Origin of the sequence: Streptomyces sp. NPDC001980 (genome assembly GCF_040296885.1) — a bacterium.
Lineage (GTDB): Bacteria > Actinomycetota > Actinomycetes > Streptomycetales > Streptomycetaceae > Streptomyces.
On record NZ_JBEOYD010000034.1, the window covers coordinates 1 to 57438 of the forward strand.

At 71.9% G+C, this 57438-nt stretch carries 52 protein-coding genes (1 of these 52 only partly in view); 24 read left to right on the forward strand and 28 right to left on the reverse strand.

The features are described from left to right. The 4 genes from pspAB to glnA form a co-directional block, all read right to left on the reverse strand. A partial coding sequence (gene pspAB, locus ABT137_RS37465) for a PspA-associated protein PspAB (protein WP_351715943.1) occupies positions 1–524 on the reverse strand: 524 nt, incomplete at its 3' end. A 2-nt stretch (positions 525–526) separates the two neighbouring features. Next, positions 527–1447 carry a zinc metalloprotease HtpX gene (htpX, locus tag ABT137_RS37470; RefSeq protein WP_351715767.1) on the reverse strand — a complete coding sequence of 307 codons (921 nt, stop codon included), beginning with the start codon at positions 1445–1447 and terminating at the stop codon, positions 527–529. Positions 1448–1660: 213 nt separating this feature from the next. Next, positions 1661–1918, reverse strand: coding sequence for an SCO2583/SCO2584 N-terminal domain-containing protein (locus ABT137_RS37475; RefSeq protein WP_351715769.1), 258 nt, complete (start codon positions 1916–1918; stop codon positions 1661–1663). A 102-nt stretch (positions 1919–2020) separates the two neighbouring features. Beyond that, entirely contained in the window at positions 2021–3430 is a 1410-nt protein-coding gene (gene glnA / locus ABT137_RS37480; RefSeq protein ID WP_351715771.1) for a type I glutamate--ammonia ligase, read from the reverse strand. A gap of 212 nt (positions 3431–3642) precedes the next feature. Between glnA and ABT137_RS37485 the strand changes: the two genes are divergently transcribed. Then, entirely contained in the window at positions 3643–4110 is a 468-nt protein-coding gene (locus ABT137_RS37485) for an RDD family protein (protein WP_351715773.1), read from the forward strand. Positions 4111–4211: 101 nt separating this feature from the next. Here the strand turns inward: ABT137_RS37485 and ABT137_RS37490 are convergent, their stop codons facing one another. Further along, positions 4212–5852, reverse strand: coding sequence for an FAD-dependent oxidoreductase (locus tag ABT137_RS37490; RefSeq protein WP_351715775.1), 1641 nt, complete (start codon positions 5850–5852; stop codon positions 4212–4214). Positions 5853–6063: 211 nt separating this feature from the next. On the opposite strand from ABT137_RS37490, the gene ABT137_RS37495 reads away from it, so the two are divergent. The 7 genes from ABT137_RS37495 to ABT137_RS37525 are packed head-to-tail and all read left to right on the forward strand — an operon-like array spanning position 6064 to position 11244. Then, a complete protein-coding gene (locus ABT137_RS37495; RefSeq protein WP_351715777.1) occupies positions 6064–7134 on the forward strand; it encodes a SchA/CurD-like domain-containing protein in 1071 nt (356 codons plus the stop codon). Between the two features lie 46 nt (positions 7135–7180). Beyond that, positions 7181–7594 (forward strand): cupin domain-containing protein, encoded by a 414-nt coding sequence (locus ABT137_RS37500; RefSeq protein ID WP_351715778.1) that lies wholly within the window; start codon positions 7181–7183, stop codon positions 7592–7594. After that, positions 7591–8859: a beta-ketoacyl-[acyl-carrier-protein] synthase family protein gene (locus ABT137_RS37505; protein WP_351715780.1), complete on the forward strand. Its 1269-nt coding sequence runs from the start codon at positions 7591–7593 to the stop codon at positions 8857–8859. The genes ABT137_RS37500 and ABT137_RS37505 overlap by 4 nt, the downstream gene beginning before the upstream one ends. Then, positions 8856–10100 (forward strand): ketosynthase chain-length factor, encoded by a 1245-nt coding sequence (locus ABT137_RS37510; RefSeq protein WP_351715781.1) that lies wholly within the window; start codon positions 8856–8858, stop codon positions 10098–10100. The genes ABT137_RS37505 and ABT137_RS37510 overlap by 4 nt, the downstream gene beginning before the upstream one ends. A gap of 44 nt (positions 10101–10144) precedes the next feature. Then, on the forward strand, positions 10145–10396 hold the full coding sequence (locus ABT137_RS37515; protein WP_089101200.1) for an acyl carrier protein: 252 nt from the start codon (positions 10145–10147) through the stop codon (positions 10394–10396). Between the two features lies 1 nt (position 10397). Further along, the gene (locus ABT137_RS37520; protein ID WP_351715783.1) at positions 10398–10877 is read left to right on the forward strand and encodes an SRPBCC family protein; all 480 of its coding nucleotides are present in this window, start codon (positions 10398–10400) and stop codon (positions 10875–10877) included. A 34-nt stretch (positions 10878–10911) separates the two neighbouring features. Continuing rightward, positions 10912–11244: a TcmI family type II polyketide cyclase gene (locus ABT137_RS37525; protein ID WP_351715784.1), complete on the forward strand. Its 333-nt coding sequence runs from the start codon at positions 10912–10914 to the stop codon at positions 11242–11244. A gap of 81 nt (positions 11245–11325) precedes the next feature. On the opposite strand, the gene ABT137_RS37530 is transcribed toward ABT137_RS37525, so the two are convergent. From ABT137_RS37530 to lipB, 6 genes are all read right to left on the reverse strand, one after another. Further along, positions 11326–12321 (reverse strand): methyltransferase, encoded by a 996-nt coding sequence (locus ABT137_RS37530; RefSeq protein ID WP_502984643.1) that lies wholly within the window; start codon positions 12319–12321, stop codon positions 11326–11328. A 111-nt stretch (positions 12322–12432) separates the two neighbouring features. Continuing rightward, a complete protein-coding gene (locus ABT137_RS37535; protein ID WP_351715787.1) occupies positions 12433–13533 on the reverse strand; it encodes a right-handed parallel beta-helix repeat-containing protein in 1101 nt (366 codons plus the stop codon). 208 nt (positions 13534–13741) lie between these two features. Then, the gene (locus ABT137_RS37540) at positions 13742–14443 is read right to left on the reverse strand and encodes a DUF4191 domain-containing protein (protein WP_351715789.1); all 702 of its coding nucleotides are present in this window, start codon (positions 14441–14443) and stop codon (positions 13742–13744) included. Positions 14444–14513: 70 nt separating this feature from the next. Next, entirely contained in the window at positions 14514–14711 is a 198-nt protein-coding gene (locus ABT137_RS37545) for an SCO2195 family GlnR-regulated protein (RefSeq protein WP_181806529.1), read from the reverse strand. 251 nt (positions 14712–14962) lie between these two features. After that, positions 14963–15928 carry a lipoyl synthase gene (lipA, locus tag ABT137_RS37550; RefSeq protein ID WP_217552704.1) on the reverse strand — a complete coding sequence of 322 codons (966 nt, stop codon included), beginning with the start codon at positions 15926–15928 and terminating at the stop codon, positions 14963–14965. 191 nt (positions 15929–16119) lie between these two features. Next, positions 16120–16923 carry a lipoyl(octanoyl) transferase LipB gene (gene lipB, locus ABT137_RS37555; protein WP_351715791.1) on the reverse strand — a complete coding sequence of 268 codons (804 nt, stop codon included), beginning with the start codon at positions 16921–16923 and terminating at the stop codon, positions 16120–16122. Between the two features lie 248 nt (positions 16924–17171). Between lipB and ABT137_RS37560 the strand changes: the two genes are divergently transcribed. Continuing rightward, on the forward strand, positions 17172–18647 hold the full coding sequence (locus tag ABT137_RS37560) for an NsdA family TPR-like regulatory protein (RefSeq protein WP_351715793.1): 1476 nt from the start codon (positions 17172–17174) through the stop codon (positions 18645–18647). Positions 18648–18852: 205 nt separating this feature from the next. Here ABT137_RS37560 and ABT137_RS37565 read toward each other — a convergent pair whose 3' ends face one another. Further along, complete coding sequence (locus tag ABT137_RS37565) at positions 18853–20211, reverse strand: NAD(P)/FAD-dependent oxidoreductase (protein ID WP_351715795.1); 1359 nt, start codon at positions 20209–20211, stop codon at positions 18853–18855. Between the two features lie 160 nt (positions 20212–20371). Next, a complete protein-coding gene (locus tag ABT137_RS37570) occupies positions 20372–21265 on the reverse strand; it encodes a TIGR01777 family oxidoreductase (RefSeq protein WP_351715797.1) in 894 nt (297 codons plus the stop codon). A gap of 72 nt (positions 21266–21337) precedes the next feature. Here ABT137_RS37570 and ABT137_RS37575 point away from each other — a divergent pair, with 72 nt between their 5' ends. Beyond that, entirely contained in the window at positions 21338–21826 is a 489-nt protein-coding gene (locus ABT137_RS37575; protein ID WP_351715798.1) for a GNAT family N-acetyltransferase, read from the forward strand. A gap of 28 nt (positions 21827–21854) precedes the next feature. On the opposite strand, the gene ABT137_RS37580 is transcribed toward ABT137_RS37575, so the two are convergent. Beyond that, complete coding sequence (locus ABT137_RS37580; protein WP_351715800.1) at positions 21855–23039, reverse strand: MarP family serine protease; 1185 nt, start codon at positions 23037–23039, stop codon at positions 21855–21857. Positions 23040–23228: 189 nt separating this feature from the next. Here ABT137_RS37580 and ABT137_RS37585 point away from each other — a divergent pair, with 189 nt between their 5' ends. Together ABT137_RS37585 and ABT137_RS37590 are read left to right on the forward strand one after the other, a co-directional pair. Continuing rightward, positions 23229–24182 (forward strand): peptidoglycan recognition protein family protein, encoded by a 954-nt coding sequence (locus ABT137_RS37585; RefSeq protein WP_502984641.1) that lies wholly within the window; start codon positions 23229–23231, stop codon positions 24180–24182. 72 nt (positions 24183–24254) lie between these two features. Next, on the forward strand, positions 24255–24506 hold the full coding sequence (locus ABT137_RS37590; protein WP_351715802.1) for a hypothetical protein: 252 nt from the start codon (positions 24255–24257) through the stop codon (positions 24504–24506). Positions 24507–24524: 18 nt separating this feature from the next. Here ABT137_RS37590 and ABT137_RS37595 read toward each other — a convergent pair whose 3' ends face one another. The 6 genes from ABT137_RS37595 to ABT137_RS37620 all read right to left on the reverse strand — a co-directional run bounded on the left by ABT137_RS37595 (position 24525) and on the right by ABT137_RS37620 (position 34177). Then, the gene (locus tag ABT137_RS37595) at positions 24525–25043 is read right to left on the reverse strand and encodes a DUF4240 domain-containing protein (protein WP_351715944.1); all 519 of its coding nucleotides are present in this window, start codon (positions 25041–25043) and stop codon (positions 24525–24527) included. 97 nt (positions 25044–25140) lie between these two features. Continuing rightward, the gene (aceE, locus tag ABT137_RS37600) at positions 25141–27843 is read right to left on the reverse strand and encodes a pyruvate dehydrogenase (acetyl-transferring), homodimeric type (protein ID WP_351715804.1); all 2703 of its coding nucleotides are present in this window, start codon (positions 27841–27843) and stop codon (positions 25141–25143) included. A gap of 366 nt (positions 27844–28209) precedes the next feature. After that, positions 28210–28833: a GntR family transcriptional regulator gene (locus ABT137_RS37605; protein WP_351715806.1), complete on the reverse strand. Its 624-nt coding sequence runs from the start codon at positions 28831–28833 to the stop codon at positions 28210–28212. A gap of 218 nt (positions 28834–29051) precedes the next feature. Continuing rightward, positions 29052–30836: a 2-oxoglutarate dehydrogenase, E2 component, dihydrolipoamide succinyltransferase gene (gene sucB, locus ABT137_RS37610; protein WP_351715808.1), complete on the reverse strand. Its 1785-nt coding sequence runs from the start codon at positions 30834–30836 to the stop codon at positions 29052–29054. A 60-nt stretch (positions 30837–30896) separates the two neighbouring features. Then, positions 30897–32285 (reverse strand): dihydrolipoyl dehydrogenase, encoded by a 1389-nt coding sequence (gene lpdA, locus ABT137_RS37615; RefSeq protein ID WP_351715809.1) that lies wholly within the window; start codon positions 32283–32285, stop codon positions 30897–30899. A 353-nt stretch (positions 32286–32638) separates the two neighbouring features. Beyond that, the gene (locus ABT137_RS37620; RefSeq protein ID WP_351715811.1) at positions 32639–34177 is read right to left on the reverse strand and encodes a leucyl aminopeptidase; all 1539 of its coding nucleotides are present in this window, start codon (positions 34175–34177) and stop codon (positions 32639–32641) included. 286 nt (positions 34178–34463) lie between these two features. On the opposite strand from ABT137_RS37620, the gene ABT137_RS37625 reads away from it, so the two are divergent. Then, positions 34464–35240: an endo alpha-1,4 polygalactosaminidase gene (locus ABT137_RS37625; protein ID WP_351715813.1), complete on the forward strand. Its 777-nt coding sequence runs from the start codon at positions 34464–34466 to the stop codon at positions 35238–35240. Positions 35241–35249: 9 nt separating this feature from the next. Here the strand turns inward: ABT137_RS37625 and ABT137_RS37630 are convergent, their stop codons facing one another. Beyond that, positions 35250–36047 carry an adenosylcobinamide-GDP ribazoletransferase gene (locus tag ABT137_RS37630; protein ID WP_351715814.1) on the reverse strand — a complete coding sequence of 266 codons (798 nt, stop codon included), beginning with the start codon at positions 36045–36047 and terminating at the stop codon, positions 35250–35252. 94 nt (positions 36048–36141) lie between these two features. On the opposite strand from ABT137_RS37630, the gene ABT137_RS37635 reads away from it, so the two are divergent. Beyond that, complete coding sequence (locus ABT137_RS37635; RefSeq protein WP_351715816.1) at positions 36142–36939, forward strand: hypothetical protein; 798 nt, start codon at positions 36142–36144, stop codon at positions 36937–36939. Here the strand turns inward: ABT137_RS37635 and ABT137_RS37640 are convergent. The 3 genes from ABT137_RS37640 to cobT all read right to left on the reverse strand — a co-directional run bounded on the left by ABT137_RS37640 (position 36846) and on the right by cobT (position 40743). Then, a complete protein-coding gene (locus tag ABT137_RS37640; protein ID WP_351715818.1) occupies positions 36846–37601 on the reverse strand; it encodes a hypothetical protein in 756 nt (251 codons plus the stop codon). The two genes, ABT137_RS37635 and ABT137_RS37640, sit on opposite strands and share 94 nt — an antisense overlap. Positions 37602–37611: 10 nt before the next feature. Next, a complete protein-coding gene (locus tag ABT137_RS37645) occupies positions 37612–39414 on the reverse strand; it encodes a phosphatidylglycerol lysyltransferase domain-containing protein (protein ID WP_351715820.1) in 1803 nt (600 codons plus the stop codon). Positions 39415–39672: 258 nt separating this feature from the next. Continuing rightward, positions 39673–40743, reverse strand: coding sequence for a nicotinate-nucleotide--dimethylbenzimidazole phosphoribosyltransferase (gene cobT / locus ABT137_RS37650; protein ID WP_351715822.1), 1071 nt, complete (start codon positions 40741–40743; stop codon positions 39673–39675). 150 nt (positions 40744–40893) lie between these two features. Here cobT and ABT137_RS37655 point away from each other — a divergent pair, with 150 nt between their 5' ends. Beyond that, the gene (locus ABT137_RS37655) at positions 40894–41871 is read left to right on the forward strand and encodes a class I SAM-dependent methyltransferase (protein ID WP_351715824.1); all 978 of its coding nucleotides are present in this window, start codon (positions 40894–40896) and stop codon (positions 41869–41871) included. A gap of 218 nt (positions 41872–42089) precedes the next feature. On the opposite strand, the gene ABT137_RS37660 is transcribed toward ABT137_RS37655, so the two are convergent. After that, positions 42090–43289, reverse strand: a complete 1200-nt coding sequence (locus ABT137_RS37660; RefSeq protein ID WP_351715826.1) for a bifunctional adenosylcobinamide kinase/adenosylcobinamide-phosphate guanylyltransferase — start codon at positions 43287–43289, stop codon at positions 42090–42092. 180 nt (positions 43290–43469) lie between these two features. Between ABT137_RS37660 and ABT137_RS37665 the strand changes: the two genes are divergently transcribed. Then, a complete protein-coding gene (locus ABT137_RS37665) occupies positions 43470–43682 on the forward strand; it encodes a hypothetical protein (RefSeq protein WP_234542644.1) in 213 nt (70 codons plus the stop codon). A gap of 67 nt (positions 43683–43749) precedes the next feature. Here the strand turns inward: ABT137_RS37665 and ABT137_RS37670 are convergent, their stop codons facing one another. The 3 genes from ABT137_RS37670 to ABT137_RS37680 all read right to left on the reverse strand — a co-directional run bounded on the left by ABT137_RS37670 (position 43750) and on the right by ABT137_RS37680 (position 46386). Further along, positions 43750–44829, reverse strand: coding sequence for a S1C family serine protease (locus ABT137_RS37670; RefSeq protein ID WP_351715828.1), 1080 nt, complete (start codon positions 44827–44829; stop codon positions 43750–43752). Positions 44830–44926: 97 nt separating this feature from the next. Continuing rightward, complete coding sequence (locus ABT137_RS37675; RefSeq protein WP_351715830.1) at positions 44927–45628, reverse strand: class I SAM-dependent methyltransferase; 702 nt, start codon at positions 45626–45628, stop codon at positions 44927–44929. Positions 45629–45711: 83 nt separating this feature from the next. Beyond that, positions 45712–46386, reverse strand: coding sequence for a DUF3043 domain-containing protein (locus ABT137_RS37680; protein ID WP_351715832.1), 675 nt, complete (start codon positions 46384–46386; stop codon positions 45712–45714). 201 nt (positions 46387–46587) lie between these two features. Here ABT137_RS37680 and ABT137_RS37685 point away from each other — a divergent pair, with 201 nt between their 5' ends. The 8 genes from ABT137_RS37685 to ABT137_RS37720 form a co-directional block, all read left to right on the forward strand. Continuing rightward, the gene (locus tag ABT137_RS37685; protein ID WP_093503936.1) at positions 46588–47379 is read left to right on the forward strand and encodes a PspA/IM30 family protein; all 792 of its coding nucleotides are present in this window, start codon (positions 46588–46590) and stop codon (positions 47377–47379) included. Positions 47380–47407: 28 nt separating this feature from the next. Next, positions 47408–47686: a PspA-associated protein PspAA gene (gene pspAA, locus ABT137_RS37690; protein WP_351715946.1), complete on the forward strand. Its 279-nt coding sequence runs from the start codon at positions 47408–47410 to the stop codon at positions 47684–47686. 143 nt (positions 47687–47829) lie between these two features. Further along, on the forward strand, positions 47830–49101 hold the full coding sequence (locus ABT137_RS37695) for a sensor histidine kinase (RefSeq protein WP_351715834.1): 1272 nt from the start codon (positions 47830–47832) through the stop codon (positions 49099–49101). Continuing rightward, positions 49098–49781: a response regulator gene (locus ABT137_RS37700; protein WP_351715836.1), complete on the forward strand. Its 684-nt coding sequence runs from the start codon at positions 49098–49100 to the stop codon at positions 49779–49781. Before ABT137_RS37695 ends, ABT137_RS37700 begins: the two co-directional genes overlap by 4 nt. 187 nt (positions 49782–49968) lie before the next feature. Next, the gene (locus ABT137_RS37705) at positions 49969–53082 is read left to right on the forward strand and encodes an efflux RND transporter permease subunit (RefSeq protein ID WP_351715837.1); all 3114 of its coding nucleotides are present in this window, start codon (positions 49969–49971) and stop codon (positions 53080–53082) included. A gap of 111 nt (positions 53083–53193) precedes the next feature. After that, a complete protein-coding gene (locus ABT137_RS37710) occupies positions 53194–55431 on the forward strand; it encodes a protein kinase domain-containing protein (protein ID WP_351715839.1) in 2238 nt (745 codons plus the stop codon). A gap of 144 nt (positions 55432–55575) precedes the next feature. After that, on the forward strand, positions 55576–55887 hold the full coding sequence (locus ABT137_RS37715) for a trypco2 family protein (RefSeq protein WP_351715843.1): 312 nt from the start codon (positions 55576–55578) through the stop codon (positions 55885–55887). Positions 55888–55937: 50 nt separating this feature from the next. Next, positions 55938–57438, forward strand: partial view of a hypothetical protein gene (locus ABT137_RS37720; protein WP_351715845.1) — the 5' portion only. Its footprint extends 1406 nt past the window's final position; the window shows 1501 of its 2907 coding nt (coding positions 1–1501); the start codon lies at positions 55938–55940; its stop codon lies beyond the right edge, outside the window.

Here is a 57438-nt window from a genome sequence, read left to right on the forward strand (position 1 = left end):
TTTTCCCTCCCTCCCGCTCTTCCTTTCTCCCCCCGCCGGTGGTCGGGCCGCTGACCGGAACCGGGCAGCGGCGCGAAGGGGTAGAAGGTGCCCCGCTTGTAGAGGTAGACGAGCCCGAGCCTGCGCCCGCGCTCGTCCTCGAAGGCGGCCAGGGAACAGAGCAGCTGCGGGCCGAAGCCGTTGACCTCCATCGAGCTGTTCACCGCGTGCAGGTCGTTGACCAGCTGCGGAAGCTGCTCGGGGGAGCGCTGCGAGACCAGCCAGGAGTACCCGTAGTCGTCCTGGTGCAGCTCCACCGGAACCCCGCCGCGGTCCGAGTCCGCGTCGAGGAGCGCCTGGACCTCCCGGTGGGTCTGCTCGAAGGCCGCGCCCTCCACGGTGGCGAAGCACACCGCGCCCCCGCCGGTGGGCCTGAACCCGGCCGCCGCCTCCAGCGTCACCGCCGCCGACGGCAGTGCGAACAACTGGTCGAGATCGGGCACGACCGGCTTCGTACGGCCCAGCAGGATGTCCAGGAACCCCATGCTCACCCGGCCTTTCCGGGCGTCGCCGCCTCACCCAGCTCCGCCGAGATCCGCCCCAGCTGCTCCAGCCGCTGCTCCAGGGGCGGGTGGGTGGAGAAGAAGCGCTCGATGCCGGGCTCCTTGCCGGTCGCCGGGGTGAAGTAGAACGCGTTGAAGGCCTGGGCCGTGCGCAGGTCCTTGGTCGGGATCCGGGCGATGTCACCGGAGACCTTGGTCAGCGCCGAGGCCAGGGCCGAGGGGCGCCCGGTCAGCTGGGCGGCCGCCCGGTCGGCGGCCAGCTCCCGGTACCGGGACAGCGCCCTGATCAGCAGGAAGCTGATCGCGTACACGGCCGCGGAGACTCCGATGATCGCGGCGAACACGGCGGCCGTGTTCTGGTCCCGCCTGCCCCCGCCGAAGATCTGCGAGTAGAACGCGAACCGCACGATGAGCCCGGCGATCACGCCCAGGAAGGACGCGACCGTGATCACGGCGACGTCCTTGTGCGCCACGTGCGACAGCTCGTGCGCGAGCACGCCCTCCAGCTCGGCGGGCTCCAGCCGCCGCAGCAGCCCGGTGGTCACGCAGACGACCGCGTGATCGGGATTCCGCCCGGTCGCGAACGCGTTCGGCATGTCCATATCGGAAACGGCGACGACCGGCTTCGGCATGTCCGCGATCGCACACAGCCGGTCCACCACGGCGTGCAGCTCCGGATACTCCTCCCGCTCCACGACCCGCCCGCGCATGGCGAACATCGCGATCCGGTCGGAGAACCAGAACTGCGCCACGAACATCGCGCCCACCAGCACGACGACCAGCAGCCACGACTTCAGCAACACGATCAACGCGGCAACGAAGCCGACGTACAACAACCCGAGCAGGAACAGCGTGACCGTCATCCGTACGGTCAGCCGGCGGTCGCTCCGGAAGCGGCTCTGCATCTTGCCTCACCCCGCAGTCAGGCACTCGTCCCGCTGTCCAGTGTGCACCTGCCGGGGGCAATGAGGAGGTTCCGAACGTGCCTAGTAGCGGCAAAAGGTCCCTGTGAATCCCTGTGAGGGTGCGGCGCCGTCGTGGTTGCTCGCGCCCACGCGGCGGAGCCGCACATCAGATACGGCCCCGCGCCCCTTACGGGGCGCCTATTCGGGCCTTCTCTAGTACGGCGAGCGCGTCTGTATGTACCCCAGCAGGACGATCACCGCCGCCACGCATCCCAGGACCACCGCCGTCGACACCCATGACGACCTGCGCGGCGCCACCGGTCCCGGATCCGGCCGGAACGGTACCGGGTCCGGCGGGTTCTCCTTCCAGCGGGCGGCGAGCATCCGGGCCCGCGCGGACGGCTCCTTGTGCTCGGCCTGGTCGGCCCAGCGCAGGTCGAACTCCCGCTCCTCGTCGTCCTGTTGAGACACCCTGATCCCCCCGTATCGAACATGCGTACCGACGCACGATACGACGGCGCCCCCGTCCCGAGAAACAGGAACGGGGGCGCCGAACAGCCGGAGCGGCGTCTGTCACACGTCGAAGTACAGCTCGAACTCGTGCGGGTGCGGGCGCAGCTGCAGCGGGGCGATCTCGTTGGTGCGCTTGAAGTCGATCCACGTCTCGATCAGGTCGGGCGTGAAGACGTCACCGGCGAGCAGGAACTCGTGGTCGCGCTCCAGGGAGTCGAGGACGGCCGGGAGGGAGGTCGGGACCTGGGCGACGTTCGCGTGCTCCTCGGGAGCCAGCTCGTAGAGGTCCTTGTCGATCGGCTCGGCCGGCTCGATCTTGTTCTTGATGCCGTCCAGGCCCGCGAGGAGCAGGGCCGAGAAGGCCAGGTACGGGTTGCCGGAGGAGTCGGGCGCGCGGAACTCGACGCGCTTGGCCTTCGGGTTCGAACCCGTGATCGGGATACGCATCGCGGCGGAGCGGTTGCGCTGCGAGTACACCAGGTTGATCGGGGCCTCGAAGCCCGGGACCAGGCGGTGGTACGAGTTCACCGTCGGGTTGGTGAAGGCGAGCAGCGACGGGGCGTGCTTCAGGATGCCGCCGATGTAGTAGCGGGCGATGTCCGACAGGCCCGCGTATCCGGCCTCGTCGTAGAAGAGCGGGGAGCCGCCCGTCCACAGCGACTGGTGGACGTGCATGCCCGAGCCGTTGTCGCCGAAGATCGGCTTCGGCATGAAGGTCGCGGTCTTGCCGTTGCGCCAGGCCACGTTCTTCACGATGTACTTGAAGAGCTGGAGGTCGTCGGCCGCGGCGAGCAGCGTGTTGAACTTGTAGTTGATCTCCGCCTGGCCGGCGGTGCCCACCTCGTGGTGCTGGCGCTCGACCTGGAGGCCGGCCCTGCCCAGCTCCAGGGAGATCTCGGCACGCAGGTCGGCGAAGTGGTCGACCGGCGGGACCGGGAAGTAGCCGCCCTTGTAGCGGACCTTGTAACCACGGTTGTCCTCGAGCGCGCCCGTGTTCCAGGCGCCGGCCTCGGAGTCGATGTGGTAGAAGCTCTCGTTCGCCGAGGTGGCGAAACGGACGCTGTCGAAGACGTAGAACTCGGCCTCGGGGCCGAAGTACGCGGTGTCCGCGATACCGGTCGACGCGAGGTACGCCTCCGCCTTCTTCGCCACGTTGCGCGGGTCACGGGAGTACTGCTCGCCCGTGATCGGGTCGTGGATGAAGAAGTTGATGTTGAGCGTCTTGTCGCGGCGGAAGGGGTCCACCCGGGCCGTCGACAGGTCGGCGCGCAGCGCCATGTCGGACTCGTGGATCGCCTGGAAGCCGCGGATCGAGGATCCGTCGAAGGCGAGCTCGTCGTCCGGGTCGAACGCCTCGACGGGCACCGTGAAGTGCTGCATGACGCCCGGCAGGTCGCAGAAACGGACGTCGACGAACTTGACGTCCTCGTCCGCGATGAACTTCTTGGCCTCGTCGGCGTTCTGGAACATCCAGCTCCTCCTACTCCCGGCCGTTCCCGTGCCGGGGTGGTAGTTCGTTCGTGCGGCCAGTGCGGTGGCACACGTTGTCCTCGACCCTAGGGACGGGTGATTTCTCGGGCGTGACCCATTTGTTTCGCTGAAGTTAACCGACCTCGGTTCCACGGTAGCCCCGGGACACCCCGCCGGACCCCGGGCGGATACCGGGGCAGTACCGTTTACGGGTGGACAACAGGCAAGCAATCGGATCGTGGCTCTCCGGCCCCCGCGCGGCCATGGAAGAGGCCGGTGCGGAGTTCGGATACCGGGGCGAGCAACTCGGTCTGCCGGAGGAGGGGCCGGGCTCGATCGCCCGCCCGGGACGGCGGCTCGGGGCGCTGGTCGTGGACTGGGCGCTGTGCGTCTTGATCGCATACGGCCTGATCACTGACGGCTACACCCCGGCGACCGGCAACTGGGCCCTCCTTGTCTTCTTCGCCCTGGGTGTCCTGACGGTCGGTACGGTCGGCTTCACGCCGGGTAAGCGGCTGTTCCGGCTGCGGGTGGTCGGCGTCGAGACGGGCCGGGTGCAGCCGCTGCGCGCACTGGCCCGCACGGTGCTGCTGTGCCTCGCGATCCCGGCGCTGGTGTGGGACCGGGACGGCAGGGGGCTGCACGACCGGCTGGCGAAGACCGTAGAGGTGCGCATGTAGGTGCGGGCCGGCGGGGGTTACGGGGCGCTGCAGTCGCGTCAGCTACATAGCTGCGGGCAGGCGTGCCTCCCCCAGTCCCCACCCCCGCCCCCCACCCCGGCTCACCTCCTCCGCAGCACCCGCGCCAGTACCTCCCGCAGCTCTCCCTCCGGGTCGGGCACGGCGCCTTCCGAGCGCCATGCCACGAACCCGTCCGGCCGGACCAGTACCGCCCCGTCCGCCGTCGTACCGTGCGCCGCCGCCCAGTCGCCGCCCTCCGTGTCGTACACAAGATCGCCCGTCGCGCCGATGCGGTACGTGTCCAGCCGCAGCCGCTCCGTGTCCGCGATCCGCCGGGCGGCCGAGTGCCAGGCCGCGCCCCCCGCCGACGCCGCGTCACTCAGCAGCACCAGTGACCGCTCGTAGAGGTCGAGCGTGGACATCCGCTCCCCCTCCCGGCGCAGCCACAGGTGCGGGGCCCGGCTGCCCGGCTGGCCGGTGAGGTTCATCCCATTGGGTACCAGCGGCTGGTCCGGGTCGGCGCCGAGGACCGCGCCCTTCGGGTAGCGGTAGCCGAGGACGATGTTGAGGATGCCGCCGCGCCGGTCGGCGCCGACGCCGGGGGCGGGCGCGAAGCCGGGGTGGCTGTGCTCGACGGAGCGGGCGGAGGCGCGGGCGCTGGTGGCGAGGGCGACCGGGCGGCGCTCGGCGTCGTACGACTCCAGCAGGCCCGGGCCGGCCCAGCCGTCCAGGACCGCCGCCAGCTTCCACGCGAGGTTGTGGGCGTCCTGGATGCCGGTGTTGGAGCCGAAGGCCCCCGTCGGGGACATCTCGTGCGCGGAGTCGCCGGCCAGGAAGACCCGCCGGTCGGCGTAGCGTTCCGCGACCCGTTCGGCCGCCCGCCAGGACGCGCGGCCGGTGACCTCGACGTCGAGGTCGGGGACGCCGACGGCCCGGCGGATGTGCCGGGTGAGGCGTTCCTCCGTGAACTCGTCGAGGGTCTCGCCGCGTTCGGGGTGCCAGGGCGCGTGGAAGACCCAGCGCTCCTTGTTGTCGACGGGGAGGAGGGCGCCGTCCGCCTCCGGGTCGGTGAGGTAGCAGCAGATGAACCGGCGGTCCCCGACCGTGTTCTGGAGCAGCTTGGAACGGAAGGTGATGCTGACGTTCGCGAACAGGTCGCCGGGGCCCGTCTGGCCGATGCCGAGCCGGCCGCGGACCGGGGAGCGCGGGCCGTCGGCCGCGACCAGGTAGTCCGCGCGGACGGTGTACATCCGGTCGGAGTCACGGTCGCGGACGTACGCCGTCACTCCTTCGGGGTCCTGTTCGAAGGACTCCATCTCGTGGAAGTAGCGCAGGTCGCCGGTGAGGGACTCGGCCGCCTGGCGGAGGACCGGTTCGAGGTCGTTCTGGCTGCACAGGCACCAGCCCGTCGGGCTGAACCGCGCGATTCCGCCGCCCGGGTCGATCTCCTTGAACAGCCACTCGCCGGCGTCGCCGACCAGCGTCGGGGTCTGCAGGATGCCGTGGTTGTCGGCGAGGAGGGAGGCCGCGGCCTTGATGTCCGGCTCGATGCCCGCTCTCCGGAACAGCTCCATCGTCCGCACGTTGTTGCCCCGGCCGCGTGGGTGGATCGAGGTTCCGGAGTGTCTCTCGACGAGCATGTGGCGTACGCCCAGTCGGCCCAGGAAGAGGGACATGGACAGGCCCACGAGGGAGCCGCCCACCACGAGGACGGGGACCTGGTGATCGGTTTTCTGGTGCATCGGGCACTCCAGAGGCGGGTGTTGGTGCGTCAGGTGCGTTGGAACGTCCATGCCCGTCCGGGCCCCCTCGGGAGGGGTTCCGCGGGCTCAATCACCCACCTGGTTCACGCGAGTCGCGCGCTTCGGAGGACCGGCACAGGATCAAGAAGCGCTGACGCCGCGTCATCGGCGAAGGCGCAGGCCGCTGCCCAGCGAAGGAGATGTGCGAAGCATGACGACGATCTCGGAAAAGGTTTCGGCAAAGCCGACCCGAACGACCCGCCCGGTCTCGACACGGGTCTCCCAGTCCGTCTTCGACGGTTCCCGGCTCCGGGTCGTCCTGCTGGTGGACGTCTACGACGGCGCGCAGCAGCAGTTCCTGGAGGCCTACGAGCAGCTGTGCAACCAGGTCGCCCAGGTACCCGGCCACGTCAGCGACCAGCTCTGCCAGTCGATCGAGAACCCCTCCCAGTGGCTGATCACCAGCGAGTGGGAGAGCGCCCCGCCGTTCCTCGCCTGGGTGAACAGCGAGGAGCACGTGGAGATGGTGAAGCCGCTGCACAACTGCGTCCGCGACACCCGCTCGCTCCGCTTCCACGTCGTACGGGAGACCGGCGGCCCGTCGGCGGACGCCGTACGCGTCCTGCAGGCCAACCCGCGGATGGGCGACGGCGTGATCCGCCACGCGCTCACCTTCACGGTCACGCCGGGCAGTGAGGCCAAGGTCGCGAAGATCCTCGCGGACTACGCCTCGCCCGAGGCGAAGGTCGACGACTCCACCCGGCTCTGCCGTACCTCCCTGTTCATGCACGGCAACCGGGTCGTGCGGGCCATCGAGGTGCGCGGCGACCTGATGGCCGCCCTGCGTCACGTCGCCCGGCAGCCCGAGGTGCGGGCCGTCGAGGAGGCCATCAACCCCTACCTGGAGCAGGAGCGCGACCTCAACGACCAGGAGTCCGCACGGGTGTTCTTCACCCGGGCGGCCCTGCCGGCCGTCCACCACGTCAGCGCCGAGGAGCTGGCCGAGGGCGAGCGGTACGCCCTCTACTACCCGGCCCGCCCGGGCTGCGGGATGCGGCTCGCGGAGCTGCTCGCGCAGCAGGACGAGGCCACGGCCGAGGACCCGGCGAGCCCGGTGCTGCACAGCACGGTCTTCCAGCGCGACGACGTCGTCGTCCGCCTGGTCGAGCAGCGGCCCGGCAAGCCCGTGGACGTCACCCCGGCCCACGCGCTGACCGCCCTGCTGGACGGCGACGCGGTGCGGATGCAGCTCCTCACCGACCGCCGCTCCCCGGACGCCTGACGCCTGACCCCCCACCGTCGCATCACCCCCACGGAGGAACGCACACATGCAGCCCATTCCGAAGATCGTGGACCTCAGCGAGGTCGAGCCCAACACCCGGCGCGGCGGCGATCTGCGCGCCATGCTCACCCCGGCCACGGTGGGTTCCACCAGCGGTTTCATGGGTGTGGCCATCGTGCAGCCGGGCGACCGCATCGCCGAGCACTACCACCCGTACTCCGAGGAGTTCGTGTACGTCGTCTGCGGCGAGATGGTGGTCGACCTGGACGGCGAACCGCACCCGCTGCGGCCCGAACAGGGGCTGATGATCCCCATCAGCATGAAGCACCGCTTCCGCAACGTGGGCAACGTCGAGGCCCGGATCGTCTTCCACCTCGGCCCGCTGGCCCCGCGCCCGAGCCTCGGCCACGTCGACACCGAGGAGACGGAAGCCGTCGCCGTGGGGCAGGTCCGGTCGTGACCCGGCGCGTGGCGGTTACGGGCATAGGCATCGTCGCTCCGGGGGGTGTGGGCGTACCGGCGTTCTGGGATCTGCTCGCCTCGGGCCGGACCGCGACGCGCGGCATCACCTTCTTCGACCCCTCGGGCCTCAGGTCGCGGATCGCCGCCGAGTGCGATTTCGACCCGGCGGCGCACGGCCTGGACGCCGAGGAGATCGAGCGGGCGGACCGTTACATACAGTTCGCCCTGGTCGCCGGTGACGAGGCGGTCCGGGACTCCGGTCTCGACCTCGGCCGGGAGGACCCCTGGCGGATCGGGGTCTCCCTGGGTACGGCGGTCGGTGGCACCACCCGTCTTGAGCACGACTACGTCCTGGTGAGCGGCGCGGGTCAGCGCTGGGACGTGGACCACCGGCAGGCGCAGCCCCAGCTGCACCGGGCGTTCTCCCCGAGCACGCTCGCCTCCGCGGTGGCGGAACGTTTCGGCGCTCAGGGTCCGGTACAGACCGTGTCCACCGGCTGCACCTCGGGCCTGGACGCCGTCGGCTACGCCTTCCACACCGTCCAGGAGGGCCGCGCCGACATCTGCATCGCCGGTGCCTCGGACTCCCCGATCTCACCCATCACCATGGCCTGCTTCGACGCGATCAAGGCCACCTCCCCGAACAACGACGACCCCGAGCACGCCTCCCGCCCGTTCGACAACCGCCGTGACGGGTTCGTCATGGGCGAGGGCGGCGCGGTGCTCGTCCTGGAGGAGCTGGAGCACGCCAAGGCCCGCGGCGCGCACATCTACTGCCAGCTCGACGGCTACGCCACCTTCGGCAACGCCTACCACATGACCGGTCTCACCAGCGAGGGCCTGGAGATGGCCCGCGCCATCGAGACCGCCCTGGACCACGCCCGCCTCGACCCCACCGCCATCGACTACGTCAACGCGCACGGCTCCGGCACCCGGCAGAACGACCGCCACGAGACCGCCGCCGTGAAGAAGGCGCTCGGACAGCACGCGTACAGCACGCCCATGAGCTCCATCAAGTCCATGGTGGGCCACTCGCTCGGCGCGATCGGCGCCATCGAGGTCGTCGCCTGCGTGCTCGCCCTGGCCCACCAGGTCGTCCCGCCCACCGCCAACTACGAGACCCCCGACCCCGAGTGCGACCTCGACTACGTGCCGCGCGTCGCCCGCGAACGGAGCCTGAACGGCGTCCTGTCCGTGGGCAGCGGGTTCGGCGGCTTCCAGTCCGCGGTGATCCTGACCCGGCAGAGAGGACGGACACGATGAGCGAACCCCGGTCTCGACGGGCGGCCGTCACCGGCATCGGTGTCGTCGCGCCCAACGGAACCAGCACCGAGACCTTCTGGAAATCCGTCCAGGAGGGACGCAACGTCCTCGACAAGGTGACCCGCGACGGCTGCGAGCACCTGCCCATGAAGGTGGCCGGGGAAGTCCGCGACTTCGATCCGGCGGCCGCCGTCGAGGAACGCCTCATCGTCCAGACCGACCGCTTCACGCACTTCGCGATGGCCGCGGCCGACCTGGCACTCGAAGACGCCCGGCTCGGCCGCGCCGACACCGAGGGCTCGCCGTTCGACATCGGCGTGGTCACCGCGGCCGGCTCCGGCGGCGGCGAGTTCGGCCAGCGCGAGCTCCAGCAACTCTGGGGCAAGGGCAGCCGGTTCGTCGGCCCCTACCAGTCCATCGCCTGGTTCTACGCGGCCAGCACCGGCCAGATCTCCATCCGGCGCGGCTTCAAGGGCCCCTGCTCGGTGGTCGCCGCCGACGAGGCCGGCGGCCTGGACGCCCTCGCCCACGCGGCCCGCGCGGTCCGCCGCGGCACGGACGTCATCGTGGCCGGCTCCACCGAGGCACCGATAGCTCCGTACTCGGTGGTCTGCCAGCTCGGCTACGAGGAACTCAGCCGGGAGACCGACCCGACCCGCGCCTACCGCCCGTTCACCGAGCAGGCCTGCGGGTTCGTGCCGGCCGAGGGCGGCGCCATGCTCGTCGTGGAGGACACCGGCTCGGCCCGCCGACGCGGACTGCCGGTCCGGGCCACCCTCGACGGCCACGCGTCCACCTTCACCGGCGCCTCCCGCTGGGCCGAGTCCCGGGCCGGGCTCGCCCAGGCCATCCGCGGGGCGCTGGCCGAGGCCGGCTGCGCCCCCGAGGAGGTCGACGTGGTCTTCGCCGACGCCCTCGGAGTGCCGGAAGCCGACCGGGCGGAGGCGCTGGCCATCACCGACGTCCTCGGCGCGCACGGCAGGCGGGTGCCGGTCACCGCGCCCAAGACCGGGATCGGCCGGGGCTACTGCGCGGCCCCGGTCCTGGACACCGCCGCCGCGGTGCTCGCCATGGAACACGGTCTGATCCCGCCGACCCCGGGTGTCCACGACATCTGCCACGACCTCGACCTCGTGACCGGCAGCGCGCGTGCCGCGCGGCCACGCACGGCACTGGTGCTCAGCCGGGGCCTCATGGGGTCGAACTCGGCGCTCGTACTGCGCCACGGCGCGGCCGAGTGAGTCGAACACACCAGCTGCCCAGCAGCGAAGCAGAAGGAGTTCCTATGAGCATCACCGTGGACGAACTGTCCGAACTCATGAAGAAGGCCGCCGGCGTCACCGTCTCCCCGGCGGACCTCCAGGACCGGGCCGACAGCGGCTTCGACGTCCTCGGCGTCGACTCGCTCGGCCTGCTCGGCATCGTCGGCGAGCTGGAGAACCGGCACGGCGTGCCCATGCCGGTGGACGCCGAACGGTGCAAGACGCCGCGCCAGTTCCTCGACCTCGTCAACAGCGCCATGCCCGCGGGAGCCTGACATGACCGGACACACCCAGAACGAGATCACCATCGCCGCGCCCGTCGACCTGGTCTGGGACATGACCAACGACGTGGCCAACTGGCCCCAGCTGTTCAGCGAGTACGCCAGCGCCGAGATCCTCGAGGAGACGGGGAAGAAGGTCACCTTCCGGCTGACCATGCACCCCGACGAGAACGGCAAGGTGTGGAGCTGGGTCTCCGAGCGCGAGGCGGACCGCCGCAACCTCCGCGTCAAGGCCCGCCGGGTCGAGACCGGCCCGTTCGCGCACATGGACATCCTCTGGCAGTACGAGGAGGTGCCCGCCGGTACCCGGATGATCTGGACCCAGGACTTCGCGATGAAGCCGGAGGCCCCCGTCGACGACGAGTGGATGACCGACAACATCAACAAGAACTCCAAGATCCAGATGGCCCTGATCCGGGACAAGATCGAGAAGGCCGCCACCGGCCGGCGCCCCGACCCGGCCCTCGCCGACTGAGCCGGCCGTCAGGAAGACAGGAACGGAGAGACACGTGCATCAGGCCCTGATCGTCGCCCGTATGGCACCGGGCTCCGCGCCCGACATCGCGAAGGTGTTCGCGGAGTCCGACCGGGGAGAGCTGCCGCACCTCGTCGGGGTGGTCCGGCGCAGCCTCTTCCAGTTCGGCGATGTGTACATGCACCTCGTCGAGTCCGAGCGCGAGCCGGGACCGGCCATCGCCAAGGTCACCTCGCACCCCGAGTTCAGGGACATCAGCGACCGTCTCACGGCGTACGTCAGCGCGTACGACCCGGAGACCTGGCGTTCCCCGAAGGACGCGATGGCCCAGCGCTTCTACCTCTGGGAGCGCGACGGCGGCGCGTGACCCCGCGTACCGCCGTACGCCAACGGTGCCGGACCCGCGCACGACGCGGGCCCGGCACCGGCGTTTGCCGGGCCACCCGGCTCAGGCGGGCACCGTGCAGTCGAAGGCGTGCAGGTACGGGTTGACCGGCCGGATGTCGTTCACGCTCAGACCCGCGTCGCCCAGCCGCCGCACCATGCTGTCGGTGGTGTGCTTGGCGCCGCCGACGTTCAGGAGCAGCAGCAGGTCCATCGCGGTGCTGAACCGCATCGACGGGGTGTCGTCGACCAGGTTCTCGATCACCACGACCCGGGCCCCGGGCCCGCCCGCCGCGACCACGTTGGCGAGCAGCCGCGCGGTGGACTCGTCGTCCCACTCCAGGATGTTCTTGATGATGTAGACGTCCGCGTCGACCGGCACGGCCTCCCGGATGTCGCCGGGCACCACCCGCGCCCGGTCCGCGAGGTCGCCGCCCTCGCGCAGCCGGGGCAGGGCCTTCTCCACCACCTGGGGCAGATCCAGCAGATAGCCCTTCATCGCCGGGTACTTGTCCAGCAGGCTGGCCACCACGTGCCCCTGCCCGCCGCCGAGGTCCGCGACCGACCGGCTGCCGGACAGGTCGAGCAGGGCGGCGACCTCGCGGGCCGACTGCTCGCTGGAGGTGGTCATCGCCCGGTTGAAGACGTCCGCCGACTCCGGGGCGTCCTCGTTCAGGTAGACGAAGAACTCCTTGCCGTAGAGGTCCTCGACGACGTTGCGGCCGCTGCGCACGGCCTCGTCGAGCTTCGGCCAGGCGTCCCAGGTCCACGGCTCGGTGCACCACATGGCGATGTAGCGCAGGCTGTGCGGGTCGTCCTCGCGCAGCAGCCGGGAGGTCTCGGTGTGGGCGAACGTCCCGTCCGGCCGCTCGGCGAAGACGCCGTAGCAGGACAGGGCGCGCAGCAGCCGGCGCAGCGGCTTCGGGTCCGTCTTCACCGCGGAGGCCAGGGTCTCCACGGTCATGGGAGCGTCCCCGAGCGCGTCGGCGACCCGCAGCCGGGCGGCCGCGCGGACGGCGGCGGCACAGGCCGCCCCGAACACGAGCTCGCGCAGCCGCATCGACGGCGGCGGAGCGTCCTCCGCCGGCTCCTTGGCCGACGTCGAGAGGTCGCGTGCTGGTGCGGTCATGTGCCGCCTTCCTTCCGTGGGGGGTGTCGTACGGTCGTCAGGTCAGCACAGACCCGAGGGCTTGGACTTCTTGCAGGAGTTGTCCTTGAAGGCGTTGCCGTGCTTGCTGGCCTCCTGGTTGACCAGGTCGGCGGGGGAGTTGTCCGACAGCTTGTTGCGGGTGATCTGGTTCTTGTCGCTGGTGGCACCCACGAAGCTCTTGAAGACCACGACACCGCCCGACAGCGGCGACTTGCCGGAGTTGCCGGTGACGGTGTTCCCGGTCACCAGGGTGTTCTCGGCGCCGGTGAGGACGATGCCGGAGCCCTGCAGGAAGGACAGTCGGGCGGTCTTCTTGCAGTACTTGTTGTTCTTCACGACCTGGTTGTCGGCGACCGTCAGGTGACCGGCCTTCGGCTTGTTCTCGTCGCCGACGACGAACACGCCCGCGCAGTTCCCGGTGACCGAGTTGTCGGAGACCGTGAGGTTGCGCAGCCGGCGGACGGTGACGCCGATCCGGTTGTTCTCCAGGAGGTTGTGCTCGACGACCGTGCCGAACGTGTCGACGGCACCCTTCTCCGTGGTGACGGAGTTGGCGAGGAAGATGCCCGCGTCGCCGTTGTTCCGGGCGACGTTGTTCTGGTACACGCTGTGGACCGAGCGCTCCTCGGCGAGGCCCCACTGCCCGTTCTTCACGGCGGCCACGCCGTGCACGTGCAGGTTGGCCGCGCCCACGGCCATGACGCCGGTCCGGGAGAACCCGGTCACGGTCATGTGGGCGATGGTCACGTCCTCGACGGGCTGCTTCTTGGCGCCGACCACGCAGATGCCGTTGCCCATCTCGGCGCAGGACTTCACGGCGGCCTTCTTCGTGCCGCTCATGGCCTTCATGGCCTTCTTGGACTTCTTGACCGGCTGGAGCACGGTGTCCGGGCCCACACCGCGCAGGGTGAGGCCGGGCGTGGTCACCTTGACGCTCTCGTGGTAGGTGCCGGCCAGCACCAGGACCGTGTCACCGGGCTCGGCGGCATTGACCGCCTTCTGGATGGACTCACCCGGGTGCACGGTCAGAACGCCGTGCGGGGAGGTCGCCGGGGCGGCGCCGAGGAGGGAGCCGCACAGGGCGGCGCTGCACGCGAGGTATGCGATATGGCGTTTTGTCACACCTGGCAGATTAGGAGCAGATCACCCGATAAACGGCTGGATGCTCCGTTCGGCGGCGTGTCATATCGGCGAGCTGATCACCGCGTTACGAGGCGAGAGCGCAGAACGACGATGGGGGCGTCCGGAGTGATCGAGAGCGCAGAACGACGATGGGGGCGTCCGGAGTGATCCGGGCGCCCCCATCGTCGTGGCAGTCGGGTACGTGGGCTCAGCGGGCCTTCCCGCCGCCCTTCGGCATCCGCATCCCCTTCGGCATCGGCCCCTTCGGCAACGGCATGTTGGACATCAGGTCCCCCATCGCCCGCAACCGGTCGTTGGTGGTCGTCACCTGGGGCCCCGTCAGCACACGAGGGAACTTCAGCATCGTGGTCCGCAGCTTCTTCAGCTCGACCTGGCCCTCGCCCGTGCCCACCATCACGTCGTGCACCGGCACGTCGGCCACGATCCGGGCCATCTTCTTCTTCTCGGCGGCCAGCAGGCTCTTCACCCGGTTCGGGTTGCCCTCGGCGACCAGGACGATGCCGGCCTTGCCGACCGCCCGGTGCACCACGTCCTGGCTGCGGTTCATCGCCACCGCCGGCGTCGTCGTCCAGCCCCGCCCGATGTTGTCCAGCACGGCGGCCGCGGCGCCCGGCTGGCCTTCCATCTGTCCGAAGGCCGCCCGCTCGGCCCGGCGGCCGAAGACGATCGCCGTCGCGAGGAAGGCGAGCAGCAGGCCCAGGATGCCCAGATAGACCGGGTGGCCGATCAGGAAGCCGATCACGAGGAAGACAGCAAGGGTGCCGAGACCGACACCCGCAAGTACGAGGCCGATCACCTTGTCGGCCTTGCGGGTCATCTTGTACGTCAGGACGATCTGCTTCAGTCGTCCCGCATTCGCAGCGTCCGCTGCGGGTTCCTTCCTCGCCATGCCCCGAAGTCTACGTGGCCCCGGGAGTGCCGACGACGGCAGTGTCCCGACAAGGGCCGCGGAAGGGGCGTCAGGAGCGGCCGGCGGCCTGCTCGAGGAAGCGCTGGGCCTCGACCCGGTCCTTGGCGCGACGGCGGTCCTCCAGCACGGAGGTCCAGGCGTTCTGGCGCGCGGTGCGCTGGCCGCCGCTCATGAGGAGCGACTCGACGGCGCGCAGCGCGTCGGTGAAGGACGGGATCGCGGTGGCGCGAACGGGCGCGGCCTGCATGGTGGAGGTCCCCCCTCGAGGTGGGTGTACGTGCTGTGATACCAGGGTCACTGTTCGGTGTTACCAGGGCGTGACCGACCGGTCAAACGCCAATGAAACCTTGATACGCAGGCCCGGAACGCTGACGCGGCCCTGACGTACGCCCTCATCAGCGAGGACGGTCAGGACCGCGTCCATTCGGTCACTACTGGCCGGTAATAGTTTGTGCGTGAATTCACACGCTCGGCGGCGGGCCCGGTCCGGGCCCGCCGTCAGACCGCCTGCGCGGCGACGAACGCGCCCCGCTTCTCGACGGCCATCTGGTACAGGCGGCCGGCGCGGTACGAGGACCGTACGAGCGGGCCGGACATGACACCGGAGAAGCCGATCTGCTCGGCCTCCTCCTTCAGCTCCACGAACTCCTGCGGCTTGACCCAGCGCTCCACGGGGTGGTGGCGCACGCTCGGGCGCAGGTACTGCGTGATGGTGACCAGCTCGCAGCCGGCCTCGTGCAGCTGGCGCAGCGCCTCGCCGACCTCCTCGCGGGTCTCGCCCATGCCGAGGATGAGGTTGGACTTGGTGACCAGGCCGAAGTCGCGGGCGGCCGTGATGACCTTGAGTGAGCGCTCGTAGCGGAAGCCGGGGCGGATCCGCTTGAAGATCCGGGGCACGGTCTCGACGTTGTGCGCGAAGACCTCGGGGCGCGACGAGAAGACCTCGGCGAGCTGCTCGGGGACCGCGTTGAAGTCGGGGGCGAGCAGCTCGACCTTGGTGCGGCCGGCCTCGCGCTCCGCCGTCTGCGCGTGGATCTGCCGGACCGTCTCCGCGTACAGCCAGGCGCCGCCGTCCGCCAGGTCGTCGCGGGCGACGCCGGTGATGGTCGCGTAGTTCAGGTCCATGGTGACCACGGACTCGCCCACGCGGCGCGGCTCGTCGCGGTCCAGGGCCTCGGGCTTGCCGGTGTCGATCTGGCAGAAGTCGCAGCGCCGGGTGCACTGGTCGCCGCCGATGAGGAAGGTCGCCTCGCGGTCCTCCCAGCACTCGTAGATGTTGGGGCAGCCGGCTTCCTGGCAGACCGTGTGCAGGCCCTCGCTCTTCACGAGGTTCTGCATCTTCGTGTACTCGGGGCCCATTTTCGCCCGCGTCTTGATCCACTCGGGCTTGCGCTCGATGGGGGTCTCGGCGTTGCGGACCTCCAGGCGCAGCATCTTGCGTCCGTCGGGTGAGACTGCGGACACGACCGGCTCCCTAGCGATTGATTCTTCGGCGATCCCAAGGGTACGCCCGTTGATTTGTTGCCCGGCGGGGATGCTGGCCTTGCCGGGGGCTGCCGCCCCCGGACCCCCGCTTCGGCCTGAACGGCCTCGTCCTCAAAAGCCGGACGGGCTGCTTGTGGCGCACTTCGTCCTCAAGTGCGGGGCGGGCCGGTTTATGCCGCCGGTGCCTTCTCGATCACCCTCGGCTTCAGATCGGCGTTCTCCAGGACGTCCTTCAGGTGCCGCTCCACCACCGGCAGCACCTCCGCGATCGTCACGTCCCGGCCCAGCTCGGCCGCGAGGGAGGCGACGCCCGCGTCCCGGATGCCGCACGGGATGATCCGGTCGAACCACTTGTTGTCCGGGTTCACGTTGAGGGCGAAACCGTGCATGGTCACGCCCTTGGCCACCCGGATGCCGATCGCGGCGATCTTGCGGTCCTCGCGGCGCTGGCCGGCGTTGGAGGGCGCGTACTCCGGGCCGTTGAGGCGGGGGTCGAACTCGTCGTCCGTCAGCCGGGGGTCGAAGTCCAGGGAGAGCCCGCCGAGGGCCTGCGGCCGCTGCTCGACCGGGTCGCCCAGCACCCACACGCCGCTGCGTCCCTCGACCCGGGTGGTCTCCAGGCCGAACTCGGCGCAGACGCGGATCAGTGCCTCCTCCAGGCGCCGTACGTGCGCGACCACGTCCACCGGGCGCGGGAGCTTCTGGATCGGATAGCCCACCAGCTGGCCCGGGCCGTGCCAGGTGATCTTGCCGCCGCGGTCCACGTCGATGACCGGGGTGCCGTCGAGCGGTCGCTCGTTGTCCGCGGTGCGGCGGCCCGCCGTGTAGACCGGGGGGTGTTCGAGCAGCAGGACCGTGTCGGGCACTTCGTCGGCGAACCGCGCCGCGTGCACCCGGCGCTGCTCGTCCCACGCCTCCTGGTACTCGACGGCGTCCGCGCCGAACCCCATACGGACGAACCGCAACTCACTCACGGCAAGCGCCTCCCTCAGGCGATGGGTGTGTCAGGCACGTAACGCGCCCAAGCCACTGTACGTCCGCCCGTCGCGCGTCAGCCCCGGGGTCAATCCTCACACGATCGGATGAATGAACGGCGAGATGTGCGATCGACTGCTCACTCTCCGCTACATTCGCGCCGTCCACGAGCGCCAAAAGGGCTGCTCACCGGCAATCCGGGCACAAGCGACCGAGCTGAGCCAGAAGGCAGGAGACCGCACCCCAGATGACGGACCGACCCGCGCAGCGCACCCCCAACCGCCAGCTCGCCGCGCTCATCGCAGAAGCAGGGTTCTCCAACGCGGGTCTGGCCCGGCGCGTCGACCAACTCGGACTCGAACACGGGCTGGATCTCAGATACGACAAGACATCGGTCACCCGGTGGCTGCGCGGCCAGCAGCCCCGGGGCACCACACCCGCCCTGATCGCCGAGGTCTTCACCCGGCGCCTCGGCCGCCGGCTCACCGCCCAGGACCTGGGCCTCGACGCCTGCGCCCCGGTGTACGCCGGGCTGGAGTTCGCGGCCACCCCCGAGGAGGCCGTCGACATCGTCAGCGGGCTGTGGCGCAAGGACTCGGGCAGCCACGCCGAGCTCCGCAAGATCGCCTTCACCCCGGCCGGGCTGGTCGTCCCCAGCCGGGACTGGCTGATCGGCCGCGCCGACGACAAGGTGGCCCGCGGCGAGCCGGCGGCACCGGCGGCCACGGCCCGGGTGCCGGCGCAGACCCGGCCCGCCCCGCCCAAGTCGGTGCCGCTCGCGCCGGTGCGCCCGCGGGGGCAGGCCGAGCGCGGGCCCGGCCAGCGGGTGACCGGCGGCGACATCGCCGCGCTCCGCTCGGTCGGCGAGCTGTTCCGCTCCCTCGACGACCAGTACGGCGGCGGCCACGCCCGGCAGGCCCTCGTCCGCTACCTGGAGCACGAGTGCGAGCCGATGCTGCGCGGCACGTACGGTGAGCAGACCGGCCGCAGGCTGTTCGGCGCGGCGGCCGACCTGACCCGGCTCGCGGGCTGGACGTCGTACGACATCGCCGCGCACGGCCTCGCCCAGCGCTACTTCGTCCAGTCACTGCGGCTCGCCCAGGCGGCGGGGGACCGGTCCTACGGCTCCTACGTGCTCGTCACCATGAGCCGCCAGGCGGTCTACCTCGGCCACGGCCGGGAAGCGGTGCAGCTCGCGCGCGTCGCCCAGCAGGGGGTGGGCACGAGCGCCCCACCGGTCGTCCAGGCCCTGCTCCACGCGGCCGAGGCCCGCGCCCACGGGGTGCTCGGCGAGGTGCGCGCCTGCACGGGCGCGCTCGTCCGCGCCGAACGCGCCCTGGAGACGGCCCGCCCCGGCGACGAAGTCCCTTACTGGGCCCGCTTCTTCGACGAGGCGCAACTGGCCGACGAGTTCGGCCACTGCCACCGTGACCTCCAGCAGTTCCGGGCGTCCGCGCAGCACGCCGAGCGCTCTCTCCAACTCCGTGCGCCCTCCTACGCCCGCAGCCGCCTCTTCTGCCGCGTCGTCCTCGCCACGGCCCGCCTGGGCCTCGGCGAACTCGACCAGGCGTGCGCGCTCGGCGTGGAGGCGGCGGGGGCGGCGGCGGAGATGCGCTCGGTCCGCGCGATCGAGTACGTCAAGGATTTCGAACGCCGCCTGGAGCCGTACAAGGACGCGGCACCGGTGAAGGGGTACCGGGAGAAGGTCGCCGCACTGAACTGACGGTCCGCTGCGGCTCACCTTTCTTTTCGGCCGCAGCGGTGATCAGCCACGACGGTGTTGTTCGGCGGTGCCGGACTGGCCGTCGCCACTCGCCGTTGGCGGCTCCGGTCGTCTGGCGGGTGCGCCGCCGTCGTGGCTGGTCGCGCAGTTCCTCCCCCAGCCTTCGGCCGGGGGTACCCCCAGCGCCCCTTTCCCCGAAGGGGCGCTATGCGGCCCGGCGTTGCAAAGGCTCCGCGGTGTTCAAGGAGCCTGCTGCGCCCAGGTCCGCCAGGATGGCCGCTGTTGCCCGGTGGGCTGAATGCAGTGCTCCCTGGACTGTGCTGGTGTCGCGGTGGTCGCCGCAGACGTAGAGGCCGGCGAGGAGGCGGACGGGGCGGCGGAGGTCGTGCGGGGGGCGCATGGCGGGGATGGCCTCGGGGGTGTGGTGGACCGCGAGGGTCTCCCAGCGGCGCGTCGACGTGCCGTAGAGGCGGGAGAGGTGCATGCGGACCGCGGTGTCGATGTCCGAGGGGGGTGCGCCGAGGAGTGTCGAGGAGATCAGGGCGCGGCCCTGGGGGGCGCGGCTCGGGTCGATGTTGCTGACGACGGAGGTGTGGGAGACGGGGCCGCCCCGGTCCGCGTCCAGGAGGAGGGACGTCCCGGTCGTGAGCGTCGCCGGTTCGTCCGTCGTGTGGTGGACCACCGTCACCTGGTGGAAGTCCGGGACGCGCAGGCCCGGGAGCAGTTCGGCGGCGGCTCGGGCGTCGGTCGCGAGGAGGACCGCCCGGCAGCGGATCTCGCCGTGTTCGGCCGTCGTCACCGAGGTGGTGGAGACCGAGGTGACCCGTACGCCGGTGTGGACCGTGCCGGGCGGGAGGGCGCGGGCGAGGAGGTCCGGGAGGACCTCGGCGCCGCCCTCCGGCACGCACAGCCGCCCGCTCGCGAAGGAGCGCAGGGCGAGGTCCGCGCAGCGGCTGGACGTCGTCAGCTCGGGGTCGCAGAGGAGGGCCGCGAGCAGCGGGCGCAGGAAGCCGTCGATCGTGCGGGCGGGCACCCCGCGCTCCGCGAGGGCGTGGGCGGCGGGGAGTTCGCGGCGGGCCAGGATCCGTTCGACGGGAGTGACCGCGAGGCGGCCCAGTGCGGCGCCCAGGCGGGCCTGGTCGACGGCGCCGCCCATCGGTGCCGTCGACCGCGCCGGTGCCACGGCCGGGCCGCCCCTGGGGGCGCTTGCCAGGGCGCGCACGGCGTACAGTGCGCCCCTCGCGCTTCCGCCGCCCGCCGGTGCGCCGGCCCGGTGCCTGCGTCCGTCGCGATGCAGCAGCACGCCGGGCGCGTACCGGCGCAGAACCAGGGCGTCCAGTCCTGGGGCGAGGCGTAGCTCCGGGTAGGACGTGGACAGGAGCTGCCCGATCCGGTCGAGCCGGAAGCCGTCCACCTTCTCGGTCGACATGCGTCCGCCGACGTAGGGGGCGGCCTCCAGGACCGCGGTCGTTACTCCTGCGCTGTTCAGCCGATGAGCCGCGGAGAGTCCGGCGATTCCGGCTCCCACGATGACGACGTCCGCCTGGTACGCGGGCTCATGCACGAGGCCCCTCCTCGATTGCGCGTCCGGTGGAGACGTGATGCCCCCAACAAGCTCCGGGGATACCCGAGTTCGGGTCGAGGTTAGGGCGGTGATCGGTCAAGGACAGTCGCGCATGAACAGGGCACGGTCGCACGCCGGTCGCATACGGTCACACGGGCCGTCAGGCCGCCCGGATCGCGTCCTCGATGCCCGGGAACGCGAAGGTGAACCCCGACTCCAGCAGTCGCTTCGGCACCACCCGTTGGCTGCCCAGCACGTCCCCGGCCATCTCGCCGAGCGCCGCGCGCAGCACCGGGGAGGGCACCGGGAAGCGGGCCGGACGGCGCAGCACCCGGGCCATCGCCGCGGTGATCTCGGCGTTGGTCAGAGGATGCGGTGCGGTGAGGTTGAACGGGCCCGACAGACCCTCAGTCTCCATCAGGAACCGGATCGCCGCGACCTCGTCGTGCAGCGCGATGAACGACCAGTACTGGCGGCCGTCGCCCAGCCGGCCGCCGAGCCCGGCCCTGAACAGTGGGAACAGCCGGCCCCAGGCCCCGCCGCCGCGGGCCACCACCAGTCCGGTGCGCGTCAACACCGTCCGTACGCCCGCCTCCTGCGCCGGGGCCGCCGCCTCCTCCCACTCCACGCACAGCGACGGCAGGAAGCCGTCCCCGGGCGGGGCGTCCTCGTCCACGGCCCGGTCGCCGGTGTCGCCGTAGAAGCCCATCGCGCTGCCGCTCACGAACACCCGCGGCGGCTCCGGCATCGCCGCCACGGCCTCCGCGAGCGCCGCCGTGCCGAGCACCCGGCTGTCCCGGATCTCCCGCTTGTAGGCGGCCGTCCAGCGCCGGTCGCCGATCCCGGCCCCGGCGAGGTTCACCACCGCGTCGCAGCCGGCCAGCCCGGCGGTGTCCACGTACTGCCCCTCGGGATCCCAGCAGACCTCCCCGGCGCCGTGGGCGGCGCGCCGCACCAGGCGCACCACCTCGTGCCCGTCCGCCCGCAGGGACCGCACCAGGGCGCTGCCGATGAGGCCGGACGCGCCGGCCACCGCGATACGAGAACGTTCCATGGGTCCCAGCATGCCGGGAAGGACGGAGGAAAACCCGTGGGGCCCCGGTGCCGGCCGACTTAGGGTGACCGCATGCCGGAACCGTACATACGCACCGCCCTGCCCGACGACGACGAGGAGCTCTCCGCCCTCGACCGCGCCACCTGGTCGTACCTGCACGCGGTCCTGCCGCGGCCGCAGCCGCCGTACGACCCCTTCTTCGGCGAGCGGCACGCCCCCGAGGACACCCTGGTCGCCGAGGTCGACCGGCGCATCGTCGGCTACGTCCGGCTCGGCCTCGCCTACAAGATCGCCTCCAACGCGCACGTCCGGCAGATCAGGGGCCTCGCGGTCGCCGAGGAGGCCCGCGGCCGGGGCGTGGCCCGGGCGCTGCTGCGGGCGGCGATGGAGGAGGCCCGCCGCCGCGGCGCCCGCCGGATCCGGCTCGGCGTCCTCGGGCACAACACCCCGGCGCGCCGGCTCTACGAGTCGGAGGGCTTCGCCGTCGAGGGCGTGCTGCCCGGGGAGTTCTTCCTGGACGGCGAGTACGTCGACGACGTGGTCATGGGCCGGCCGCTGTGACGGCCAGGACCTGACGGCCAGGACGAGATCAGGACGTGATCAGCTCGCCCGTGTCCACCGGCGAGGTGGCGTGCGCCGCGCGCGAGGCGTCCGTGGCCACCTCGTCGGCGGTCAGCACGTACCCCGTCTCGTCGTCGGACGTGGAGCGGGCGAACACCACGCCGTACACCTTGCCGCCGGTGGTCAGCAGCGGGCCGCCGGAGTTGCCGGGGCGGACCGTGGAACGGATCGAGTAGATCTCCCGGGTCACCGTGGCGTCGTTGTAGATGTTCTGGCCGGTGGCCCGCACCGTGTTCGCCACGGTGGCCGCCTGCAGGTTCAGGTCGCCGTCCTGCGGATAGCCGGCCACCACGGCGGAGTTCCCGCGCGCCGCGCTCGTGTCGAACTTCAGCACCGGAGCCCGCAGCTGCGGCACGTACAGCACCGCCACGTCCCGGTCCGGGTCGAAGAGGACGACCTCCGCGTCGTACGACGGACCGACCCCGCCGATCCGCACGCTCGGGTTGTCGATGCCGGCCACCACGTGCGCGTTGGTCATCACGTGCTCCGGCGCGAACACGAACCCGCTGCCCTCGCGGCCCTGGGTGCCGGAGGAACCCTCGATCTTGACCGTGCTGCGCTTGGCCGCGTTCGTGGCCGCCGCCGTGACGTTGTCCCCGGAGGGCTTGGCGACCTGGGCCGTCGACTCGTTCTCGAACGGGTTGAAGACCTGGGGGAAACCCGCCTCGGTCAGCGCCGAGGTGGCCCGCGAGAACCAGGCCGGCGTGGTGTCCGGCATGGTGTCCTGCACGGCGCCGAGCAGCTTCGAGTCCCGGATCGCCGTCGTCACCGCGGGCGACGAGGACGCGCCGAGGACGCTCGCCGCCACCCAGGCCACGATCAGCACCGCCACCGAGTTGGCGACCGCGCCGCCTATCCCGTCGGCCACCCTGAGCGGCCCCTCGTCCAGCTCCCGGCGCAGCCGCAGCGCCAGCCGCCCCGCCAGCTCGTGCCCCACCACCGCCGGCACCAGCACCGTCAGCACCGCGACCACCGTCGCCGTCGCCGTCCCGCGCGTGACCAGCTCCATCACCCACGGCAGCACCCACACGCCGATCACCGCGCCGCCCACGAACCCGGCCAGCGACACACAGCCGGCCACCAGCCCGCGCCGGTAACCGGACGCCGCGTAGACGAGGACCACCAGTACGAGCACCAGGTCGAGCAGGTCCACGGAGCCGCCTTTCTCTCGGTGCCCTTAATACGGTCGGGACAGGCCCGGTGATCAGTTCACGCGCGCGAGGCCCCGGGAACCGGCCACGCGCACGTGTACCCCCTGAAACGCCCCGGACCAGGACGATGGTTCCACCAGGTGGCACAGCACACATCGCGGGCGCAGTCGATCACCCCGAGAGTGATTGCCATGCGTGTCTTCCCAAGAGCGGGGCGGTGCACCAGGATCACCGCCCTGACGCTGCTCGGCTGCCTGCCCGGCCTCGCCGCCGTCCTCACCCTGGTGCTGTGCACCCAGGGCGAGGACCGCCCCGTCGCGATCCACCTGGCCGCGCCCGCGCCCGCCAGCCCCGCCATCCGCTACCGGGCACCCCGGCCGCACATCGAGCCGCGCTCGGCCTGGCTGGACGCCACCGTCCGCCGCACCCAGCCGCCACCGCGCTACGACGACCAGGTCGTCGCCGTCTTCGTGCACCACACCGACTCGCCCAACGGCTACTCCTGCGCGCAGACCCCCGAGATCATCCGCCGCCTGTACTCCGGCCAGACCGGTGACCGCGCCTGGGACGACATCGGCTACAACTTCCTCGTCGACCGGTGCGGCACCATCTACGAGGGCCGCGCGGGAGGCGCGGACCGGGCCGTCACCGGCGCGCACACCCAGGGCTTCAACCACCGCACCGCCGGCATCGCCGCCCTCGGCACCTTCACCGCCGGGGTACCCGTGCCGCGCGCCATGACCGACGCGATCGCCGCCGTCGCCGCCTGGAAACTCGGGCTGGCCGGCGTCGACCCGCGCGGCAGCGCCCGGCTGGTCTCCAGCAACGGCCTCAGCCGCTACCAGGAGGGCACCACCGTCGCCCTGCCCGCCGTGGCCGGCCACCAGGACGGCTACCGGACCAACTGTCCCGGAGCGGCCCTCGCCGACCGCCTCCCCGAGATCAGGGAGACGGCGGCCCGGCTGCAGGGCAGGCTCCCGACGGCGAAACCCGCGGCGCCACCGTCGCCTTCGAAAACCCCGGCACCTTCGAAGACACCGGCGGCAGCCGTGCCCCGGGCCGGAACCCCCCTGAGAGGGCTCCTGGAAACGCCCCCGCGCACCGTCCTCGGACCACCCGCGAAAGCGTCCACAGGAACGCCATAGGCGGCACGCAGGCCGTTCAGATCCCCGCGTCCTACCGTCAGGGACACCAGAAGCCGACTGGAGGTGGGGATCATGAACAGCAGTCGTACCGAAACCCGTGCCGAAGGCCGTACCCAGGCCACGGAGAAGGCCGGTTGGGCCAGGTCGTCCCGGGGACCCTGGGCCGTGGTCTGCGCGGTCGCGACGGTCGTCCTCGGCCCGGCCGCGGTCACCGCGTCCGCCCTCGACCAGGCCAACGCGGCGCCGATGCACCACGCGGTCAAGGCCGAGCAGACCCAGGCGTACATCCCGTCCGACGCGACCCGCCGCCGTACCGCGGCCTGAGCCCTACCCGCCCGACCCCTACCCCTTGAAGCGGTCCCACAGCCTGGGGAACCGGTCGGCAAGCACCCGGCCGTTCTCGAAGTCGACCGGGGTGCCCTCGGGTTCGGAGGGCGCGGGGGCGATACCCAGGTCGGGCGCCACGGTCCCGGTGAGCTGCTCGTACGCCTCGTCCGCCGCGTACCCCAGCTCCTCGCCGTCGCCGTCGATCTCCTCGTCGAAGTCGGCCAGCAGCTCCGCCAGCGCGTCCGGGTCGTGCAGGGCGCCCTCGAAGATCTCCCGGCCCTGGGCGATGAGCCAGCACCGGAAGAAGTCGAACGCGTCGTCGCTGGCCCCGTCCAGCAGGACCCAGGCGGCGCCCCACAGGTCCCAGCGGTAGGCGCGGTTGTAGCGGGCCTCGAAGTGCCGGGCGAAGTCCAGGACCAGGTCGGGCTCCAGCTGGAGCAGCCGCTCCACGAGCAGGTCGGCCTGCTCCTCGGGGTCGCCCTCGGCGGCCGCGCGGGTGGTGTCGACCAGCTCCCAGAACTCCGTCTCGTCCATCACGGGTCCAGCATCGTGCCTGGGCGCCGGGGGCGCACGCGGAGTGGTGCGGATTGTTATCCACCGTCACCCCGGCGTGCGGCACCCCGTCAACCGCTCAGAGCGCGTAGCGCTCCCGTGCTTCCTTCACCGCGGTCGCCTTGACCTCGCCGCGCCTGGCCAGCTGGGCCAGGGCCGCCACGACGACCGACTCGGCGTCGACGCCGAAGTGGCGGCGGGCCGCGTCCCGGGTGTCGGAGAGCCCGAAGCCGTCGGCGCCGAGGGAGGCCCAGTCCTGCTCGACCCACTGCGCGATCTGGTCCGGGACCTGGCGCATGTAGTCGGACACGGCCAGGACCGGGCCCTCCGCGCCGTGCAGCACCTGGCGGAGGTACGGCACCCGGTCCTCGCCGCGCAGCAGGGCCGCGTCCGCCTCCATGGCGTCACGGCGGAGCTCCGTCCAGGAGGTGGCGGACCAGACGTCGGCCGCCACGCCCCACTCCTCGGCGAGCAGCCGCTGCGCCTTGAGCGCCCAGTGGATCGCCGTACCGGAGCCGAGCAGCTGGATGCGCGGGGCGTTCGCCGGCGCGGACAGCCCGGCCGACTCCGCCGTGTTGAAGCGGTACAGACCCTTGACGATGCCCTCGTCGATGCCGAGCCCGGCCGGCTTGGCGGGCTGCGGGAGCGGCTCGTTGTAGACGGTCAGGTAGTAGAAGACGTTCGGGTCCTCGCCCGGCGCCGGCTCGCCGTACATGCGGCGCAGGCCGTCCTTGACGATCGTCGCGATCTCGTAGGCGAAGGCCGGGTCGTACGACAGCGCGGCCGGGTTGGTCGCGGCGATCACCGGGGAGTGGCCGTCGGCGTGCTGGAGGCCCTCGCCGGTCAGGGTGGTGCGGCCGGCGGTCGCGCCGACGAGGAAGCCGCGGCCGAGCTGGTCGCCGAGCTGCCACATCTGGTCGGCGGTCCGCTGCCAGCCGAACATCGAGTAGAAGATGTAGAACGGGATCATCGCCTCGCCGTGCGTCGCGTACGCGGTGGACGCGGCGATGAAGTCGGCCATCGAACCGGCCTCGGTGATCCCCTCGTTGAGGATCTGGCCGTTCTTGGCCTCCTTGTAGTACATCAGCTGGTCACGGTCGACCGGCTCGTACGTCTGTCCCTTGGGCGAGTAGATGCCCAGCGACGGGAACAGGCTCTCCATGCCGAAGGTGCGCGCCTCGTCGGGGACGATCGGCACCCAGCGCTTCCCGGTCTCCTTGTCCCGGACCAGGTCCTTGACGAGGCGGACGAAGGCCATCGTGGTCGCCACGTTCTGCGAGCCGGAGCCCTTGTCGAAGGAGGCGAAGGCCTTGTCGGCGGGGGCGGGGAGCGGCGCCAGGGCGTGGGTGCGGCGGGCCGGGGCCGGGCCGCCGAGGGCCGCCCGTCGCTCCTGGAGGTAGCGCACCTCGGGGGAGTCCGCGCCCGGGTGGCCGTAGGGCACGACCCCGTCGGCGAAGGCGCTGTCCGGGATCGGCAGCTCAAGCAGCTCCCGCATCGTCTTGAACTCGTCCACCGTCAGCTTCTTCATCTGGTGGTTGGCGTTCTTCGACGCGAAGCCGTCGCCGAGGGTGTGGCCCTTGACCGTCTGGGCCAGGATCACGGTCGGCGCGCCCTTGAACTCGACGGCGGCCTTGTACGCGGCGTACACCTTGCGTGCCTCGTGACCACCGCGGGAGAGGTGGAAGCACTCCAGGATCTTGTCGTCGCTCAGCAGCTTCGCCATCTCGGCGAGCGCGGGGTCCTTGCCGAAGAAGTCGGCGCGGATGTAGGCGGCGTCGCGGGTCTGGTACGTCTGCACCTGCGCGTCCGGTACCTCGCGCAGCCGCCGTACCAGCGCGCCGGTGGTGTCGAGCGCGAACAGCTGGTCCCAGGCCGTGCCCCACAGCGTCTTGACGACGTTCCAGCCGGCGCCGCGGAACTGGGCCTCCAGCTCCTGCACGATCTTGAAGTTGGCGCGCACCGGGCCGTCGAGGCGCTGCAGGTTGCAGTTGATGACGAAGGTGAGGTTGTCCAGACCCTCGCGGGAGGCGAGTGCGAGGGCGGCCGTGGACTCCGGCTCGTCCATCTCGCCGTCGCCGAGGAAGGCCCAGACGTGCGAGGCGGTGAGGTCCTTGATACCGCGCGCGGTCAGGTACCGGTTGAAGCGGGCCTGGTAGATGGCCGAGAGCGGGCCGAGGCCCATGCTCACCGTCGGGAACTCCCACAGCCACGGCAGGCGGCGGGGGTGCGGGTACGACGGGAGGCCGTTGCCGCCGGCCTCCTGGCGGAAGTTGTCGAGGTGCGCCTCGGTCAGGCGGCCGTCGAGGAAGGCGCGGGCGTAGATGCCGGGGGAGGCGTGGCCCTGGATGTAGAGCTGGTCACCGGAGCCGTCCCCCTCCTTCCCCTTGAAGAAGTGGTTGAAGCCGGTCTCGTAGAGCCAGGCGGCGGAGGCGAAGGTGGCGATGTGACCGCCGACGCCGTGCTTGCTGCCCCGGGTCACCATCGCGGCCGCGTTCCAGCGGTTCCACGCGGTGATCTTCCGCTCCATCTCCTCGTCGCCGGGGACGGCCGTCTCGGCGGCGGTGGGGATGGTGTTGAGGTAGTCCGTCTCCAGCAGCTTCGGCAGCGCGACGCCGTCCGCCTCGGCTCGCTCCAGCGTACGGCGCATCAGGTATGCGGCGCGGTGCGGCCCGGCCTCCCTGGCCACGGCGTCCAGAGAGGCCTGCCATTCGGCGGTCTCCTCCGGGTCCCGGTCCGGGAGCTGGTCGAGCGCGCTCGGCTGGATGGCCTGGGGGTCGGTCATGTCGCCGCCTTCCTCAGTCGAAGGGGGTTCCCTCATCGGTAAGGGGTTCGGGGGTGCCCTTGGTCTTTGGCAGGACAGGGCAGAGGGCCCGGGTGCGAGCCCGTCGGTGACTCTAACTCCCTGATCGATGATCGATCAAAGGGTTGAGGGGCAAAACCTCTCGATTCCGAGAAAGTCGGCACGGGGTGCCTTCGGCGATGGCACCGGGTGACGTGATCCAGTCGACGTTTACGCAGGTGAGGCGGTGTTTGAGCGGGGGAGCGCTCTTGTGTGGAAGGGGATTCCCGCCCTGTCTTTTCCGCCGCGGCGGCGATCAGCCGGGACGGCGCTGTTCGGCGGTGCCGGGCCCACCGTGGCCCCGGCGGCTCACGGCCTCGGGGCGCAGCCCAGGACGTGGGACTTCACGATGTCCGCGATGCGGGGGTCGCGGCGCTGGAAGGCGGCCACCAGCTCCTCGTGTTCCTCGGCGTACGACTGCTGGACCGTGCCCAGCCAGCGGATCGACAGGGCCGTAAAGACCTCGATGCCCAGGCCCTCCCAGGTGTGCAGCAGCACCGAGTTGCCGGCCGCCCGGACCAGCTCACGGTGGAAGCCGACCGTGTGGCGGACCTGTGCCGTGCCGTCGGAGTTCCGGTCGGCGTCGTACAGGGCCGCCACGTGCGGTTCCAGGGCCGAGCAGTCCTCGGCCAGCCGCTCCGCCGCCAGCTCCGCCGCGATCGCCTCCAGGCCGGCCCGCACCGGGTAGCTCTCCTCCAGGTCGGCCGCCGTCAGGTTCCGCACCCGCACGCCCTTGTTCGGCGCCGACTCGATGAGCCGGAGCGACTCCAGCTCGCGCAGCGCCTCCCGCACCGGCGTCTGGCTGACCTCCAGCTCCGTCGCGATCCGTCGCTCCACGATCCGCTCGCCCGGCTTCCAGCGCCCGCTGACGATCCCCTCCACGATGTGCTCGCGGATCTGTTCGCGCAGCGAGTGGACGACGGGCGCGGTCATGGGAGCTCCTTAAGGGCGTTTGACGTTTAGACAATAAGGCCGGACCGCCTTTCGGGAGAGGCGCACGGGGGCGCTTTCGCGCAGGTGAGACGAGACTTACACGCTGCCGGTGAGACGACGGTGCCCCGCCCGGAAGAACTCCGGACGGGGCACCGTGGAAACCGCTGGGGACCAGAGACCGATCTCGACTTCGTGGAGATCCTCACCCCTGTTGCAGGTTACAGACCGAGCTCGACCTCGAACTCGCCCGCCTCCAGGATCGCCTTGACGGCCGTCAGGTAGCGGGCCGCGTCGGCGCCGTCCACCAGGCGGTGGTCGTAGGACAGGGTCAGGTACGTCATGTCGCGGACGCCGATGACCGTGCCCTCCTCCGTCTCGATGACGGCCGGACGCTTGACCGTGGCACCGATGCCGAGGATCGCGACCTGGTTCGGCGGCACGATGATCGTGTCGAACAGCGCGCCGCGCGAGCCGGTGTTGGAGATGGTGAAGGTCGCACCGGACAGCTCGTCCGGGGTGATCTTGTTGGCGCGGACCTTGCCGGCCAGGTCGGCCGTGGCCTTGGCGATACCGGCGATGTTGAGGTCACCGGCGTGCTTGATGACCGGGGTCATCAGGCCCTTCTCCGAGTCCACCGCGATACCGATGCTCTCGGTGTCGAAGTAGGTGATCGTGCCCTCGTCCACGTTGATCCGGGCGTTGACGGCCGGGTGGGCCTTCAGCGCCTGGGCCGCCGCCTTCACGTAGAACGGCATCGGGGAGAGCTTGACGCCCTCGCGGGCCGCGAACGAGTCCTTGGCCTGGGTGCGCAGGCGCATCAGGCGGGTCACGTCGACCTCGACGACCGAGGAGAGCTGGGCCTGCTCGTGCAGCGCCTTGACCATGTTGTCGCCGATGACCTTGCGGATGCGGGTCATCTTGACGGTCTGACCGCGGAGCGGGGAGACCTCCAGCGCCGGGGCCTTCTTCGCAGCGGCGGCGGCCGGAGCGGCAGCGGCGGGAGCCGGAGCAGCGGCGGCGGCCTTCGCGGCCTCGGCGGCGGCGAGCACGTCCTGCTTGCGGATCCGGCCGCCGACGCCGGTGCCCTTGACGGCACCCAGGTCGACGCCGTTCTCGGCGGCGAGCTTGCGGACCAGCGGGGTGACGTAGGCACCCTCGTCGACCGGAGCGGCCGGAGCCGGCGCCGGGGTGACGGGGGCGGCGACCACCGGTGCGGCGGCCACCGGCGCGGGGGCCGGAGCCGGGGCGGCCGGAGCCGGCGCGGCGGCGACCGGCGCGGGCGCCGGGGCGGCCGGGGCGGGCGCGGGGGCCGGAGCGGCGGGAGCCGGGGCAGCGGCGGCGGGCGCCGGAGCCGGGGCGGGGGCGGCCGCCGGAGCGGCACCCGGGGCGCCGATGACGGCGAGCTTGGCACCGACCTCGGCGGTCTCGTCCTCGCCGACCGTGATCTCCAGCAGCACACCGGAGGTGGGCGCCGGGATCTCGGTGTCGACCTTGTCGGTGGACACCTCCAGCAGCGGCTCGTCGGCCTCGACGGAGTCGCCGACCGACTTCAGCCAGCGGGTGACGGTGCCCTCGGTGACGGACTCACCGAGCGCGGGCAGGACCACGTCCGTACCGGACGCGCCACCGGCCGGAGCCGCGGGGGCAGCGGGGGCCGGGGCGGGGGCGGCCGGGGCCTCGACGACCGGCGCGGCGACCGGCGCGGCCGGAGCCGGGACGGCGGCGGGCTCGGCGGCCGGGGCCGGAGCGGCAGCGGGCGCGCCCGTGCCGTCGTCGATGATCGCCAGCTCGGCGCCCACCTCGACCGTCTCGTCCTCGGCGACCTTGATCGAGGCCAGGATGCCCGAGGCGGGGGCCGGGATCTCGGTGTCGACCTTGTCGGTCGAGACTTCGAGCAGCGGCTCGTCGGCCTCGACGCGTTCACCCTCGGCCTTCAGCCAGCGGGTGACAGTGCCCTCGGTGACGCTCTCGCCGAGCGCCGGAAGGGTTACGGAAACCGCCATGGTTTCGGTTGCTCCTTACGAATTGCGGAAGTCTGAGTCGTCGCTTGTGTCGACCGAGGGTCAGTCGTGCGAGTGGAGGGGCTTGCCGGCCAGGGCCAGGTGGGCCTCGCCGAGCGCCTCGTTCTGCGTCGGGTGGGCGTGGATGAGCTGGGCGACCTCGGCGGGCAGCGCCTCCCAGTTGTAGATCAGCTGGGCCTCGCCGACCTGCTCGCCCATACGGTCGCCGACCATGTGGACGCCGACCACGGCACCGTCCTTCACCTGGACGAGCTTGATCTCGCCCGCGGTGTTGAGGATCTTGCTCTTGCCGTTGCCCGCCAGGTTGTACTTCAGAGCGACGACCTTGTCCGCACCGTAGATCTCCTTGGCCTTGGCCTCGGTGATACCCACGGAGGCGACCTCCGGGTGGCAGTACGTCACCCGCGGGACACCGTCGTAGTCGATCGGGACCGTCTTCAGACCGGCCAGGCGCTCCGCCACCAGGATGCCCTCGGCGAAGCCGACGTGCGCGAGCTGGAGGGTCGGGACCAGGTCACCGACGGCGGAGATGGTCGGGACGTTCGTCCGCATGTACTCGTCGACAAGGACGTAACCGCGGTCCATGGCGACACCCTGCTCCTCGTAGCCGAGACCGGCGGAGACGGGACCGCGGCCGACGGCGACGAGCAGGACCTCGGCCTCGAACTCCTTGCCGTCGGCGAGGGCGACCTTGACACCGTCGGCGGTGTACTCGGCCTTCGAGAAGAAGGTGCCCAGGTTGAACTTGATGCCGCGCTTGCGGAAGGCGCGCTCAAGAAGCTTGGAGGAGTTCTCGTCCTCGACCGGGACGAGGTGCTTGAGGCCCTCGACGACGGTGACGTCGGCACCGAAGGACTTCCAGGCGGAGGCGAACTCGACGCCGATGACACCGCCGCCCAGGATGATCGCGGACTTCGGCACGCGGTCCAGGACGAGGGCGTGGTCGGAGGAGATGATGCGGTTGCCGTCGATCTCCAGGCCCGGCAGCGACTTCGGCACGGAGCCGGTCGCGAGGAGGACGTGGCGGCCCTGGATGCGCTGGCCGTTCACATCCACGGAGGTCGGGGAGGAGAGCCGCCCCGTGCCCTCGATGTACGTCACCTTGCGGGACGCGATCAGACCCTGCAGACCCTTGTACAGGCCGGAGATGACGCCGTCCTTGTACTTGTGGACGGCCGGGACGTCGATGCCCTCGAAGGTGGCCTTGACACCGAACTGCTCGCTCTCGCGGGCCTGGTCGGCGATCTCGCCCGCGTGCAGCAGGGCCTTGGTGGGGATGCAACCCCGGTGCAGGCAGGTACCGCCGACCTTGTCCTTCTCGATCAGGGCGACGTCCAGGCCCAGCTGCGCCCCGCGCAGGGCCGCGGCGTAACCGCCACTACCACCGCCGAGGATCACTAGGTCGAAAACGGTGCTGGCGTCGTTCGCCACGTCACGTCCTCCATGCATGTGCGCCGTACGCCGGGCACCTTTTTCCCATACGGGTGGTTGACCGGTCGGTCGGCTGTTGTCCGGCCGCTCTTCTTCGGCCCTGTGGGTGGGGCCCTGTCCTGCCGAGCCCCATCTTCGCACTTGTCGGAGGTGAACGAGACGCGGGGCTGGGGTGTGAGACACCACACGCAGCGCCCCGCAAGGGGCGCTGGGGGTACCCCCGGCCGAAGGCTGGGGGAGGAACTGCGCGATCAGCGACCACCCGCGGTCGCCACACAACCGAAAGCCCCGAACCAATAGGCGACGGGACCCCGCCCTACCCGCGCGCGAGGTCCCGTCCACAAAACCCGACGTCAGCCCAGGTCGCCCTCGGCCGTCAGCTCCGCCAGCCGCACCAGCGTCCGCACCGCCGACCCCGTGCCCCCCTTCGGCGTGTAGCCGAAGGCGCCCCCCTCGTTGAAGGCCGGCCCGGCGATGTCCAGGTGCGCCCAGGTGATCCCCTCGCCCACGAACTCGCGCAGGAAGAGCCCGGCGACCAGCCCGCCGCCCATCCGCTCACCCATGTTCGCGATGTCCGCGGTGGGGGAGTCCATCCCCTTGCGCAGGTGCTCCGGCAGCGGCATCGGCCACGCCGGCTCGCCCACCTCCTGCGCGGCCTCGTGCACCGCGGAACGGAACGCGTCGTCGTTCCCCATGACCGCGAAGGTCCGGCTGCCCAGCGCCAGCATCATCGCGCCGGTCAGCGTCGCCACGTCCACGATCGCGTCCGGCTGCTCCGCCGACGCCGCCCACAGCGCGTCGGCGAGCACCAGCCGGCCCTCCGCGTCCGTGTTGAGCACCTCGACGGTCTTGCCGCTGTACATGCGCAGCACGTCACCCGGGCGCACGGCGGTGCCGGACGGCATGTTCTCGGCCAGCGCCAGCCACCCGGTCACGTTGACCGGCAGACCGAGCCGCGCCGCCACCACGACGGCCGCGAACACCGCCGCCGCGCCGCTCATGTCGCACTTCATCGTCTCGTTGTGGCCGGCTGGCTTGAGCGAGATGCCGCCCGAGTCGTAGGTGATGCCCTTGCCGACGAACGCGAGGTGCTTGTCGGCGTCGGCGTGCGTGTACGACAGCTTCACCAGCCGCGGGGTGGCCGCCGAGCCGCCGCCGACGCCGAGGATGCCGCCGTACCCGTCCTTGGCGAGCGCCTTGTCGTCGAGCACCTGGATCTTGAGGCCGTGCTCCTTGGCCGCGCCCTGCGCGATCGCGGCGAACGCGGCCGGCGTGAGGTCGTTCGGCGGGGTGTTGACCAGGTCACGGGCCCGGTTGAGCTCCTCGGAGACGGCCGTGGCACGGGCCAGGGCCGCCTTGTGGGCGGCGTCCCGCGGCTTGCCGCCGAGCAGCACGCCGTCGGCGAGCGGCGCCCGGCCGTTCTTCGCCTTCAGGCTCTTGCCGTTGCCGGCACCGTTGTCCTTGTACGTGTCGAAGGAGTAGGCGCCGAGCAGCACGCCCTCGCCGATCGCGCCCACGGCGGCCGCGTCCTCGACGGGCAGCGCGAAGGCCGCCTTCTTGGCCCCGGCCAGCGCGCGGGCGGCGACACCGGCCGCCCGGCGCAGCGCCTCGGCCTCGTAGTCCGCGTCCGGGCCGGGCTCGGCGCCCAGGCCCACGGCGATGACCAGCGGGGCCTTGAAGCCGGCCGGGGCGGGCAGTTTCGTCAGTTCGCCCTCGGCACCCGAGGCTCCGAGGGTCTCCAGGACGGCGGCCAGCTTGCCGTCGTAGGCCGTGTCCACGGCTTCGGCGCCCGGGGCGACGACCGGGCCCTTGGCGCCCTTGGCGACACCGATCACGATCGCGTCGGCCCGGAGGCCGGGCGCCGCTGAGGTGCTGAGAGTGAGAGCAGTCACGGTGGTGGAATCTCGCTTCCGATGTTGAGTTGCAGTGGCCGAGCGGGTGGGTCGACCGGGCCCGGGGAGCGACCCTGAGGAGTGCCCTCGGGTCGCGTTGCGACCGGGGCCTTCACCCCGTCGGCGAACACCCGGGACGAGCCTACGCGTGTGTATGCGTTCGCTCATTCCTGCGGTCGTTCACCTGGGGGTGGCGTCGTAGCCACTTCGGGCCCGCCGGCCGGTGGCCCGAGCCGATGGGAGATCATCCCTGGGGAACCCCGCCGCACCCCCTGGAGCCAGCCCGGTGAACCTCCGCACCACCCCGTTGCTCGTCCTCCTGGCCCTGCTCGCCGGTTGCACACGGTCGGGCTCGGACGACGCCGGGCGCTGGCAACCGAGGCCGGGCGTCAGCTGGCAGTGGCAGCTGAGCGGCCGTGTCGACACCTCCGTCAAGGCGTCCGTCTACGACATCGACGGCTTCGACCAGTCCGGGGCGACGGTCGCCACGCTGCACGGCAAGGGCCGCAAGGTCATCTGCTACATCTCCACCGGCGCCTACGAGGACTGGCGCCCCGACGCGAAGAAGTTCCCGGCGTCGGTGCTCGGCCGCGGCAACGGCTGGGAGGGCGAGCGCTGGCTGGACATCCGCCGTACGGACGTGCTGAAGCCGTTGATGGCGGCCCGCTTCGACATGTGCAAGGACAAGGGGTTCGACGCGGTGGAGCCCGACAACATGGACGGCTACAAGAACCGCACCGGCTTCCCCCTCACGGCGGCCGACCAGCTCCGCTACAACAGGCTCGTCGCCGGGCTCGCCCACGACCGGGGCATGGCGGTGGGCCTGAAGAACGACCTGGACCAGATACCGCGGCTGGTGGGCGACTTCGACTTCGCGGTGAACGAGCAGTGCGCCCAGTACGGCGAGTGCGACGACCTGAAGCCGTTCATCAAGGCGGACAAGGCGGTCTTCCACGTGGAGTACGAACTGCCGACGAGCAGGTTCTGCGCACAGTCACGGAAGTTGAAGCTGAGCTCGCTGGAGAAGAAGTACGAGCTGGGGGTGTGGCGAAGGGCCTGCTGAAGCGCTCCTTCAGTGACCCCCCAAGGAGAACACCACGAGCGCCGCGGTCGCCGCCGTCTCGGCAAGCGCCCCGAACACGTCCCCGGTCACCCCGCCGAACCGCCGCCGGCAGTGCCGCAGCAGCCCGTCCGTCGCGGCCTCGGCCACCACCACCGCGAGCAGCGCCCGCAGGCTGTCGCCGGCCCCCACCAACGCCCCGGCACCGGCCGCCAGCAGCATCACCGCGAACGTGACCACGGTCGCCCCCACCTTGGGCACCACCCCGGCCACCGCCGCCCCCAACCCCTCCGGACGGGCGGCGGGCACCCCCTCCACCGCGGCCAGCGTCAGCGCCAGCCGGGCCACCGTCGCCGCGACGACCGCCGCCAGGGCGCCCCGCTGCCACCCGTCGCCGTATGCCTGGGCCAGCGCGGCCACCTGCCCGAGCAGGACGAGGACGAGGGTGATGACCCCGAACGGCCCGATGTCCGACTGCTTCATGATCCGCAGGGCGTCCTCGGCGGGCTTGCCGCTGCCCAGGCCGTCGGCGGTGTCGGCGAGGCCGTCCAGATGCAGGCCGCGGGTGAGCACGGCCGGGACGGCGACGGCGGCGACCGCGGCCACCAGCGCGCTCGCCCCGGCCGCCAGCAGCAGGGCGCCGACCGCCCCCGCACAGGCGCCGACCGCGAGGCCGGCCAGCGGGGCGGACAGCATGCCGCCGCGGGCCGCCTCGCGGTCCCAGCGGGTGACCTTCACGGGGAACACGGTCAGCGTGCCGAAGGCGAAGCGGACGCCGTCGAACCAGGGAGTCGCAGAGGTCACAGCCACCGGCGCAGGTTACCTGGTGGTCAGGAAGCCGCGGCCCGGCCGGACTCCGGGCCGGACTCCCGGTGAGGCCCGCCGCCAGGGATAAAGTGCGCACATGGGACATTGGCTGGAGCGGAACATCATCGAGCCGGGCAAACTCCCGCTGCTGCTCGCCCTGACCGCCTTCGTCCTGACCTTTGTGATCACCCGGGTCATCACCCGGCTGATCCGCGCCGGAAAGGGCCCGTTCGGCAACGTGAAGGCGGGCGGGCTGCACATCCACCACGTGGTCCCCGGCGTCGTCCTCGTCGTCATCGGCGGCTTCGGCGCGGTCGCCGGTTCCCGCAACGGCGTCGGCGCGGCCCTCGCCGCGATCGTCTTCGGGATCGGCGCGGGGCTCGTCCTCGACGAGTTCGCGCTGATCCTGCACCTCGGCGACGTCTACTGGACCGAGGAGGGCCGCAAGAGCGTCGAGGTCGTCGTCATCACGGCCGCGCTGGTGGGGCTGCTGCTCGCCGGTTTCTCGCCGTTCGGCGTCAACGACCTCTCGGCGGACGAACTCCAGGACCGGGGGACCGTCATCGCGAACGTCGTGGCCAACTTCGTCCTCTCCCTCGTCGCCCTGAGCAAGGGCAAGACGCGCACCGCGATCTTCGGGGTGATCGTCCCGCTGGTCGCGATCGTCGGCGCGGTCCGGCTGGCCCGCCCCGGCTCGGCCTGGGCCCGCCGCTTCTACGGCAACCGGCCGCGCGCCCGGGCCAGGGCCCGGCTGCGCACCTATCACCACGACCGCCGCTGGTCCCGGCTCACCCTGACCCTTCAGGACTGGATCGGCGGCAAACCCGACCGCCCCGCACCGCTGCGACTGCCCGGCCGCGGTCCCGGCCCCGGTCCCGACCCCGGCCGCCGGTGACGCCACCGGCGCCACAGCCGCCGCCCCGCAGGCGCCACCGCGCACAGCACCGTCACGCCCGCGATGGCCGCCCAGTGCTCCTTTCCGGCCAGGTTGTCCTTCAGCGCCACCTCGACCGCCATCGCGGCCGCCACCGCGCCGGCGGTGACGTAGGCGCCGTACCGCCAGCCCAGGTAGACCGCGAGCCCGACGACGGCGGCCGACGGCCCGGTGTCCACCACCTGGGCGTCCGAGGCCGGCAGTCCGAGCGGACCGTGCGGCCCCAGCGCGATGCCCGTCCGCGCGTACAGCGTGCCGGCGAGGGTCGCCACGTACGCGATGACCAACGTCCGGCACCAGCCCAGGCACACCTCGGCGATGCCGAAGACCACCAGGATCTGAACCAGCGCGCCCCATACCGGCAGGTCGAGCGCCGGCACGAACAGCGACAGGGGAGTGCGCAGCAGGGCCGCCCAGAGCGGGTCCTCGGCGCGCACCGCCCCGACGTCCTGCACGAAGAGGTAGCCCCACGACTGGTTCTGCGTGAACTGGAGCAGCGCGGTCAGGCACACCGCCCCCGCCGTCATCGGCACCGCCCGCAGCCGGCGCTTCGCCAGCGGGCCGCTCACGGTGGCGTACAACAGCCCCCACTCGGCGCGGGCCCAGCGGGCGAGCGGTGTCATGCGGTGGTCCTCATCCCTGCATTTCCCTCTGCGTGTCCAGGTGCCGCCGGTGCAGCCACTTCGGCAGCCCCGACGACACGGCCCCCAGGAACCCCTCCGCGCGCGCCGACGCCAGGCCGATGCGCGGCAGGTCCGCGCTCTTCTCGAAGAGCAGGAACCGGGGTTCCCAGATGGGCCGGTACTTGGCGTTGGCCCGGTACAGGGACTCGATCTGCCACCACCGGGAGAAGAAGCTCAGCAAGGACCTCCACAGCCGCAGCACCGGCCCGGCACCGAGCCGCGCACCACGTTCGAAGACCGAACGGAACATCGCGAAGTTGAGCGAGACCTGCGTGATCCCGATCTCTCCGGCACGCCGGAGCAGTTCGATGACCATGAACTCCATCAGCCCGTTGTCGGAGTCCCGGTCCCGCCGCATGAGATCGAGGGACAGGCCGCCCGGCCCCCACGGCACGAAGGAGAGCAGGGCCCGCAGCTCACCCTCCCCGTCCGTGCACTCCAGCATCACGCACCGCCCGTCCCGGCCGTCCCCGAGCCGCCCCAGCGCCATGCTGAAGCCGCGCTCGGTGGCCCCGTCCCGCCAGTCGTCCGCGCGCCGGACCAGGTACGACATCTCGTCCGCCGGGATGTCCTCGTGGCGGCGGATCCGCACCTCGTACCCCGCCCGCCCGACCCGGTTGTACGCCTGCCGGACGGTCCGCATCGCCCGCCCCTCCAGCGTGAACTCGGCGACCTCGACGATCGCCTCGTCGCCGAGCTCCAGCGCGTCAAGGCCGTGCCGCGCGTACACGGTCCCGGCTTCCTCGCTCGCCCCCATCACCGCCGGGATCCACCCGTGCGCCCGCGCCTCGCCGAGCCACGGCACGATGGCCCCCGGCCACGCCTCCGGATCCCCGAGCGGATCCCCGGAGGCGAGCGACACCCCGCCCACCACCCGGTACGCGACCGCCGCCTTCCCGGTGGGCGACCACACGACACTCTTCTCCCGCCGCAGCGCGAAGTATCCGAGCGAGTCCCGCTCGCCGTGCCGCTCCAGCAGGGCCCGCAGCCGCTTCTCGTCGTCCTCGGTGATCGGGTCCACGGCGCGGCGGGAGCGGAAGGCGGCGTAGAAGACGGCGAGCACGAGGAGCGTGCTGAGCACGTTGATGACGACGTTCACCCAGTTGGGCGGCGCGATGTACGGGAACCGGGAGGGGTCGGCGGCGACCGACACCAGGCGCAGGGTGCCGTAGTGCCAGCGCTCCAGGAACGTCGAACGCGCGGCGTGCGGCGCCTGGTCGGTGACGGTCACGAGGAGGGCGGCGAGCAGTGAGGCGGCGACACCGCCGGCGACGGCGACGGTGGCGGCGAGGCGCGGGTTCGACCGGTCGCCCTTCGCGTAGAACTCCCGCCGCCCGACGAGCAGGGCCACGACGAAGGCGGCGGTCAGCACGATCGAGATCCAGTTCTGCGCGTACCGCCGGATCTCCGGGAACGCCATGGCGAACGCGAACAGCGCGAGGAAGAGCCCGCTCAGCACCAGGTTGAGGATCCACGCGGCCCGCTTGCGGCGCCGCATCGTGATCGCGAGGAACGCGGTGAACACACCGGAGGCGAAGCCGGCCGTCAGCAGGTACGGCGTGAAGAAGTTCTCCTGGTTGTGCCGCCGCACGTCCTGACCCAGCGACAGCCACACCGCACTGAGGAAATTGACGAAGGCGACGGCCCGCAAGTACCACACGGCAACGGCAGCGGCCCGCTGGGAAACCCCGGCATCCCGCCGCCCCGACCCACGTCCCTCACACCGCTCCACGGCAATTCGGACATCTCCCATGGAGAGCGATCATATGGGCGTCTCTACCTCAAACCCCGCCGCACGCCCCCTTTTTCCGCCGGACGCATACGTGGACCGAGGGTCTCGCCGCTGCCGGTACCGGTCACCTGCCGAGTGCCGCGCCGCCGACGGCTGTTCGCGCAGTTCCTCCCCCAGCCTTCGGCCGGGGGTGCCCCCAGCGCACCTGAAGGGGTGCCACGGCCCCCCGCGCCCCTGAGGCGGTGGGGGGTGCCGTCCCGGTCTTGACCCGTGGGCCCGCTACTCTTCCGGCTTCTCCTCGGCTTCCGGCTTCTCGGGGAGCTCTGCCGCCAGTGCCGCCGCGGCCTGGACCAGCGGCAGCGCCAGCAGGGCGCCCGCGCCCTCGCCGACCTTCACGCCCTGCTCAAGGAGCGGCTCCAGGGCCATCCGGTCCAGCGCCTTCGCCTGGCCCGGTTCCCCGCTGTCGTGCCCGGCCAGCCACCAGTCCGGAGCCCGGAACGCGATCCGCTGCGCGACCAGCGCACACGCGGCCACCACCACCCCGTCCAGCACCACCGGCAGCTTCCGCACCGCCGACTGCAACAGGAACCCGGTCATCGCCGCGAGGTCGGCCCCGCCGACCGTCGCCAGCAACTGCAACTGGTCCCCGAGCACCGGCCGCGCCCGCCGCAGCGCGTCCCGGATCGCGGCGCACTTGCGCATCCACGCGAGGTCGTCGATGGCGAGCCCGCCCCGCCCGGTCACCACGGACGCGTCCGTCCCGCAGAGCGCCGCGACCAGGACGGAGGCCGCCGTGGTGCCGCCGACGCTGACGTCGCCGAGGACCACCAGATCGGTCCCCGAGTCGGCCTCCTCGTCGGCCAGCGCGACGCCCGCCCGGAAGGCCGCCTCGGCCTCCTCCAGGGTCAGCGCGTCCTCGATGTCGATACGGCCGCTGCCCCGCCGCACCCGGTGCCGCACGACCTCCTCGGGCAGCGCCTCCGGGTCGCAGTCCAGCGCCATGTCCACGATCCGCACCGGGACCCCGAGCCGCCGGGCCAGTACCGCCACCGGGCTGGCCCCCTCCAGGACCGCCCGCACCAGCAGCTCCGCGCTGCCCGCGGGCCGGGCGGAGACGCCGAGTTCGGCGACGCCGTGGTCACCGGCGAAGAGCAGCACCCGCGGCCGTTCCACCGGCCGTACCGGTACCGAACCCTGCGCGGCGGCCAGCCACTCACCCAGGTCGTCGAGGCGGCCCAGCGACCCGGGCGGCACGGTCAGCCGCTCCCGGCGCGCCTCTGCGTCACGGCGCACACCGCCGTCGGGGCGCTCGATCAGATCGGTGAAGTCGTCGAGATTAAGCGAGCTCATTCGCCGAACAGTACCGGCACCGCACGAACGGTCAGGTGCCAGATCGCCACCACACCCGCACGGCGCCTTGGCAGGCAAGATCGGTATCCCATACGTTCCGGTTTGCAGTGGATTGCGTTCAGGGAGTACAGGGAGCACAGGGAGCCGCCCATGCCGCCGCGCACGCCCGAACCCGCCCCGGGCCCCGACCGGTTCCACGAGCCGCGCCGCGAGGACTGCCCCTGGTGCGGCTCCAGGCGCCTGCGCACCCGCCTGCGCACGCCCGACCTCCTGCACCACCGGCCGGGCACGTTCACCGTCGACGAGTGCCGGGACTGCGCGCACGTCTTCCAGAACCCCCGGCTGTCCCGGGCCGGACTCGCCCTCTACCACCGGGACTTCTACGACGGCCGCCTGGAGGACTACACCGACCGTCTGCAGGCCACCCGCGCCGGCCGCCGCCGGCACCGCGCCGCTGCCCGCGTGCTGCTGGCGCTGTCGGAGCCGGAGAGCTGGCTGGACGTCGGCACGGGCCACGCCCACTTCCCGCGCACGGCGAAGGAACTCTTCGCCTACACGTCGTTCGACGGCCTGGACCCGACCCTCCGCGTGGGGCGCGCCCAGACCGAGGGCCACATCGAGGAGGCCCACTGCGGCTACCTGGCCGCGCCGGAGGTGCTGGCCCGCCTGCGTGCCCGCTACGACGTCGTCAGCATGTTCCACCACCTGCAGCACACCCCCGACCCGCGCGCCGAACTCCGCGCCGCCCTCACGGCGCTGCGCCCCGGCGGCCACGTCGTCATCGACGTCCCGAACCCGCGCAGCGCGTTCGCCAGGCTCCTCGGCAAGTGGTGGATCCCCTACGGCCAGCCCCGCCACCTGCACCTGATGCCGCTGGCCAACCTCCGGGCGGAGCTGGAGTCCCAGGGCTGCGAGATCCTCAGAACCGACCGGAAGTCGCCCCACACGCCGTACGACGTCTCGGCGGCGCTCGGCCTGGCGCTCGGCCGGCTCCTGCCGAGGCGGTGGCGGCGCGTGGCGGCGCCGCTGGTCGCCGTGGCGAGCGTTGCCGACCACGCCCTGGCTCCGCTGCTGCGCCGGACGCCGTTCTCGAACGCGTACCGGATCGTGGCGAGAAAGGGGTGCTGACGGCCGGTCGCGCAACCGCGGGCCGGTGGGGGCTGGTCGCGCAGTTCCCCGCGCCCCTGAAGGGGCGCTTCAGCCGCGGGCGCCTTGTCAGCTGACGTAGCTGCGGGCAGTCGTGCCTCCCCCAGTGCCTTAAGGGCCTGGGAGGTGCCCCCAGGGCGGCACGGGTGGGCGCAGCGGCACCCTGCTCGCGCCGGTAAGCGACCCCCCGCCCCCCCCCACTACCTCAGCACCACCACCTGCCCCGCCACCACCAGCAGCACCTGCTCGCACTCGCCCGCGAACGCCGCGTTCAGCCGTCCCAGTTCGTCCCGGTACCGCCGCCCCGACGCCGTCGCCGGTACGATCCCCGACCCGACCTCGTTGGAGACCGCGACCACCGTCCGCCGTGTCCCCCGCACCGCCTCCGTCAGCTCCCGCACCCGCTCCCGCAGGGCCTTCTCCCCGCCCGACGCCCACTCCGTGTCGTCCCACGCCCCGACGGAGTCCATCGCGTCCGTCAGCCACAGCGACAGGCAGTCGACCAGCAACGGCGGCCCGTCCTGCGCCAGCAACGGCACGAGGTCGCACGTCTCCGTCGTACGCCACGAGCCCGGCCGCCGCTCCCGGTGCGTGGCCACCCGCGCCGCCCACTCGGTGTCCCCGCCGCGGGTGCCGCCCGTGGCGATGTACAGCACGTCGGGGAAGGACTCCAGCCGCCGCTCGGCCTCCACGGACTTCCCCGACCGGGCGCCGCCCAGCACCAGCGTCCGGCGCGGTACGTCGGGCACGTCCTCGTACACCCCCACCGTCAGCGTCGTCCCGTCCGGCACCGCCCGCGCCCCGGCCGCCGCCAGCCGCCGGCGCAACTCCGGGCCGGGCGGCACGTCGTGGCCGAGATGGACGGCGACGACATCCGTGGTCGGCCCGACCGAGCCGACCGCCCGGAGGCGCGCCAACGCGTCCGGGCGCCCCACGACGTCGAGGAGCACCAGGTCGTACGAGTCCGCGCTCCCGTTCTCCAGCCCGGCCTGCGCACCGCCCGGCGGCAGGTACAGCAGCCGCTGCCCGTCGGGGCCGGTCACCGCGTACCCGGTGCCGCCCGCGTCCATCGCCACCGCCCGCACCCGATGCCCCGTCAGCAGCGCCAGCTCCCGCCCGTCCGGCACCCGCCCCGGCTGCGGCAGCCCGGCCGGCACTTCGACGGCGGGCCCGTCGTGCGGATGCGACAGCAGCACCTGCCGTACCCCGCCGAGGGACAACCCGGCCCGGGCCGCCGCGAACGCCACGCCCGGCGTCAGATCGAGCAGCAGCGTCCCGTCGACGAGCACCGAGGTGGCGGCCCGCGCATCCTCCCCGACGGCACGCGCACAGGCCGCACAGGGACAGCCGGGGCGAGGCAGCCCCGCGGGAGCACCGGTACCGAGCAAAGTCACTTCCACGGACCGATTCTCACCCGTCCTGACGGTTCTCGCTTCAGCCGACGCCCCCTACAACGCGCCCCGAAGGGGCGCGGGGTACTGCGCGCTCAGCCCCCACCGGGCCCGCACACAAGCCCACAACCAGCGGAGTTTTTGTCGGCGCCCTTATACGATGCACCGGTTGGATCAAAGGAGGCCTACATGGCGGCATGGACATGGCGGTTCGAGAAGGCCGACGGGACGGAGGTCCAGCCCGCGGTGGAGCCCGAGGAGTTCACCACGCAGGGCGACGCCGAGTCGTGGATCGGCGAGCAGTGGAAGGCCCTGCTGGCCGGCGGCGCCGACCAGGTGCGGCTCTACGAGGACGCCACCGAGATCTACGGCCCGATGAGTCTGCACGCGGACGAGTCCTGAGACGTGCCGGTCCGGGGCGGCCCTCGCCGGCCGCCCCGCCGGTACCGGTCGCCCCGCCGTCACCGGGTCACTGCTCGCCCAGCGTCACGTCCACCGTCCTCCTGATGCCCTCCCGGCTGTAGGCCACCGTCGTCTTCTGCCCCGGCCGGTCCGCGGCGAGCGACTCGGCCAGTGAGGTGATGGTGGTGATGTCGTCACCACCCAGCCTGGTGATGATGTCCCCGGGCCGGATGCCCGCCTTGTCGGCCGCGTCGCCGTGCTTCACGGTCACCACGGCCACCCCGGCCGGCTGGTAGTTCTCGTCGACGACCGTGCGCCCGGTGATGCCCAGCGCGGCCCGCCCCGAGTCGGTGACCTGGCCCTGCTTGATGATCTGGTCGGCGACCGTCTTCACCATCGACCCCGGGATGGCGAACCCGATCCCGGGCGCCGCGCTGCCGCCGAGGTCGGGGTCGCTCGCGGCGAGCGTGGGGATGCCGATGACGTGGCCGTCCAGGTCGACCAGGGCGCCACCGCTGTTGCCGGGGTTGATGGCCGCCGAGGTCTGCACCATGTTGGGGATGGTGGCGCCCGTACCGCCGCCCGCGGTGTCCTCGCTGACGGTCCGTCCGGTCGCCGACACGATGCCCTCGGTCACGCTGGACGACAGCCCGAGCGGCGATCCCATGGCCAGCGTGATCTGCCCGACCGAGACCTTCTCGGTGTCCCCGAAGGTGGCCGCCTTCAGCCCGTCCGGGATCTTGTCGAGCCTGATGACCGCCAGGTCCTGCTGGGGGTAGGAGTACACCAGCGTCGCGGTCAGCGGTTCCTCGTTGTTGGCGGTCGTCACCTTGAACTTCTTCTCGTTCCCGACGACATGCGCGTTGGTGACGATGTGTCCGCTGCCGTCGTAGACCACGCCCGAGCCCAGGTCGCTGCTGGCCTGGATCTGCACGACCGACGGCAGGACGTCCTTGATCACCTTCTGGTACCGGTTCTGCAGGTCCGTCGCCGCCAGGGGGACGGCCGCCGCCTGCGCGGCCCGGGAGGCCGAGGCGTCCTCGGCCGCGTCGCCGTCGAAGGCGGAGCATCCGGAGACCAGGGCGAGGCAGCAGGAACCGAGCGCGGCGGCCGAACGCAGGGTCCGGCGGGCGGGGGAAGCGTCCATGTCCCGAGTCTCGCCGCGGCGGTGACGCCGCGGCTCGCGCTGCTGGCCCGAACGAGCGGCAGTGGCACACCGCAGCGGTACGCGGCACCGGGTGCGGTCAGCCGCGGACCCCGCACAGGTGCAGCAGCGCCGCGACCGCCCGGTACGGATCCGTCCGCCCGGCCCGCTCCTCCGCCACGAGCAGCGTCTCCAGGTCGTCCGGTGCCCCGGCGCCGTCCGCGGCGGTGTCCGTGAACACCCGTACGCCGTACCAGGACTGCAGCGGCGCCCCGATGCCGGCGAGGGCACCGGTGAGGGCGCTCAGCCGGTCGGCCCGGACGTCCAGGCCCAGCCGGTTGCGATAGGAGAGGGTGTCGAAGGCCTCCAGGGCGCCCGCCCAGTCACCGCTCAGCCCCGGCCGCATCGCCAGCGCGTCGGCGTTGCGCACCAGCAGCGACAGCAGCCCGCCCGGGGCCAGCATGCGGGCCAGCCCGGCGAGCAGCGCGTCCGGCTCCTCGACGTACATCAGCACCCCGTGGCAGAGCACCACGTCGAAGCTGCCCGGCAGGAAGTGGACGCCTGTGTCGCGCCCGTCCCCCTGGACGATCCGCACCCGCTCGCGGATGCCCTCCGGCTCGGCGGCCAGGGCCTCCCGCGCGGCCGCGATCATCGTCGGTTCCCGCTCCACACCGGTCACCTGGTGCCCGGCCCGGGCCAGCCGCAGCGCCTGCGTGCCCTGGCCCATCCCTACGTCGAGCACCCGCAGCCGCTGCCCCACCGGGAAACGCCCGGCTATCTGCTCGTCGAGCTGACGGGCCACCAACTGCTGCCGTACGACATCACGCAGCCCGCCCAGCTTGTTCAGCCAGGCCTTCGCCGCACCCCCGGAGAACGGCTCTGTGCTCAGGGCCGCTCTCCGCGCTTGACCTGCGGCTTGGGCAGCCGGAGCCGGCGCATCTGGAGGGAGCGCATCAGGGCGTAGGCGACGGCGCCCTTCTTGTTCTGGTCGGGGAAGCGCTCGGCCAGGCGCTTGCGCAGCCGCAGCCCGCTGATCACCGCGTCGAGCACGATCAGCACGATCACGACCAGCCACAGCAGCAGCGCGATGTTCTTGATCGCCGCGTTGTTGACCACGCTCATGACCAGGATGACCACGGCCAGCGGCAGGAAGAACTCCGCCACGTTGAAACGTGAGTCGACCCAGTCACGGGCGAATCTGCGGACCGGGCCCTTGTCACGGGCCGGCAGGTACCGCTCGTCGCCGGTGGCCAGCGCCTGGCGCTGCCGATCCATGGCGGCGCGGCGATCGTCGCGCTGACGCTTGGCGGCGTCCTTGCGCGTCGTCGGCGTGTTGGCCACGCTGCGCCGCTGGGTCTGGGCCTCACTGCGCTTGGGCGTGGGCCTGCCCTTGGGGGCCTGCGGGTCACGGGTCTGCTTGGAGTCGGTCACAGCCGCCTTGTCGGCGGGGGCCTTCTCATCCTTGGCACGGCTACGGAACACAAAACCCAAGGGTACGGGGTCACGGGGTGTGGGCCCTAGTCCGGCGGGGAACGATCCCGCAACGCCAGTCGTCTCCATGGGGGGACAGAGGGGACGTTGCAGGCGCTTCGCTCAGGGGGACCCTCTCCTACCTGTGCCGGAGCGGAGCTGTCGGTAGTCGTCCTTGGGGATGAGCGCATCGGTCCCCGAACAGTGCGGTAATGGAGGCAGGGCCCGTACTGTGGGTTCTGTCGCAGGATCTGTGAGCTGGAGTCCGTCAGAAGGGGGCGCGCGAAGCCCATGAGCGGTGTCATGAAGCGTATGGGGATGATCTTCCGCGCGAAGGCGAACAAGGCCCTGGACAGGGCCGAGGACCCGCGCGAGACCCTCGACTACTCGTACCAGAAGCAGCTCGAGCTGCTGCAGAAGGTCCGCCGCGGCGTCGCCGACGTGGCGACCAGCCGCAAGCGGCTCGAACTCCAGCTGAACCAGCTCCAGCAGCAGTCCACCAAGCTGGAGGACCAGGGCCGCAAGGCGCTCGCGCTCGGCCGCGAGGACCTCGCCCGCGAGGCGCTCTCCCGCCGCGCCGCCCTCCAGCAGCAGGTGACCGACCTGGAGACGCAGCACGCCACCCTCCAGGGCGAGGAGGAGAAGCTCACCCTCGCGGCCCAGCGCCTGCAGGCCAAGGTGGACGCCTTCCGTACGAAGAAGGAGACCATCAAGGCCACCTACACCGCCGCCCAGGCCCAGACCCGCATCGGCGAGGCCTTCACCGGCATCTCCGAGGAGATGGGCGACGTCGGCCTCGCCATCCAGCGCGCCGAGGACAAGACGCAGCAGCTCCAGGCCCGCGCCGGCGCCATCGACGAGCTCCTCGCCTCCGGCGCCCTGGACGACCCGACCGGCACGGCCAAGGACGACATCGCCGCCGAGCTGGACCGGCTCTCCGGTGGTACGGATGTGGAGCTGGAACTGCAGCGCATGAAGGCCGAGCTCGCCGGAGGTTCGCCCCAGCAGGCGATCGAGGGCGGCACCGGCCAGGGCCAGCAGTCGCAGCAGCCGCAGGACACCCCGCGCTTCGACAAGCAGTAGCCGACGCCTGGAGGGCGACATGGCCGACATGGTCGTGAGGATCATGGGGGAGGGCCAGGTGAGGCTGGCCGACAGCCACCTCACCGAACTGAACAAGCTGGACGACGAGCTCCTCGCGGAGACGGAGTCCGGCGACGAGGCAGCCTTCCGCCGCACCCTGACCGCCCTCCTGGACAAGGTCCGGGAACTGGGCACTCCGCTCCCGGACGACGCCCTGGAACCCTCGGACCTGATCCTCCCGTCCTCGGACGCGACCCTGGCGGAGGTCAGGGCGCTGCTGCGGGACGACGGGCTGATTCCGGGCTGACTCGGTCCCACCGGCTCGCCCGGCGCCCGGACCTGTGCTTGTCAGCTGACCGAGTCGGACGGGCGGGTGGGAAACCCGGCGGTGCCCGCAGCGGGCCGAACCGACAGTTCCGGCCCGCACCAACCCGCCGTACTGTTCACAACGTGAGCACTCTCGAAAGAGCCCGCTGCAGAGCCGGCGCCCATCCACTCGCCGTGGACGCGGTCATCGCCGCGGGGGCCCTCGTCTGCATGGTCGTGAGCTCTTTCGCCGTGCCGCACGGCGCACACGGCGTCGCCTGGGGCATCCGCACCCCGGACCCCCTCAGCCTGCTGCTGATGACGCTCGCCGCCGCGGCCCTGGTCTTCCGCCGGCACGCCCCGAAGACGGTCCTCGCCGTCACCGGCGCCGCCTCCGTCGTCGAGTGCGTCACCGGCGACCCCCGCGCCCCCGTCGCGATGGCGGCCGTGGTCGCCCTGTTCACCGTCGCCGCCACCACCGACCGCCGCACCACCCTGCGGGCCGGCCTGCTCACCATGACCGTGCTGACCACCGCCGCGATGGTCGCGGGCCCCCTGCCGTGGTACGCCCAGGAGAACCTCGCGATCTTTGCCTGGACCGGTATCGGCGCCACCGCCGGGGACGCCGTCCGCAGCCGGCGCGCGGTCGTCCAGGCCATCCGCGAGCGTGCCGAGCGCGCCGAGCGGACCCGTGAGGAGGAGGCCCGCCGCCGGGTCGCCGAGGAGCGGCTGCGCATCGCCCGTGACCTGCACGACGTCGTCGCCCACCACATCGCCCTGGTCAATGTGCAGGCCGGGGTCGCCGCGCACGTCATGGACAAGCGGCCCGACCAGGCCAAGGAGGCCCTCGGCCACGTCCGCGAGGCCAGCCGCTCCGCGCTGAACGAACTGCGGGCCACCGTCGGCCTGCTCCGCCAGTCCGGCGACCCCGAGGCGCCGACCGAGCCCGCCCCCGGCCTGCACATCCTGGACGAACTCGCCGACACCTTCCGCCACGCCGGCCTGCAGGTCGAGGTCGCCCGCGCCGACCAGGGCACCACCCTGCCGGCCGCCGTCGACCTGGCCGCCTACCGGATCATCCAGGAGGCCCTGACCAACGTGCAGAAGCACGCGGGACCCGACGCCAAGGCCGAGGTGAGTGTCGTGCGCGTCGGACCGCACATCGAGGTCACCGTCCTGGACAACGGCTCCGGCGAGGACACCGCCCCCGAGGCCGGCGGCGGCCACGGGCTGCTCGGCATGCGCGAGCGCGTCACCGCCCTGCGCGGCACCCTCACCACCGGCCCCCGCTACGGCGGCGGCTTCCGCGTCCATGCGATCCTGCCGGTCAAGACCGACAGCAACGACCGTACGAGCGGCGGCCGTACGAACGGCCGCGCCAAGGGCCGTGCGGCCGCCCTGGGGGATTCCGTATGACGATCCGTGTCCTGCTCGCCGACGACCAGGCACTGCTGCGCAGCGCGTTCCGGGTGCTCGTCGACTCCGAGTCCGACATGGAGGTGGTCGGCGAGGCCTCCGACGGCGCCGAGGCGGTGGCGCTGACCAGGGAGCGCGAGGCCGACGTCGTCCTGATGGACATCCGGATGCCGGGCACGGACGGACTGGCCGCCACCCGGCTGATCAGTGCCGACCCTTCCCTCGCCCACGTCCGCGTGGTGATCCTCACGACCTTCGAGGTCGACGACTACGTCGTCCAGGCACTGCGCGCGGGCGCCTCCGGCTTCCTCGGCAAGGGCAGCGAACCCGAGGAACTCCTCAGCGCCATCCGTCTCGCCGCCGGCGGCGAGGCGCTGCTCTCCCCGACGGCCACCAAGGGCCTCATCGCCCGCTTCCTCGCCCAGGGCGACCTCGGCGACGACGGCCGCGACCCGGCCCGCTCCGAGCGGCTCGACGCACTCACCTCACGGGAGCGCGAGGTCCTGGTCCAGGTCGCGGGCGGGCACTCCAACGACGAGATCGCCGAACGCCTCGAGGTCAGCCCGCTGACCGTGAAGACGCACGTCAACCGGGCCATGGCCAAGCTGGGCGCGCGGGACCGGGCGCAGCTCGTGGTGATCGCGTACGAGTCGGGGCTGGTCCGCCCGAGGATGGACTGATCTCCACCCGGGCGTACTGCGGGCGGAGTAGGAGCCGGATAAGGGAACGGCACCCAGGGGCTACCCGAGCAGGTCCGCGCATGGGTGAGAGTGGTGCGGTGGGCGCTCACAGGTGCCCCCTGTGCCGTTCATCCACCGCTCACAGCAGCTCCGCTCACAGCAGCTCACCGAAAAGAGACCCTGACCCATGTCCTGGCTGTCCAGATTCAGCCTCGCGCAGCGGGCCCTGATAGGCCTCATCTCCCTGATCGCGCTCGTCTTCGGGGCGATCGCCATCCCCCAGATCAAGCAGCAGCTGCTGCCGACCATCTCCCTGCCCATGGTGTCGGTCATCGCCCCGTACCAGGGAGCGGCGCCCGACGTCGTCGAGAAGCAGGTCGTCGAGCCGATCGAGAACAACCTCGAAGGCGTCGACGGCGTCACCGGCGTCACCTCCACCGCGAGCGAGGGCAACGCCGTGATCATGGCGTCCTTCGACTACGGCAACGACACCAAGCAGCTGGTGGCCGACGTCCAGCTGGCCGTCAACCGCGCCCAGCTCCCGGACAGCGTCGACCCGCAGGTCATCTCCGGCTCCACGGACGACATGCCGACCGTGGTCCTCGCCGTCACCTCCGACAAGGACCAGCAGGCCCTCGCCGACCAGCTCGACACGACGGTCGTCCCGGCCCTGAAGGACGTCGACGGCGTCGGCCGCGTCCAGGTCACCGGCGTCCGGGACCTCCAGGTCGACGTCACCCCCGACGACGCGGAGCTGGCGAAGGCCGGTCTCACCTCCGCCGCCCTCGCCCAGTCGCTCCAGGCGGCCGGCGCGACCGTCCCGGCGGGCTCCTTCGACGAGGACGGCGCCAACCGCACCGTCCAGGTCGGCGGCGGTCTCACCTCGCTCCAGCAGATCAGGGACCTGATGGTCACCGGGCAGGGCGCGAAGAAGCCCGTGCGCCTCGGCGACGTCGCCACAGTGAAGGAGCAGGAGGCCCCGGCCGACTCCATCACCCGCACCGACGGCCGTCCCAGCCTCGCCGTCAACGTCACCATGGACCACGACGGCAGCGCGGTCTCCATCTCGAACGCGGTCAAGGACAAGCTGCCGAAGCTGCGCCAGGACCTCGGCTCCGGCGCCACCCTCACCGTCGTCAGCGACCAGGGCCCGGCGGTCTCCAAGTCCATCAAGGGCCTGACCACCGAGGGCGCTCTCGGCCTGCTCTTCGCGGTCCTCGTCATCCTGGTCTTCCTGGCCTCGGTCCGCTCGACCCTGGTGACGGCGGTGTCCATCCCGCTGTCCGTGGTCCTCACGCTGATCGTCCTGTGGACCCGCGGCCTCTCCCTCAACATGCTCACCCTCGGCGCGCTCACCATCGCCATCGGCCGGGTCGTCGACGACTCGATCGTGGTCCTGGAGAACATCAAGCGCCACCTCGGCTACGGCGAGGAGCGCAAGGCCGCCATCCTCGGCGCGGTCCGCGAGGTGGCCGGCGCGGTCACCTCCTCCACTCTCACCACGGTCGCCGTCTTCCTGCCGATCGGCCTGGTCGGCGGCATGGTGGGCCAGCTGTTCGGCCCCTTCAGCCTCACGGTCACGGCGGCCCTGCTGGCGTCCCTCCTGGTCTCCCTGACGGTCGTACCCGTCCTGTCCTACTGGTTCCTGCGCGCCCCGAAGAGCACCCCCGAGGACGCCGAGGAGGCCCGCCGCAAGGCCGAGGAGAAGGAGGCGAACAGCCGCCTCCAGCGCCTCTACGTCCCCGTCCTGCGCTTCGCGACCCGGCGCCGCCTCACCAGCGTGCTGATCGCGATCGTGGTCCTGGTCGTCACGTTCGGCATGTCCGGGCTGCTGAAGACAAACTTCTTCGACCAGGGCGACCAGGAGGTCCTCACCGTCAAGCAGGAGCTGAAGCCCGGCACCAGCCTGGCGGCGACCGACGCGCAGGCGAAGAAGGTCGAGAAGCTGCTCGCCTCCATCGACGGCGTCAAGAACTACCAGGTCACGGTCGGTTCGTCCGGCTTCATGGCGGCCTTCGGCGGCGGCACCGACACCAACCAGGCGTCGTACTCGGTCATGCTGGACGACTCGAAGTCGTACGACCGGGTCCAGAACGCCATCGAGGACGGCCTGCACAAGCTGTCCGGCATCGGTACGACCACCGTGTCGGCCGGTGACGGCTTCGGCAGCCAGGACCTGAGCGTCGTCGTGAAGGCGGCCGACGGCGATGTGCTGCGCAAGGCCTCCGAGCAGGTCCGGGCCACGGTCGCGGGGCTGGACGACGTCACCGACGTCACCAGCGACCTCGCGCAGAGCGTGCCGCGCATCTCGGTGAAGGCCAACTCCAAGGCCGCGGCCGCCGGGTTCGACGACCAGACGCTGGGCGCCGCCGTCACCCAGGCGGTCAAGGGCACCACCGCCGCGAAGGCGACCCTCGACGACACCGAGCGGGACGTCGTCGTGAAGTCCGCGAAGCCGGCCGAGACCCTGGCCCAGCTGCGCGCGCTCAGGCTGGGCCCGGTGAAGCTGGGCGACATCGCCACCGTGAAGCTGGTCGACGCGCCGGTGTCGATGACCCGGATCGACGGCCGGCGCGCCGCGACCATCAGCGCGAAGCCGACCGGTGACAACACGGGCGCGGTCAGCACCCAACTCCAGTCCAAGATCAAGGCGTTGAAGCTCCCGGCGGGCGCCACGGCCTCGATCGGCGGCGTCACCTCGGACCAGGACAGCGCGTTCAAGAACCTGGGCCTGGCGATGCTGGCGGCGATCGCGATCGTCTTCATGCTGCTGGTCGCGACCTTCCGGTCCCTGGTCCAGCCGCTGATCCTGCTGGTCTCCATCCCGTTCGCGGCGACCGGTGCGCTCGGCCTGCTGGTCGTCACCGGCACCCCGATGGGCGTCCCCGCGATGATCGGCATGCTGATGCTGATCGGCATCGTGGTGACGAACGCGATCGTCCTGATCGACCTCGTCAACCAGTACCGGAGCCAGGGGTACGGCGTCGTCGAGGCCGTGGTCGAGGGCGGCCGGCACCGGCTGCGCCCGATCCTCATGACGGCCCTGGCGACGATCTTCGCCCTGCTCCCGATGGCGCTCGGCGTCACCGGCGAGGGCGGCTTCATCGCCCAGCCGCTGGCGGTGGTCGTGATCGGCGGTCTGATCACCTCCACCCTGCTCACCCTGCTGCTCGTGCCGACGCTGTACGCGATGGTCGAACTCCGCAAGGAGCGCCGGGCCAGGAAGCGGGCCGCGAAGAAGGGCCGGGGAGACACGGAGTCCGCCCCCGCGGCCGAGGAGCCGCAGCCCGCGGCCGTGTGACGGTCCAGCGAACGGCGGCCGGTTCCCGGAACACCACCGGGAACCGGCCGTCCACGCGTGCCGGTTCCGTATGCTGGCGCCGCGAACCGCAGGGCGGGGAAGGGGAGTTTCGTGCCGCTGCACAAGGACGACCCGAGGTCCCTCGGCGGCTACAGGCTGGCCGACCGGCTGGGGGCCGGCGGGATGGGCATCGTCTACCGGGGCCGCTCGCGCTCCGGGCGCGAGGTCGCCGTGAAGGTGGTGCACGCCCAGTACGCCGAGGACCCCGTCTTCCGCGCCCGGTTCCGGCAGGAGATCGAGGCCGCCCGCCGGGTCAGCGGCGCCTTCACCGCCCCCGTCCTGGACGCCGACCCGGACGCGCCGGCGCCCTGGATGGCCACCCAGTACGTGCCCGGCCCCTCCCTCGCCGCCCGCATCCGGGCCCGGGGCGCGCTCCGCGTCACCGAGTTGCGGCCGCTGGCCCTCGGCCTGGTGGAGGCGCTGCGCGACATCCACCGGGCCGGGGTGGTGCACCGCGACCTGAAACCGGCCAACGTCCTCATCGCCGAGGACGGGCCCCGCGTCATCGACTTCGGCATCTCCCGGGCCGCCGAGAACCACAACACCCTCACCGAGACCGGGCAGATGGTCGGCACCCCGCCGTTCATGTCCCCGGAGCAGTTCACCGACGCCCGTACCGTCGGCCCCGCCTCCGACGTCTTCTCGCTCGGCGCGCTGCTGGTGTACTGCGTCACCGGACGCGGCCCCTTCGACGCCGACAGCCCCTACCTCACCGGCTACCGGGTGGTCCACAACGAGCCCGTCCTGGACGGCGTCACCGGCCCGCTGCGCACGGTCCTGGAGCGCTGCCTGGCCAAGGACCCCGACGCCCGGCCCGGACTCGACGACCTGGCCCGTCAGTTCGCGGCGGCCCTGCCGGAGCCGTCGTCCGCCGAACCGCAGACCCTGACCCTGCGCCTGCCCGACACGCACCCCGGCCGCCGTGCCCCGGCCCCCGACGCCACCACCCCGCCGGTCACCGGCCGCCGCCCCCGCCGCCGCACCCCCCGCGTGCTGCTGGCCGCGGCCGCGGTGACCGCCCTGGCCCTGACCGGCTACCTACTGCTGGGCCCCTGGAACGGCGACGGCGAGGCCCGCACCGGTTCCTCGACGTCCTCGGCGTCCCCCGGATCCCGCTGGGGCACCCTCCCCACCGGCTGGAAGCCCTGGCAGACAACGGTGTCCGCGACCGCCGAGCAGGGGGTGAAGAAGGCACCGGGCTACGAGGGCGACACCTCGCCGTCCTGCGTCTCCGACGGCTCCTCCGTCTACTGCGGCGGCACCGCCCTCCTCCCCACCCGGGTCGACGCCACCACCGGCCGGACCCTCTGGCGCTCCGCCATAGCCCCCGCGGGCGTACCGGCCGACCGCTACATCACGACCGTCCTCGGCGTGTACGACGGCCTGGTCCTCGTCGAACTCCAGATCACCGACGAGAACGGCGCGGGAAAGGCGCAGTCCGTCATGGCGCTCGACGGCAAGGACGGCAGCAGGCTCTGGTCCCACGCGGTCCGCACCGACAGCCTGGGGTCGGCCTACGGCGACGGGGTGACCCTGACCCAGGAGGGCGACGGCAGCACGTTCACCGTCCGTTCGGCGCGGGACGGCAGCGTGCGCAGCACCGTCCGCGTGCCCGGCGGCTGGCTCTGCTCGATGCTCTCCGCGGGCGACTTCCCCTATGCGGACTGCGGCGACCAGACGGACGGCTCGCACGCCACGAAGTTCTACGTCGTCCACCCCGCCGACGGCTCGGTGCGCACCCTGGACTCTCCCGCCCAGACGGCCAGTTTCGTCGGCACCCTCTCCGGACAGCTGCTCTTCCTGGAGTCGGACGACCAGGACGTCCAGAACGGCCCCGATCTGATCTACAACCGCATCGTGCGCGTCGACCCCGGCACCGGCAGACGCACCCTGACCCCACTGCCCGAGAAGTACCGGGGCGGGCTGCCCACCCTGGCCCACGGCACGCTCTACCTCGCCACCTCCAGCGGCCTGGTCACCGCGTTCTCCCCCACGACCGGGGCCCGGCTGTGGGAGAGCCACACGACCCTGGAGTCGCCGGGCCAGGCCTCGGCGGACGCCGAGGGGCGCACGGTGTACATGGCCGGCATGAGCGGACGGGTGGTCGCACTCGACTCGGCCAAGGGCACCGTCCTGTGGGAGTCCTCCGCCCGCGCCGAGGTGCTCGGCAACAGCGGCCTGCTGCCGACCGTGTGGTTCAACCGCGGCGCGCTGGTCCTCTCCACCTCCGACGGCACCATCTTCACCCTCGACCCGGCACACCCCGAGCGGAAACCCACCTCGGTCTGAAACCCGGTCAGCGCTGTGATCAGCGAGACCCCTGCGGCAGAGCAGGGGGATCCGGTACCGTCGGGCCCGGTGGTCCGGGGTGTGTTCCCTGACGTCAATTCCGGGCTGGTCGCGGCGAGTCGAGTGTGTCTGGGGGAGACCGAAGTGGCACCGGAACCGTGGGCCGAGCTGGGCGAGACCATCGGCGCGATCCGATCCGAGCTGCAGTACGCGCTGGACGCGGGCCAGGGTGAGTCCGTGCGGTTCACGACCGGCCCGGTGGAGCTGGAGTTCACCGTGGAGGTCAAGAAGGAGGCCGGCGCCAGGGCGAAGGTCTTCGTGCTGCCGTGGACGGTCGAGGCACAGGGCACGGCCGGCGCCGCCCGAACCCACCGGATCAAGCTCACCCTGCAACCGGTGGACGGCGCCGGCACCGACCTCAGAATCGGCGGCCACTCCTCCGAACGACCCGCATGACCCCGCCGGTGCGCACCGCACACCGCACGCGCTGACGGACGGGACGGGGGATGGACGAGGCAAGGGTCGTCGAGATCTGGAACCCGGCCGGACGACGGACCGGGAGCGGCTATCTGCTCGGTGACGACGTGGTGCTGACCTCCTGTCATGTTCTGGAGGGCACCCGGGCCGGCAGCGGGGCCGAGGTCCGCCGGCTCGACCCGCTGGGGCGCACCGAGTGGGTCCCGGCCGAGGTGGTGTGGCTGCCGGCGGAGGCCGGGCCGGCCCTGCCCGACCTGGCGGACGCCGCACTGCTGCGGATCACGGAGCAGACCTGGCGGCCGCCGCCGGGACCGCCCGTGCGGTTCGGCCGGGTCATCGGGCGTGACCGCATCCCCTGCCTCGGCCTGGGATTCCCCGACGCCGCCCGACGCTCGCCGCACGAGCGGGACACCATGCCGGTCCGGGGCCATGTGGACCCCCTGCACGGCATGAAGTCCGGGATGATCACGGTGCACGTCGACACGGGCGTCGTACCCGGCCGGGCCGGGTGGCGCGGCAGCTCCGGAACGGCCGTCCTGTGCGGACCGCATCTCGTCGCCGTGGTCCGGGCGGAGAAGCCGGTGGCCCCCGGCGTGCTCGACGCCGTCCCCGTCACCGCCCTCGCCGAACTGCCCGGATTCCGGCAGACCCTGGAGACCTACGGCGTGCACCTCGTCCTCGAGGACGTCGGCGGCCCGGCACCGGACGCGGCCGCCGGGCCCGCCCGAGCGGCGATCGGCATGCCTTCGCAGCCATGGCAGCACCGGATACGGGAGGACGTGGTGCTGCCCGCCATGGGCGGGGCGGTGACGGTGCTGCTGCTCGTCGGGTTGGGCCCGCGGCCGGTGGCCGCCGTCTGGACGATCGGCTCGCTGTTCGCCGGCGTCATGGCGGCCTGGACCATCGTCCGGCGGCGTGCCCCGGACCGGACGGGAGCCGGCTGGGACGCCGCCGCCGGCCGGCTGGCCCAGGCCGTCCGGGGCGAGGTGGCACGCCGCCGCAGGCAGTTGCTGGGCGGTGACAAGAAGGCCATCAACGTCGCCTTCACCACGGTGCCGCAGGGCGGCCGGGACGCGGAACGTGCCTGGCCGCGCGGAGACTTCGCGAGCATCGCCGACTACCTGGAGGCCCTCGTACCGAGGCGGCTCGTCATCACCGGCGGACCGGGCGCGGGCAAGACGCTCCTCGCCCACGAACTGGTCCACCGGCTGCTCGGCGACCAGACGTACGGCGGGCCGGTACCGGTCCCGCTGGGCCTTTCGGACTGGGACACCAGCGTCCCGTTCCCCGACTGGTTCACCGCGCGCATGGCCCGGGACTACCTCGACGGCTCCGACTCGACGGCCTGGGAACTGCTGGGCACCGGCCGGATCATGCCGGTCCTGGACGGTCTCGACGAACTCGACCCACCCGGCGGCGGGCAGTCCAGGGCGGCCGCGGCCCTGGAACGGCTCCAGACCTTCGAGGGCCCGCTGGTCCTGACCTGCCGTGCCGCGGAACACGAGCGGCTCAGCCGCGCCGGACATCGCC

Bases quoted from the DNA above. Each gene is read 5' to 3' on its own strand.
- ABT137_RS37510 (WP_351715781.1), top strand. From the start codon at position 8,856: ATGAGCGAACCCCGGTCTCGACGGGCGGCCGTCACCGGCATCGGTGTC.
- ABT137_RS37680 (WP_351715832.1), bottom strand. From the start codon at position 46,386: ATGGAGACGACTGGCGTTGCGGGATCGTTCCCCGCCGGACTAGGGCCC.
- ABT137_RS37585 (WP_502984641.1), top strand. From the start codon at position 23,229: ATGCGTGTCTTCCCAAGAGCGGGGCGGTGCACCAGGATCACCGCCCTG.
- sucB (WP_351715808.1), bottom strand. From the start codon at position 30,836: ATGGCGGTTTCCGTAACCCTTCCGGCGCTCGGCGAGAGCGTCACCGAG.
- htpX (WP_351715767.1), bottom strand. From the start codon at position 1,447: ATGCAGAGCCGCTTCCGGAGCGACCGCCGGCTGACCGTACGGATGACG.
- ABT137_RS37635 (WP_351715816.1), top strand. From the start codon at position 36,142: ATGGGACATTGGCTGGAGCGGAACATCATCGAGCCGGGCAAACTCCCG.
- ABT137_RS37665 (WP_234542644.1), top strand. From the start codon at position 43,470: ATGGCGGCATGGACATGGCGGTTCGAGAAGGCCGACGGGACGGAGGTC.
- ABT137_RS37685 (WP_093503936.1), top strand. From the start codon at position 46,588: ATGAGCGGTGTCATGAAGCGTATGGGGATGATCTTCCGCGCGAAGGCG.
- ABT137_RS37595 (WP_351715944.1), bottom strand. From the start codon at position 25,043: ATGGACGAGACGGAGTTCTGGGAGCTGGTCGACACCACCCGCGCGGCC.
- aceE (WP_351715804.1), bottom strand. From the start codon at position 27,843: ATGACCGACCCCCAGGCCATCCAGCCGAGCGCGCTCGACCAGCTCCCG.
- ABT137_RS37490 (WP_351715775.1), bottom strand. From the start codon at position 5,852: ATGCACCAGAAAACCGATCACCAGGTCCCCGTCCTCGTGGTGGGCGGC.
- ABT137_RS37560 (WP_351715793.1), top strand. From the start codon at position 17,172: ATGACGGACCGACCCGCGCAGCGCACCCCCAACCGCCAGCTCGCCGCG.
- glnA (WP_351715771.1), bottom strand. From the start codon at position 3,430: ATGTTCCAGAACGCCGACGAGGCCAAGAAGTTCATCGCGGACGAGGAC.
- ABT137_RS37605 (WP_351715806.1), bottom strand. From the start codon at position 28,833: ATGACCGCGCCCGTCGTCCACTCGCTGCGCGAACAGATCCGCGAGCAC.
- ABT137_RS37545 (WP_181806529.1), bottom strand. From the start codon at position 14,711: ATGCAGGCCGCGCCCGTTCGCGCCACCGCGATCCCGTCCTTCACCGAC.
- ABT137_RS37515 (WP_089101200.1), top strand. From the start codon at position 10,145: ATGAGCATCACCGTGGACGAACTGTCCGAACTCATGAAGAAGGCCGCC.
- ABT137_RS37520 (WP_351715783.1), top strand. From the start codon at position 10,398: ATGACCGGACACACCCAGAACGAGATCACCATCGCCGCGCCCGTCGAC.
- ABT137_RS37700 (WP_351715836.1), top strand. From the start codon at position 49,098: ATGACGATCCGTGTCCTGCTCGCCGACGACCAGGCACTGCTGCGCAGC.
- ABT137_RS37575 (WP_351715798.1), top strand. From the start codon at position 21,338: ATGCCGGAACCGTACATACGCACCGCCCTGCCCGACGACGACGAGGAG.
- pspAA (WP_351715946.1), top strand. From the start codon at position 47,408: ATGGTCGTGAGGATCATGGGGGAGGGCCAGGTGAGGCTGGCCGACAGC.
- ABT137_RS37495 (WP_351715777.1), top strand. From the start codon at position 6,064: ATGACGACGATCTCGGAAAAGGTTTCGGCAAAGCCGACCCGAACGACC.
- ABT137_RS37500 (WP_351715778.1), top strand. From the start codon at position 7,181: ATGCAGCCCATTCCGAAGATCGTGGACCTCAGCGAGGTCGAGCCCAAC.
- ABT137_RS37705 (WP_351715837.1), top strand. From the start codon at position 49,969: ATGTCCTGGCTGTCCAGATTCAGCCTCGCGCAGCGGGCCCTGATAGGC.
- ABT137_RS37670 (WP_351715828.1), bottom strand. From the start codon at position 44,829: ATGGACGCTTCCCCCGCCCGCCGGACCCTGCGTTCGGCCGCCGCGCTC.
- ABT137_RS37640 (WP_351715818.1), bottom strand. From the start codon at position 37,601: ATGACACCGCTCGCCCGCTGGGCCCGCGCCGAGTGGGGGCTGTTGTAC.
- cobT (WP_351715822.1), bottom strand. From the start codon at position 40,743: ATGAGCTCGCTTAATCTCGACGACTTCACCGATCTGATCGAGCGCCCC.
- ABT137_RS37530 (WP_502984643.1), bottom strand. From the start codon at position 12,321: ATGCGGCTGCGCGAGCTCGTGTTCGGGGCGGCCTGTGCCGCCGCCGTC.
- ABT137_RS37570 (WP_351715797.1), bottom strand. From the start codon at position 21,265: ATGGAACGTTCTCGTATCGCGGTGGCCGGCGCGTCCGGCCTCATCGGC.
- ABT137_RS37645 (WP_351715820.1), bottom strand. From the start codon at position 39,414: ATGGGAGATGTCCGAATTGCCGTGGAGCGGTGTGAGGGACGTGGGTCG.
- ABT137_RS37540 (WP_351715789.1), bottom strand. From the start codon at position 14,443: ATGGCGAGGAAGGAACCCGCAGCGGACGCTGCGAATGCGGGACGACTG.
- ABT137_RS37655 (WP_351715824.1), top strand. From the start codon at position 40,894: ATGCCGCCGCGCACGCCCGAACCCGCCCCGGGCCCCGACCGGTTCCAC.
- ABT137_RS37590 (WP_351715802.1), top strand. From the start codon at position 24,255: ATGAACAGCAGTCGTACCGAAACCCGTGCCGAAGGCCGTACCCAGGCC.